The following is a 56,863-nucleotide window of genomic DNA, read 5'->3' on the forward strand; positions in this document are numbered from 1 at the left end:
ATGATATTCTGATCCGCTTACTAGGCATTGCTCAGACACAGCAGCTGATTGGACAAGCTGGCATCCAAGTGAAAGGCAAACTAGACAAAAAGTATTTGCTATTGCCAGTTGAATACGGGAAAGAACTATTAGAGAAAATGAACGCTGCTTATATGCAGTTAACGATTGGCAACGCTAAACTTCGTCAAGTGACTTTTTCTGAAGGCAAGCCGCTGCATTTTCGTGTTCAAAAAGAACACGGTCAATTTCCGTTATCTTTGACGAGGGATTTTGATCACTTGCTGAGCTATTACAATTGGGGCCTTCAAGGCGATACGATCGTTGAATTGACGATGGACCAAAAAGAAGTCTATTTGACGATGCAGCAATTATTCAAACGCTTTGAAGAACCAAGAATCATTTATCCAAAAGCGGAACTGTCCAACTTATTTATGCAAGTTTTGCCTCATTTACGCAAGATCGGCACGGTAGAGATCACAAAAGAAGTCGGAGCAGAGATCCAAGAGAGTCCGTTAGCCGTTGTTTTTTCACTGCGTAAAATCAAAGGTCAGATCGATTTGCAAATTGATTTCAATTATGGCGAAGTGACTTTTTCGACTGACGAAAAGCATCAAGTGATTCCTGAGGCCCATCCAGAGATTTTAAGGGATTACCCACAGGAAAAGCGGATCGAACAAGTAGTTGAAAGAATGAAGTATCAAAAAAGTATCAAAAATTGGTTCAAAGCGCTACCGGAAGGGGAAGAATTGTTTGCCTTTTTCACTCGTGAAATTCCTTTACTGCGCCAACTAGGAGAAGTACGTATCGGCAAAAAATTGCGGGAACTTTACTTAGATGCACAGCAGCACCGTCCAACGATCGAAATTGAAGAAAATGGTTCCTGGCTGGATATTCACTTTGATGTCAGCGGGATCGCTGAATCGGAGATCGATGCTGTCTTGCGGAGTTTGTTGCAGGCTGATCGTTTTTACACGACAGAAAATGGGCAAGTTCTTTCACTGGAAACAGAAGCCTTTCAAGAAGCAAGCGCCGCGCTGAAAAAATTACGGACAGCCTTTGTATCTCAGTCAGGTACGTTACAAGTTCCGTTGAACCAAGGATTGTATTTGCAAGAAGAACTAGCTGACCAAGCAACTTTTAGTCAAGGATTCAAACAAATGACGACAGATTTGATTCATCCAGAAAAATTTTCTGCACCATTGCCTCATCAGCTCCAAGCGCAATTAAGACACTATCAGGAGGTCGGATTTCGTTGGCTGAAGATGCTGAGTCAGTATCAATTTGGCGGCATACTTGCAGACGAAATGGGATTAGGGAAGACAGTTCAAACAATCAGCTACTTGTTGTCTGAAAAGCAAGAGAAGCAACAGTTGAATGCTCTGATCGTTGCACCTGCGAGTTTGACGTATAATTGGCAGCAAGAAATCAAACGCTTTGCACCAACGATCCAGTCGGTGGTGATCAGTGGTTCTCGGGAGGAACGCGGCAGCCAATTACAGCTGCCGGCAGATGTCCGCATCACATCTTATGCCAGCTTACGGCAGGACATCGACCAGTACCAAGAATTAGGTTTAGCGTATTTGATCTTGGATGAGGCGCAAATGGTCAAAAACAGCGGAACCAAAACAGCACAAGCATTGCGTTCTTTAAATGTTCCCCATCGATTTGCATTGAGTGGGACACCCATCGAGAATAATCTTGAAGAGTTGTGGTCCTTATTTGAGATGATCATGCCGGGATTTTTCCCCAATAAACAACGCTACAAAGAATTGACGACACAAGAGATCGCAAAAATGATCAAGCCATTCATTTTGCGACGCGATAAAAAATCCGTTCTTCAAGATCTGCCAGAGAAGTTAGAAACGAATTATTATAGTGTACTGACAGAAGAGCAGAAAAAAATCTACCTTGCGTATTTGCGCCAAATGCGGGAAGAAATCGCACAAATGGATACAGCAGCATTTCGCAAAAATCGTATCAGCATCTTGGCTGGCCTTACTCGTTTGCGTCAAATCTGCTGCGATCCGCGATTGTTTGTGGAAGATTACGAAGGCACATCAGGCAAGCTAGAACAGGTCAAAGACCTGATTCAAGCAGCAAAAGAAAACGGCCGCCGTGTGCTCTTATTCTCACAGTTTACAAGCATGCTTTCGATCATTGAAGAAGAACTTGCTCAAGAAGGAATTGAAACCTTCTATTTACGAGGAAGCACTCCTCCTCAAGACCGTTTGAGTATGGTCGATGCTTTCAATAGTGGAGAAAAAGATGTCTTTTTGATCTCATTAAAAGCCGGCGGAACTGGATTGAATCTGACAGGGGCGGATACGGTCATTTTATATGACTTATGGTGGAATCCTGCAGTGGAAGAACAAGCCGCTGGCCGGGCACATCGAATCGGTCAGAAAAAGGTTGTGGAAGTTTGGCGAATGATCGCTGAAGGAACCATTGAAGAACGAATGGATGCTTTGCAGCAAGAAAAGCGGGAACTATTCCAAAAAGTTATCCAAGGGAATGAAGCCCAGCTGAACCAAATGACGGAAGAAGATATTCGGTTGATTTTAAGCATTGGTGAAGAATAGATTCAGCGAAAACAAAACCCTTGATACGAAAGCAAGAGACAGCTAGGATGCGAAGATTTGCATCTATAGCTGTCTCTTAGTTTTTAGCGAACCATCACAACTGCATCTGTAAAGGATAAGATACCCTCTGTCAGCTCTTCAAAAGCAGTTAACGTACAGTCAGGGTGACAATTTTTGATTTCGGGAGCTTGGCGTCGGCGATGATTCAGCCAAAGGGCTTGCCATCCCGCTTGTTTACAGCCAAAGACATCATTGTCAAAGTTATCTCCCACGTATAATGTCCGTGAGGGATCTAAATCAAATCGTTCTTCAGCAAGCTGAAAAAGTTCAATATCCGGTTTTTGGTACCCTGTTGCTTGAGAAATCAGCATGTATTCTGGATGGATCCAGCGAGTCAATTCCAATTGATCGATTTTCTTTTGTTGGTGATCTGTTGGGCCATTGGTAATGATTCCAAGCTTGATAGGAAATGAAGCCAAGGTATTGAGAGTTTTTTCTACGGCTGGATGAAGTTGGATGTTGTCTAGCTCTGTCTCGTAAGTCGCTTGAAACAATCGGCTAGCATCATTTGATAAAGGGGAGTAGCCTAAATCAATCAGCGATTGACATAGTCTAAAGGTACGAAATTCTTCTAATGTCCATTCTTTTGAGATGACTTTTCCAAAATGGTCATCGCTATGTACGCGAAAACGAATATAAAGAGGATGGAGATCTGTTGTTGCTACTTCAGGTATGATGGTTGTAACCGCATTTCGAAATGGTTGTTGTTGATCGTATAAAGTATCATCGACATCAAAGATTACCGCATTAAGCAAAAGAGACACGCCTTTCAAATGTAGTGAAAATTTTCATTTTGTTTTCGAACATATAATAGCGGATATCTTGAGAGAAAAAAAGGGCTTAAAGCTTGATAAATAAAGGTTTTATTTACTAATTTTAGAAATCCTTGGTCTCATCGCTTTTTCAAATTTGAGTGAATTTTACCCTTTTCAATCGATTTCTCATTTTGCTTTTCCAGAAAGACTTGCTTATAATGTAGATTAATGAAAAGGAGGAGGAAGTGTGTTAAAAAGGTTTTTTAGCTATTATCGGCCATACCGGTCATTGTTTGTCTTAGATTTTACTTGTGCTGTCTTTGCAGGGCTGCTTGAATTGGTTTTTCCAGTTGCCGTGAATCAAGTGATCGACAAGATTATGCCGCAGAACAATTTTCGGCTGATTTTGCTCGCTTGTTTGGGGCTATTTTTATTTTATCTGGTCAATACGATCTTGCAATATATCGTGGTCTTTTATGGCCATAAATTGGGTGTCAATATCGAGACAGATATGCGTCAAGAATTATTCCGACACTTACAGACACAGTCTTTTGAATATTATGACAATCAAAAAACTGGACGTTTGATCAGTCGGCTAACGACTGACTTGTTTGAAATATCAGAAGTTGCTCACCATGGTCCCGAGGACGTCTTTATTACGATCATGACATTGATCGGTTCATTCTTGCTGATGCTCAATATGCATGTTCAACTTGCACTTGCTACTTTTGCACTGATTCCATTGATTACGATTGCACTGGTTTTCTTCAATAAGAAAATGACGAAAGTCAATACAGAGATCTATGACAATCTAGGTGAATTCAATGCTGGGGTAGAAGCAGCAGTCAGCGGCATTCGTGTGACTCAGTCTTTTGCCAATGAGACGTTTGAACATCAACGATTTGACGGTCTGAGCGGCCTTTATCGTCGTTCAAAAATCGTCTTTTATAAAGTGATGGCAATCAGTTCTGCCTATAATTACTTTCTGATTCGACTGATCAATTTGTTTGCCTTGATTTTTGGGGCCTATTACGTGATCAAAGGGGAATTGACGAATGGACAGTTTGTTGGATTTATCTTGTTATCCAATGTCTTTGTTCGGCCAATCGAAAAGGTCAATACCATGATTGAAAGCTATCCGAAAGGATTTGCTGGCTTCAAACGCCTGACAGAAGAGCTGGACAAGAGACCGGCGATTCAAGATAAGCCAAATGCCATCGATGTACACGCACTAAAAGGCGATATCGTTTATCAAGATGTTTCCTTTGCTTATGCAGATGCGACGAAGGTATTGAACCATATTGATCTAACGATTCAATCCGGCGAGACTGTCGCTTTTGTGGGACAAAGCGGTTCTGGAAAAACAACGCTTTGCAATTTACTGCCGCGGTTTTATGAAGTAACTGAGGGTCAGATCACGATTGACGGAATCAATATCCAAGACATGACGCTTGCCTCACTACGGGGCCAGATCGGAACTGTTCAGCAAGATGTTTTCTTGTTCCCGGGAACGATTCGAGAAAACATTGCTTATGGGAAATTGGATGCGTCAGAAGAAGAAATTGCTCAAGCCGTGAAACTCGCTCATTTAGAACAAGTAATCGACCAAATGCCTGAAGGATTGGAAACAGTCATTGGAGAACGCGGGGTCAAACTTTCTGGTGGTCAAAAGCAACGGGTAGCGATTGCCCGAATGTTTCTAAAAAATCCGCCAATCTTGATCTTAGATGAAGCGACCTCTGCGTTGGATACAGAAACAGAACAAGTGATTCAAGAATCATTGAACTCATTAGCTGATGGACGGACCACATTGATTATTGCCCATCGTTTGGCTACCATCAAACATGCGACAAGGATCATTGTTGTCAGCGATAAAGGGATCTTGGAAGAAGGAACCCACGAGCAACTGTTAGCAACAGGGGGACATTACAAAGCATTATATGATGCCCAGTTCAAAAATTAGACGAAAAAAGCGACTTCGATCGCTTTTTTCGTTTATATGCAAATAAACATATTCAGTGGATATCGCTGATTTCTTCAAAGAGATTTGTTAGGATTTACTTATCAAACGCTTTCTTTGTTTGTAACATTTGTCATATTCGTTGCCGATGAAATGATTTTTCACTCATAATGAGCAACTAATGACTTGGAATAGAATACGTGATAATACAGATTTCCGCTTTTTTGAAGTCTTTTAATAACAAGTTCTTTTCTCTGTTTGTAAGTTTTTAACGAGTTTTAGGTGTAAAAAAAGATTGGTAAAGACCAATGAGAGAGTACTAGTATTATAGAAAGAAACTTGTATAGAGGAGTCAGATATTATCGAATATTTTATCAAAATTAAAAAACGATAGAATTAAATCACTAGAGTGATTTAAATAAATCTATGGTTCATGATACAATTTTGACACACTGTTATACAAAAGAAATGAAATTAAAAAAAAATTTGATTTTTCTCATTTAAATTGATGTAAAGTTTGTGAAAGCTTTTGTTTGAGAGGTTTCTCTTTTAATATAACTTGAGATTTTTATTAAAAAATACAAAATTTACACTAGATTTTTTTAAAATAGTTCTGTATAATTAAAATCAAGCAAGACAACAGAACTTGCGAATGGAATTTAAAAAAGGAGAGATGCACGTTGTTGACACTATATACTTCCCCAAGTTGCACATCTTGTCGCAAAGCTCGTGCGTGGTTGCAAGAGCATGAGATTCCTTTTGTTGAAAGAAATATTTTCTCAGAACCTTTAAATATTTCTGAATTAAAAGCAATCTTACAAATGACAGAAGATGGTACAGAAGAAATTATCTCTACAAGATCCAAAGTTTTTCAAAAATTGAACATGGATCTAGATGACCTGCCGCTAAAAGATTTATTGACACTTGTACAAGAAAACCCAGGATTATTGCGTCGTCCGATCATGATTGATGAAAAACGACTCCAAGTTGGTTTTAATGAAGATGAAATCCGTCGTTTCTTGCCAAGAGATGTTCGTCAACTAGAACTACGTCAAGCACAATTGATGGCAGGCTTATAAAAATCAAATAGTTATGAGATCAGTGAATGAAAAGCTGATCTCTTTTTTTGGCATTTTAGGATTTTCTTAAGAGGATATGCGTTTTCTCTTTACTTTTCAACAGGTTTCGTTAAAATGAACCTATAGTGATTAGCAAAAGTGAGGTGTAGCTAATATGGAAATGGAACATATCAATGAAAATACGATCCGTGTACTGATCAAGAGCGAAGATTTAGCTGCTAGGGGCATCACTTTTCTTGACCTTCTTGGAAATCACAATGAGATTGAAAACTTTTTTTATAGCATATTAGAAGAAGTAGATATTGATGAAGAATTTAAAGGCAGTGAAGCGGTGACCTTTCAAGTCTTACCTAAAGGGGATGGCTTAGAATTGTTTATCAGCAAAAATCTACCGCCTGAAGGAATGGAAAACTTTGATGATATGAGCGATGGTTCAACTGAGGACATTACGGATATGTTGAAGAAGCATGTCGCGTCACAATTACAAGAGACAGAGTCCCAGCCGGAGTTAGGCAATCGTTTTATTTTTGAATTGAACAGCTTTGAAGCAATGGTTCAATTAGCGTTCGAAGTGTATTTGGATTCAGTGACCACGAATCTTTATCAAATGAATGACCGTTACTATCTAGAAGTCCAATTTATGGATAACGATACGACAGACATCGAAGTTGAGAATGCACTGGCTTATTTAATGGAATTTGCTAACCGGACACAAGTCACTTCAGAGGTTTTGGCAGAGTATGGAAAAATCATTATGGAGCATGACGCATTGGAATTGACCCGTTACTACTTCAAAAATGTCTAATGTTCACTTATAATCGTAAAAGCGAGAAAATGGCTACAATCATTTTCTCGCTTTTTTGCGTATTTCTTTTTGAGGTGAGAAGATGATTATTGCGTATGACAACCAGCAGCAGCGGATCAAAGCTGATCAGGCGAAGAAAGATTCAGAACCCTTTTATTGTCCAGGATGTCATGAACCGGTGCACTTAAGGAAAGGCCTCCTGAAACGCCATCATTTCGCTCATTATGCTGCGGCTAACTGCGAAGTGTTTAGTGAAGGAGAGACGGAGGAACATTTGTCAGCAAAGGAGCTCCTCTACGAATGGCTAACAGATGAAACGATCGAAATAGAAGCTTACTTGCCGGATTTGCAGCAGCGACCGGATCTTCTTGTGGGCAAAACAGCGATTGAAGTACAGTGTTCGGCTTTGTCTTGGAGCCGCTTTGTCCAACGAACAGAGAAGTATCTTGCCTATAACTATTCTCCTTGGTGGCTTCTAGGCAAACATCTACAGCCGCAACTACACCATCGATGGACCGTTTTGCAAAAGGCCTGTTGCCGTTTTGCGGAGCAACCGGGGTTTTATTTGTGGATCATAGATACACAAGAGCAACGCGTTGGTCTCATATACGAGATCAATTGGCATTATAAGTGGGGTGTTTCTTTTCGTAGACGTTATTTTCGGAAAGGAGAACCTATCGGCTGCTGCCCATCGCTAAACAATTATTCTAGAAAGTCCTGTCGAACATACCATCAAAGGTGGTAGCCGGAAGCTTACCGAGTCTGGTTATTACACAAGCTGATGCAACAGCAAAAACAGATCCTCAGTCTTCAAGCACTCCTTTACCCTCTCGGAGGACATATCGGCAATCTGCCGCATTGGTGCTATCATCCCAGTGATTATGGTTTTTTGTTGGAACATCGAATTTTAGTCCTGCGTTTTTTATTTCATCAAAATGCAAATCGAAATTTTTCTCACTGGCTGAATCAGTTGCGCAAAATGAATTGGAACTGGTTGTTTCCTATGATTGATCAAGGGCTACTATTGAAACGTATTTATCAAGAATGTTCTGATTTCCAGAAAATTCAACCTTTTTGATTCTCTTAGCTTGGTTCCCGCCAAAAGTATGTTAAGATTATTTTAGTATGTAAAGGAGTGAAGAATATGTCAGAAACAAAACAATTACCAGATCGTGCGGATCTACCGGAAGCATTAACATGGGACCTTACAAAGATCTATGCCGATGATGGGGCATTTGAAGAAGCGTTCCAAGAGATCGTGGCTGAGTTGAAGCAGGCTGATGATTTCAAAGGGACATTATCACAAGGACCAGCAGCTTTCAAGGAAGCATTAGAATATGTGTTAGCGATCTCCCGTAAACTGGAAAAACTCTATGTATACAGTCATCTGAAAAATGATCAAGATACAGCCAACACAACCTATCAAGGGCTTTATGCAAAAGCCAGCAACCTTGTTGCTCAAGTAAGTGAAGCGATTGCCTGGTTTGATCCTGAATTGCTTTCAATGGATGATGCAACTATTTGGGGTTATTTCGACCAAGAGCCGGAATTGGCCATTTACCGCCATCTTATTGAAAAAACTGTCAATAACCGTCCCCATGTTTTGCCGGCTGAACAAGAAGCTTTACTAGCAGGTGCAGGAGAAATATTCGGCGCTTCTGGAAATATTTTTTCCGTATTAAACAATGCCGATTTAGAATTTCCGATCGTTGAAGACGAGAATGGAGAGAAAGTTCAATTATCTCATGGTGTTTATGGTCAATTGATGGAAAATACCGACCGTTCCGTACGGGAAGCTGCCTTTAAAGGGTTGTATGGTGTCTATGAGCAGTTCCGTAATACATTTGCCCAAACATTAAGTACCAATATCAAAGCCCATAACTTTAAAGCTAAAGCACGCCACTATGAGTCTGCTCGACAAGCTGCATTAAGTGCCAACCACATCCCGGAAAGTGTCTATGACACCTTGGTAGCTGTCGTGAATGAACATTTGCCGCTGCTGCATCGTTACATGGAGTTAAGAAAACGCTTATTGACTGTTGATACTTTGCATATGTATGATGTCTATACACCAATTCTAGGGGAAGCTCCGATTCGCTATAGCTATGAAGAAGCTGTCGCAAAAGCCAAAGATGCTTTAAAACCTCTAGGTGAAGAATATTTAGCCGTGGTAAACGAAGCGTTTGAAAATCGCTGGATCGATGTTGTCGAAAATAAAGGCAAACGCAGTGGCGCCTATTCATCTGGCGCGTACGACACATTACCCTATATTTTGATGAACTGGAATGATCGTTTGGATCAATTGTTCACATTGGTGCATGAGATGGGTCACAGTGTCCACAGTTATTTTACTCGCAACAATCAACCTTATGTTTATGGCGATTATTCCATTTTCTTGGCGGAAATTGCTTCAACAACTAACGAGAACATCTTGACAGAATACATGTTGCAAACTGAAACTGATCCTCGCGTAAAAGCCTATGTCTTGAATCATTTTCTGGATGGATTTAAAGGAACGATTTTCCGTCAGACACAATTTGCTGAGTTTGAACACTTTATGCACGTAGAAGATGCCAAAGGAACGCCATTGACTAGTGAATTTTTGAGTGACAGCTATGGTGAGCTGAATGCTAAATACTACGGTCCTTCTGTAGAAAAAGATCCTGAGATCAGTCTAGAGTGGTCACGTATCCCGCATTTTTACTACAATTACTATGTCTATCAATACGCAACAGGCTTTTCGGCAGCTTCTGCACTAGCTAAGAAAATTTTAACAGGAGAGCCTGATGCCTTAACGAAATATTTGACCTATCTAAAAGCAGGCAACAGCGATTATCCAATTGAAGTGATGAAAAAAGCTGGAGTTGATATGACTAAAGCAGATTATATCAAAGACGCGATGAAAGTCTTTGAACAACGGTTGGATGAATTGGAAGCATTAGTCAAGGAATTAGAAGCATAAGCAAGACTGTCTTAGCCACTGAAGGATCGTTGATCGATCGTCAGTGGCTTTTTTAAGCAACAGGTTGATTGCCTTATTTTGATGGTGACGCCTAGAAAAAAAGTAAGTATAGGAAGGATTTGCTTGTCAACAGAAACCTCAATTTAAACTTTAAAGTGAAAAAATCTTTTTTTATGAGTAAGCAAATTGCAAGAAGCAAAAGTATTTCCATGTTACGATAGAAATGAAAGAGGAAAGGGGGCCTTTGGAATGGACAAGGAAGAAATTTTTGCCCGTCGCTTGGATAATAGCAAGAAAAAACGGGAAGTTGTCACGAAAGAAGCTGTATCTGCCCACAAAGAGAAGCAGACCGAATTGCCGGATCAAGACCCTACAGATAAAAAAGAGCTTTCTAAAAAAGATCCTTCAAAGAAAAATTCTGATAGGACTGAATAGAAAAAACATCCAAACGATGGATCCACCCTTTGACGGTCTCTTATTAATAGGAGACCACCAAAACGAGGGTGACTCGATCAGCGTTTGGATGTTTTATTGATTGTTTTAAAGCAAGACAAGTCGTCGATTCAACGAGTCGATACGAGGAACATCAGCATCCCTGATATCTTTCTTTTGATAGAATAAACGATAGTTTTCCTGATCTGTTCGGCAAAGGTGTGGAATATTTCTAAGAGCTTCCATTCCTTCTAATAAGACACCATAATCTCGTTCACAACCGAAATTATACACTACAGCCGAAGGAGACATCGTAATGCCCATTTCGCGAGCAACACTTTGGTCGGATGCGAAATTCTGCTTGATCAAATCAGACTTGCGATCTTCTAAAAACATGTCAAGATCGCCGTTTGTTTCAGCGAAAATCTGTTTGACTAATTCGAAGGAATAAGGTTCTTTATTTACGCCTACTTGACATTGAAGTTTAAGTAAAAAGTCGCGGGCGATTTTTCGACCTTGAAGCTGAGCTGCTTTGTAGTCCAATGAAGCCTCATAGATTTGACTGGTTTGTTGATTACGCAATCCTAGATCGGATCGATCCATTGAAAGGTAATCCATTGAAATCCCCACAGTGTGTAAATTCATGATTGGTAATATATGCAATTGTATTTTTTTTCTTTGATCACTCAGTGCGTCCAACAAGGTCAACTCGGATTGATAACAAATTGGACCTATCGGATTCACAAACAAATAAATCTCGATCATCTGAATCTCTCCCCAATTAAGATTCTTTTTCTTTTGTATATATTAAATATAACAGAAATTATTATAAATGAGAAATGCCTAATGAGAACTATTCATACTCTTTTTTTGACAACTTCTCTTCTAAGGCACGAATAATTTTATTTTTTGCTGGACGATAACTGATATGCAGGCGATCAAGCAAAGACAAAAATGCTCGTTTTCCTGAAGAAGCCTCTGAGACTTCCAGTTCGAGCTCATAGTCATGGGATTGGCCATACCAGCTTTCATCTAAAGCAAGTAAACCTTCTGTTACGCTGAATTCTGCTCGACGAGTCGTCAACTCAGCAAAAGGTTTCACAGCTGCCGGATCAATTTGCTCTTGGATCAAGCGATCGGCAACCGCACCGGTAAATAAGATTCTTTGATTCTCACGTAAATCAGCTGCTTCATCTAACGAAAGGATATCGGTCGTTTCCAATAACCCTTCTTTAAGAGGTGATTTAAGCGTTAATTCTGCTTTATCTTCCGTCGTCCGAATCCGCAAACCAAACTTTTTTTGTTTTAATTGATGATCCAATGTATCAAAATAAAGATTTGTTTGGGTATGAAAGGCGGAGCGATCAAGCTGATAGAAGGCAATGACTCTCTGATATTCTTCACGAGTCAACAATGTTTTAAATTCGATTTCTACTTGATGTGTCATTGTTTTCCTCTTTCCTTACAGTCCATCAAGTTTACATAACGATGGGCAATAAGTCAAATGAAAACCCTTGGGAGAGTTGAAGCAAAAAAGAGCTCTGTTATTTTTCTTGCAGGTGGCACCGATTGAACATTCTGTTTTCCTTTAAGATTGTGGTAAAATAGAACCGTATGTTATGAAAAGAATCGAGGGATAGAAATGATTCGAGATTGGGAAGATTTTTTGGCACCATATGAACAAGCCGTCTCAGAACTAAAAGTAAAGTTGCGGGGAATCCGCAAACAATATCGAGAACAAAATAAACACGTGCCGATCGAATTTGTCACGGGTCGTGTAAAACCAGTCGATAGTATTTTAACTAAAAGCAAATTGCGGGGAATCCCTTTGGATCGTTTAGAAGAAGAAATGTCAGATATTGCCGGCTTGAGGATCATGTGTCAGTTTGTTGAAGACATCCATCAAGTAGTTGATCTTTTGCGCACCCGACATGATATGAAGGTAATTATTGAAAGAGATTATATTACAAATAAAAAAGCGAGCGGCTATCGTTCCTATCATTTAGTGATCGAGTATCCTGTCCAATTGATCGATGGTGAAAAGATCATTTTAGCAGAGATCCAGATTCGTACATTAGCGATGAACTTCTGGGCAACGATCGAGCATTCACTGAATTATAAATATCAAGGAGAATTTCCAGATGAAATCAGCGAGCGCCTGCGTCGGTCTGCAGAAGCTGCCTATCAATTAGATGAGGAGATGTCGAATATTCGCGAAGAAATCCAAGAAGCGCAACGGCTGTTTTCACATGGGAAAGGCAATCATAAGGAACAGCGGCAGGGGGATGAAGCATGACAGGGATCAAAGTAGCAATTATCAACAATCAAGAAGAAAAGTCGATGCTTGTCACAAAGCGATTAACAGAATTGTTGGCCCAGTCTGACAATACGATTGACCAAGAGAACCCAGAATTGGTTATTTCAGTGGGCGGAGACGGGACACTGTTGTCTGCGTTTCACTTGTTCAGTCATCGCTTAGCAGAGGTTCGTTTTTTGGGGGTCCATACAGGACACCTTGGGTTTTATACCGACTGGCGAGACTATGAATTGGAAGAATTGGTCGATACGTTGTGCAATGATCGTCAAAAGAGTGTGAGCTATCCTTTGCTTGATGTCCGCATCACTTATACCAATGGGAAATCAGACAAACATTTTCTTGCATTGAATGAATCAACGATCAAGCGGGGAAATCGGACAATGGTAGCTGATATTTCAATCAAAGAAGATCTTTTTGAGAAATTTCGTGGAGATGGCTTATCGATTTCGACACCTACAGGCTCAACAGCTTACAACAAAAGCGTGGGAGGGGCAGTATTGCATCCAAGTATCAATGCTTTTCAACTAGCAGAAATCGCTTCTTTAAACAATCGTGTTTTCCGAACGTTAGGGTCACCGATCATTGTCGGAGATCATGAGTGGGTCAAAGTCAAACTACAAGCTAGTACGGACTATCTAGTGACCATTGATCAATTTACGATTGAACAGGAAGAAATCGATGCGATTTATTATCGTATTGCAGACGAACGGATCCACTTTGCCTCCTATCGGCATATGCACTTTTGGAACCGTGTCAAAGATGCGTTTATTGGAGAAATTTAACAGTTATGGAATTTACTTATCATTATGAGCGGCAAGAGCCGCAACAGTTAAAATACTTTTTGAAAGAGCAAGGGATTTCTAAAGGATTGTTGGCAAAAATCAAGTTTCAAGGAGGCAAGATTTTTGTTAATGACCAAAGACAAAATGTCTTGTATTCTTTGGTGCAAAATGATACGGTAACCATTGTGATCCCAGACGAAGGTGAACATGAAACGGTCTTATTAGATGAGACGCCAATCGAGATCGTTTATGAAGACCAGCATCTTTTGATTGTAAACAAACCAGCAGGCATTGCCTCGATCCCGGCTCAATATCATCCTAATGGGACGATGGCTAATCGTGTCAAAGCTTATTATAAACAGCAAGGTTATCAAGATCAGGTCATTCATGTGGTCACTCGCTTAGATCGGGATACATCTGGATTGATGTTGTTTGCCAAGCATGGCTTTGCCCATGCGAAGTTAGATGTTCAGCTGCGGCAAAAGCAATTGATAAAAAAATATCAAGCAATCGTTGCGGGACAGATTCAAGAATTGGCTTCTCACGGAGAAATCACTTATCCGATTGCACGAGATCTCAGTTCATTATTAAAACGAAAAACAAGTTTGGAAGGGAAATCCGCACGTACGGAATATTGGTTGACGAAAAAGGATCAGCAAGTTGCTGTGGTTACGATTCTTCTTCATACCGGTCGTACCCATCAGATTCGCGTTCATTTTGCTGCCATCCATTGTCCATTACTGGGAGATGAACTTTATGGCGGTGCGATGGATCTTGGCATTGATCGTCAGGCCCTTCATTGTTGCGAATTGGCTTTTACCCATCCTTTCAGCGGCAAATCGCTGCATTTTAAAGCAGACTTGCCGGCAGATATGGCATCAATCAAACAAGCAATGAGTGAATAAAAGAGGTGAAGAGATTGGATGAAAATCAAGAACTTAATGAGCGCTTTGAGCAGCTGACTCAGGCGTTGAATGAAACAGATATCCAAAAATTTCGTGAAGTGTTTTTGGATCTGCATATTTATGAGCAGGGACAATTCTACCAATCTCTCGATGAGTCGCAGCGCCAAATCGTTTATACGTACCTTTCACCCAAAGAGTTGGCGGATATGTTTGACGTGATCGAAGAAGATGATGAACATATGACAGAGTATCTTTCGGAAATGCGTCCCGGCTATGCGGCTGACATGCTAGCAGAGATGTATACCGACAATGCCGTCGATCTTCTGAATACGTTAGATAAGAAGCAAGTAGCAAAATATTTGAGTTTGATGCCGGCAGAAGATGCTAGTGAAATCAAAGAGCTCCTGCATTATGAAGATGAGACAGCTGGTTCATTGATGACGACAGAGTTTGTTTCGATCGTAGCCAATCAAACGGTACGATCCGCAATGTATGTCCTAAAAAATGCAGCAGATGTCGCCGAAACGATTTACTATATTTATGTCGTCGATACGGACAACAAACTGGTCGGAGTAATCTCTTTGCGGGATTTGATCATCAATGATGATGATACGATGATTGCAGATATTTTGAATGAACGGGTCATGTCCGTGCATGTGGGGGATGATCAGGAAGATGTAGCTCAGACATTTCGGGATTATGACTTTCTGGCTTTGCCAGTTACAGATTACGATGACCATTTATCAGGGATCGTAACTGTTGATGACATCATTGACGTAATCGATGATGAAGCTGCCAGTGACTATTCCGGATTAGCCGGGGTCAACGTGGAAGAAGTCAGTGAAAATCCCCTCAAAGCCTCTTCACGACGCTTGCCATGGCTGATCACATTGCTTTTCTTGGGGATGGCAACAGCAAGCTTGATCAGTCATTATGAAGAGCTTGTAAGTGAAGCAAGTATTTTAGCCGTTTTTATTTCATTGATCACTGGTACAGCAGGGAATGCCGGTACGCAATCTTTAGCGGTTGCGGTCCGCCGTTTGGCCATCTCAGATGATAAAGAAAAAAGCTTTATGCGAACGGTGATCGGTGAAGTCCTCACAGGGTTAGTGACTGGTGCTGTCACCGGTTTAACGATTTTTGCGATCGTGGCTGTCTGGAAACAAAACCCGATCTTAGGTTTTGTTATTGGAATGGCGATGATGTGTGCCATTACGGTAGCGAATCTCGCAGGAAGTCTGATTCCAATGTTAATGGATAAATTAGGCTTTGATCCAGCCGTTGCCAGTGGTCCATTCATTACGACACTTAGTGATTTGACTAGTGTCTTGATTTATTTCAACATTGCTAGCTTATTTATGAACTATTTTATTCGTTGAAGAAACTAGGTATTTCTTTCAATCAAAGTAGATCCATTCATCAAAAGCGAGGCGCCTCTTTTCTATAAGAGACGCCTCGCTTTTTTGTCTTATTCGTATCGATGATGGGACCATGATGGTAAATTTATTTTTGCAACTTGGGAATGACTGACGAAGGAGAAACGCCAAAAAGTTTTTTAAAAGACTTGCTAAAGTGATACGCGTCTTGATAACCAACAGCAGAAGCGACTTCTTTGATCGTGAGTTTCTCGTTTGTCAGCATATCTCTCGCACGTTTTAGCCGGATCTCGATTAAATAATTGATTGGGCTGACTCCAGTAGCCTCTTTAAAAACTTTTGAAAGATAGGTTGGACTGAGAAACTGATCTTGTGCGAGCTTTTCTAAAGTGATTTCTTCTTTATAGTGGTTCTCTAAAAAGTAGATGGTGTAGTTAACGATTTGTTGGTGGCGGCGTTGGCTTTTCGTGAGATAGGGCACCACATTCAGACGTTTGTCGTTTAAGCCTCTTAATATATAGACCAGCATCTCGATGATCAATGCTTTTTGCATTAATTGGAATTCATCTTGCTCCTCATTACTCTCCCGAACGAGCTGCCACGCTTTATCTAAAACTTGGTGGTGGTATTTTCCTAAATCCAGTAACGGTTGCTTGTTGGGGAAAAAGTTGCGTTTGAATCCTTCTAAAGAAATATTCTTTAAGCCAATATGCAGTTGGTGGGAACAAGTCCCTGACTCCTGAAACTCACAATGATTGACACCAGGGTTAAACAACATGATACTGCCTGCCTTGATTTTAGTAGCTGGCGCCTCTTCAAAATAATAATTGCTTTCTCCTTCCAAAACGATACTGATTTCCAAGAAATCATGGTGATGCATTTCTCCATGACTTTCAGACTGTGTCCAAGGATCAAACAAGTAGATAATTTCGGGATTAAAGGTTCTGGGATTTACTAGATTCATTCATTTATCACTCCAATGGTGTCAGAACCTGGTAATTTCAGGTCGACGGCTTCTTAGTAATATTTTACATCAAAATGAGTAAGAAAAACCATTTTAATCGCCTAGTAAATCGCTAAGCTTAACAACGAGAGGGGGAATTAGATGAGTAACACACAATGGATCTGGCGATATGCGAAAAAAAATCGTGGCCGAATCATTTTAGCAATCCTGTTTTTACTTATTAATGCTGCGTTGATCGTCGTCAATCCATATCTAGGGGGAATGGTGATCGATGATGTGATCAATCAGCAGCAAACGCACTTATTGATTCCATTATTACTGATTATGATCGCAACGACAGTGATCCGAACCATTGTCCGCTATGCGTATCAACTATTATTTGAACGAGTTGGACAAAACACGCTCTATCATTTACGAGAAGATTTATATCACAAACTGCAAGAACTGGATTTTGACTTCTTTAATCATACGCGAGTTGGGGATATTATGGCGCGTATGACAGGAGATACCGATGCTATTCGACACTTTGTTTCTTGGGTGACCTATAATATAGCCGAATGTTTTTTGTGGTTTTTCTCAGCCGTAGTGGTCATGAGTTTTATTGACTGGAAATTGATGCTTGCTTTAGTCGCTGTGACGCCAATCATCTTTCTATTAACGAATCAAATGTCAAAAAAAGCTCATCCATTGTTCTTTGAGATTCGGGAAAGCTTTTCTCGGTTGAATTCGATGGTAGAAGAAAATATTGGTGGTAATCGCGTCGTCAAAGCATTTGCCAGAGAAAATTATGAGATCGACAAGTTTAAAGCGTACAATCAAGATTTCAAGACCCGCAACATGGCTTCTGCCGAAGTATCCCGAACCTATTTGCCTTGGTTGGATGGATTAGCTGGAAGTTTGAATGTCATTGCTTTGGTCTTAGGAGGAATCTTTGTGATCAATGGAGACATGACATTAGGTGATCTAGTGGCATTCAACGGGTACCTATGGATGTTGAATAACCCGATGCGAATGAGTGGCTGGCTGATCAATGATGTTCAACGTTTTTCTGCCGCCTGTATCAAGATTCGTCAAATGCTCGCACAAGAGTCAAAAATTCCTGTCCATGAAAAGAAAGCCTTGGAACCAATCAAAGGCTTTGTGGAATTTAAACATGTTTCCTTTCATTTTTCCGATGATCCGGATCAAAATGTTTTGGAAGATGTTAGCTTTAAAATAGGACCTGGGCAAACGTTAGGGATTTTAGGTGAAACCGGCTCTGGTAAAACAACATTGGTCAATCTTGTAGGCCGGTTTTATGATCCTACTGAGGGTGAAGTGCTGATTGATGGCAAAAATGCGAAAGAATATCCGGTCCGCCAAATGCGGGAGAACATTTCAATGGTCATGCAAGATGTATTCTTGTTTTCTAACACGATCTCTGACAATATCGCTTTTGGAAATCCGTTGGCAGACGAAAACTTTATCCGGCAAATGGCGGTGGTAGCGGATGCCGACACCTTTATTTCCCGAATGCCTCAAGGTTATGAAACCATCGTCGGTGAGCGGGGAGTAGGCTTATCCGGTGGCCAAAAACAACGTATTTCATTGGCACGGGCTTTGGCGAAAGATCCATCGATCTTGATTCTTGATGATACCACTTCAGCGGTTGACATGGAGACAGAATCCAAGATCCAACAAGAGCTAACCAAACTAACTGGAGAAAAAACGACTTTCATCATTGCTCATCGGATCTCTTCTGTCCGTGAAGCAGATCAAATTCTGATGATGGAAAAAGGACGCGTGATCGAGCAGGGAACCCACGAAGAACTAGTTGCCAAAAAAGGCAGATACTTCGAGGTATACCAAAAACAATTGGGATTGACTGGAGGTGACGACAATGGCGCGCAATAAATTTGATGTGGATGAAGAACTGGAACAGGAGTTCAGTTGGAAAGACTTTAAACGATTGGCCCGCTATGTCGTCCCTTATAAAGCGAGTATCGGTAAAGTCCTCTTTACGATCATCTTAGCCAATTTGGCGGGAATGCTTGCTCCGGTATTTACAAAAATTGCGATCGATTCAGCTATTCCTGACCAGAATAAAATGCAGCTGTTTTTGATCGGTGCTGCGTTTGTTGTGACACTGCTGATCATTGGACTGTGCATGCGTTACCGGATTTATCATATTACGAATATTGGCCAAGACGTCTTGAAAGACATGCGTTACGATATCTTTGAACATTTACAGCGCTTGCCTTTTTCCTATTTTGATACGCGGCCTCATGGAAAGATTTTAATCCGTGTGGTCAACTATATCAATACACTGAGCGATCTGTTAAGCAATGGACTGATCAATCTGATCTCCGATATTTTCAATGTAGTGATCACACTGATTTTCATGTTAGTCATCGACGTCAAACTGACATTGTATTCATTGGCACTCTTACCGATCTTGTTCGTGATGGTCATGGTGATTAAAAATAAACAGCGCAAAGCTTATCAAGTTTTAAGCAACAAACAGTCGAATCTAAATGCGTATATTCACGAAAGTATCGCTGGTATCAAGATCACTCAATCCTTCGCCCGTGAAGAAGAAAATGCCCAAATTTTTGAAGAAGTCAGCAATGATTACCGTACATCTTGGATGAAAGCTGTCAGAGTCCAATTTTTGATGTGGCCAGGGGTGCAAAACATCTCTGTGATCACTACTTGTCTGATTTACTTTGTTGGTATTCGTCAAATCGGTGTTGATGTCAGTACTGGCACGTTGATTGCTTTTATTAGTTACATCAATAATTTTTGGAATCCAGTAATCAATATCGGAAATTTTTATAATTCACTGATCACGGCAACGGCGTACCTTGAACGGATCTTTGAGACGATGGATGAAATACCGGATATTGAAGATAAAGCTGATGCGATAGAATTGCCGAGCATCAAAGGGGAAGTGGCTTTCGATCATGTGACTTTCCATTACGAAGAAGGCAAAAATATCTTGTCTGATGTTAACTTCCAGATTCAGGTAGGAGAAAGTATTGCGTTAGTTGGTCCTACCGGCGCAGGTAAAACGACGATCATCAACTTGTTGAGTCGGTTTTATGATGTGAATGAAGGCAGTGTCAAAGTTGACGGTTATGACGTTCGGGATGTGACCTTGGAATCATTGCGCTCACAAATGGGTGTCATGCTGCAGGATACTTTTATTTTCTCGGGGACGATCATGGAAAATATTCGTTATGGAAATCTGGCAGCAACCGAAGAAGAAATCATCGAAGCTGCAAAAATCGTTCGAGCCCACGAGTTTATCAAGGAGTTGAAAGATGGTTACCACACGGTTGTTGAAGAGCGAGGAAGTACGTTATCCGCAGGGCAACGCCAGTTAATTTCCTTTGCCCGAGCATTACTGGCAGATCCAAAGATATTGATTCTAGACGAAGCAACTTCAAGTATTGATACAAAGACTGAAGAGCTGCTGCAAGAAGGGCTTTTAAAACTTCTGGAAGGCAGGACGTCCTTCATTATTGCCCATCGCCTGTCAACGATCAAAAATTCCGACCGTATTTTTTATGTCGCTGGAGGAAAAATTGCTGAATCAGGCAATCACGACCAGCTGATGGCCTTAAAAGGGCTCTATCATCACTTGTACCAATCACAGTACGATTTGTTGCAGGCGATATGATAAATGGTAGTAGGCTTTGCGCAAAAAAAGACATTCGTTTATCAGCGAATGTCTTTTTTGCTTAATGATCTGTCAAATCAACGATTTTCGTTCCGTGGAGTTCAGAGACACCAAGCTGATCGGCAATTGACTGGGCATTCTTGTATGAAATACCTGCACCTGGTAAAATAATCAAGCGGTCTCCTGCATAGTCGATCAATGCTTTTAACCGTTCTAAGTTCTCTTCGATAGCTGTTCCTGCTGGCCCGCCATGTGTGAGGATGCGGTGGACGCCGTGATCAGCAAGCCAATCAATGGCTTCAAATTGGCGAGATTCCGGAATGGCATCAAATGCCATGTGAAAAGTGATCTGTAATCCTTCAGCTGTATCAATCAGAAGTTCCAGTGCTTCCTCATCGAGCCAGCCGTTCGGTGTCAGACAGCCAAAGACCACACCATCAGTTCCTAATTTCTTGGCTTCGATCAAATCGGTGTGCATGATTTTTAACTCGATGTCATTATAAACAAAATCACCGCCTCTTGGTCGAATCATTGTCATGATCGGTACACTTTTTTCACCAGCGTAACTCAGTGCTTCTTCAATCACACCCGTGCTAGGTGTGGTCCCGCCGACAGCCAAATTGTCGCATAACTCGATCCGTTTTGCTCCTCGGCCGATCGCTAATGGGATCATCGTATAATTTTCGGCACAAAATTCTTTTAACATCTGTTTCCCTCCGTTTTTCAGCTGTTATTCTATACTAGCATTTTACCATAAGTCTATGCTAAAGTAAGAAAGAGAAGAGGGATTTGATATGTTAAAAAAAATCGATCGTGGGCGACTTTTTCTTGAGGCCCATAGCGACTTATTTGAGTGTCCATTGTGTCATCAGCAGGTCTTTGCCAATGAGAGTGGACTGATTTGTCTGAATCGTCATCGTTTTGATCTTTCAAAAAAGGGTACTTTATTTTTTTTGGATCATCCTGTGAAAACGGAGTATGATCAAGGAATGTTTGTTCCTCGAAGTCGGATGATCCAAAGTGGGATATATCGTCCAGTCTTAGAGGCCATCTCCCACCAGATTGAACAATCCGAAAACATTTTAGATATTGGTTGTGGGGAAGGCAGCTTTTTTGCCCAATTATTAGCCGGACAAGAAAAAACGGCAGTAGGATTTGACATTGCCAAGGAAGGCGTCTATTTGGCAACCAATCATGTTGCTTCTGCCTTTTGGTGTGTCGCAGATCTCACGAATCTTCCTTTTGCCCCCGCTAGTTTTGATACGATTTTGAATTTATTTTCGCCTTCCAATTATCAGGAATTCGACCGCATCTTGAAGCCGGGCGGACAAGTGATCAAAGTTGTGCCAGCAGCAAGCTACCTTAAAGAGCTGCGGCAAGCTTTTTATCCAGATGATTCTGCAAAACAAGTCTATTCTAATGAACGTGTCGTTGATAAATTTTTTGCAAAATATCCGCAAGCGAGCCGAGAACGGATTTGTTATCCATTCTCAATCCCAGAAGACCGGCGACTGGACTTGTTGGCGATGTCGCCATTGGAGTGGGGTGCGTCAAACGAGCAAATAGCAAAAGTTCGGGAAAACCCGTTACACGAAATAACAGTCGATATTGAGTTGTTAGTCGCGAAAGTTTCTTGAAAAATTTTTGAACTTTTTTGTTATTTACCCTTGCAATCATGTCATGGGAGTGATATATTGTTCTCAAGTCATTTTTCATTGGTTTTTATCAGGTTCCTGTTCTGATAAAAGTTAGTGAAAAGAGCTTCACTAACGTAACGACTCGCAGTGATTGACACCGAGTTGGTACGTTTTTTTTATGCTCAAAGTTTCAGTAAATCAGATAGAAGTTCGCAAAACGATTTTCGTTAAAATATGGTACTATAGAATCTATTGAGAGACAATTGGCTCGAACCAATTGAAAGGAGTCTTACCAGATGAATCACATTGTTTTATTTGAACCACAAATTCCTGCCAATACCGGCAATATCGCTCGGACTTGCGCGGCCACCAATACACATTTACACCTAATTGAACCATTAGGCTTTTCAACAGATGATAAGCATTTGAAGCGTGCTGGACTTGATTACTGGCATGATGTTCATATTACTTATCACAAAGATTTAGCGGCATTTATGTCCTTTTTAGGTGATCGTCCACTGTACCTGATCTCTAAGTTTGCCAATCGTGTCTATTCTGAAGTAGATTATACGACTCATGAAGAACAATTTTTCCTTTTTGGGAAGGAAACAACTGGATTGCCTGAAACATTCATGCGCGAACATGCGGACAAATGTTTACGAATTCCAATGAATGATGCCCATGTCCGATCATTGAATTTATCTAACACTGCCGCGTTGATTATTTATGAAGCTTTACGGCAACAAGGGTTTCCAGAGCTAGAATTGACTCATCACTACGACAATGACAAATTAGATTAGATACAATCGATAGGAGAGACTTGTTCGATGCAATTATATTTTACTCGTCATGGCAAAACAGAATGGAATCAAGCACGACGATTTCAAGGAATGATGGGCGATTCACCATTGTTGCCTGAAAGTTATCAGGAGATCCAGCTTTTGGGTGACGCAATCGCAAATGTTCCTTTTGAAAAAATCTATTCAAGTACCTCGTTACGTGCCCGTACAACCGCACAAGGGATTGTGGAAAGATTAAAGCAACCAGTCGAGATTGTTTATACAGAAGGATTACGTGAACTTGGACTAGGCGATTTAGAAGGGCAGTTCATTGATGAAATGCAGGCAAAATACCCGCAAGAGCTGGCTGATTTGCGCCACCATCTTGACCGTTATGACCCAACGATATTTCAAGGAGAGCCCATCGAAGATGCCCTGAAGCGCATTGAAACAGTGGTGATGACTGCTGTGCAAGCCCACAATGGTCCGTTACTTTTTGTCGGTCATGGGGCCTCATTGACGGCAGCTATCCAATGGTTGGCCGGAAAAGAATTGGCACAATTGCGGGAACAAGGTGGTCTTGTTAATAATAGCTTGACCATTTTAGAGACAGGAGCAGATAAACAATTGCCTTTTGAGATGACTTGTTGGAATGATGCAAGTTTTCTAGAAAATCAAGACAGTTTAGATGCCTTACTATAGGTGAAAGGAGCGGCGTCGTGAATCCAGAAAGAACATTTTTTGTCGGCCATGTTGCCGCGATCTTTTTTCAAAATCCTAGCAATTTCTATAAGGTACTTTTAGTCAAAGTGACAGAAAATAATGCGGATTACAAAGAATCTGAGATCGTCGTCACTGGAAGCTTCGGTGAGATCCAAGAAGAGGAGAGTTACCGATTCTACGGTGAGTTAGTCAATCATCCCAAATATGGCGTCCAATTAAAAGTGGACAGCTATCAGCAAGAACAACCTACATCAGAGCAAGGTCTGATCAATTATCTTTCAGGAGAGAAGTTTCCTGGTATCGGTAAGAAGACGGCTGAAAAAATTGTGGGGCTTCTAGGAGACCAGGCGATCGATCGCATGTTAGAGGACCCGGAATTGTTGGAGCAAATTCCTGGATTGAATGAAAGCAAGCGAAAAATGATTCTTGATACGGTTCGACTCAATCATGGGATGGATCAAGTGATCGTTGGGTTAAGCCGCTATGGATTTGGTAGTCAGCTTTCTTTTGCCATTTACCAAGCATACAAAAATGAAGCATTAGAGATCATCCAAGAAAATCCTTATCAATTAGTCGAAGATATTGAAGGGATTGGCTTCAAACGGGCAGATAACATCGCCGATCAATTAGGAATTGAAGCCACCTCGCCCCAGCGCTATCGTGCGGCAGTTTTGCACCAGATTTTTGCCCAATCTTTACAGACTGGGAACACGTATATTCACGCACAAGATTTGCTCGAGCAAACACTTCGGTTGTTGGAAACGAGTCGACCCATCGAAATTCCACCGGATGACTTGGCAAATACGATTATTGGATTGGTAGAAGAAGGCAAGATCCAACAAGAAGAAACGAAGTTGTATGAAAACAGTCTCTATTTTTCAGAGTGGGGGATCGCCAATTCGATCCAACGATTATTAGCTCGCAAAAAAGAAATCAACTACCCCAAAAAAACAGTTGAAAAAACACTGCGAAAAATCGAGAAGCGATTAGGGATCGTCTATGGATCTTCCCAAGAAGAAGCCATCAAAGAAGCCATCCATTCCCCATTATTTATTTTGACTGGCGGACCTGGAACAGGGAAAACGACAGTAATCAATGGGATCGTTCAATTATTTGCTGAATTGAATGATCTTGATTTAGATCCCGCAAAATACACGGAAGAAATGTTCCCCATCTTGTTGGCAGCTCCTACAGGTAGGGCAGCCAAACGGATGAATGAGACGACGGGACTTCCCAGTGGGACGATTCATCGTTTGCTTGGGCTTAACGGCCGTGAGAAGACGCCTAGTGTCGCTGCGAAAGAACTTGAAGGCGGTTTGTTGATTGTTGATGAAATGTCGATGGTGGATACGTGGTTGGCTAATACATTGTTCAAATCGATCCCTACAAATATGCAAGTTATTTTTGTTGGCGACAAAGACCAACTGCCTTCAGTAGGACCGGGACAAGTGCTGCATGATCTTTTAGAAATCGAACAGATTCCAAAACAAGAATTGACCGAGATCTATCGTCAAGGAGATGGGTCAAGCATCATTCCATTGGCTCATGCGATAAAAAATGGGCAACTGCCTGCAGACTTTACCCAAAATCAAAGAGATCGCTCTTTCTTTGCTTGTGATGCTTACAAAATTGAACCGTTGATCGCACAAATCGTGCAACGGGCGAAAGCGAAAGGCTTCACACCGCAAGACATTCAAGTTCTAGCGCCAATGTACCGCGGAGCAGCAGGGATCGATGCACTAAACAAGATGATGCAGGAAATCTTTAATCCAAACGATGGGACCAAAAAAGAAGTCACTTGGAATGAAACAGTCTATCGGATCGGAGATAAAGTTTTGCAGCTGGTCAATTCACCAGAAGACAATGTTTTCAATGGGGATATGGGACAAATCGTCGGCATTATTCCTGCCAAACAGTCGGAAGACAAAGTGGACGAATTAGTGATCCAATTCGATGCCACAGAAGTTACCTATAAGCGAAATGAATGGAATAAAATCACATTATCCTATTGCTGCTCGATCCATAAAGCGCAAGGAAGCGAGTTCAAAATGGTGATCATGCCGATGGTTCATCAATACCAACGAATGCTGCAACGAAATTTACTCTATACGGCAGTGACCCGCAGCAAAGAGCTGTTGATTTTATTAGGAGAGCCCCAAGCTTATCAAACATGTGTGACACATGAGTCCGCCACTCGACTGACTACCTTGCAAGAGCGGATCAACGGCAGCGACGAGATGACACCTTTGCAACGTCAAAGGTTGGCGCAGTTTGAAGAAGCAGATGATCCTTTCTTAGAGTCTAACTCACAGACAACAGCCACAATAAAAAGTGAAAAGAAAACAGATACTGCCCATGAGCCGGTGAGCAGTAAGCAGTCGGTTCAGAAACAGGAACTTGATTTGTTTGCCGCAACACCGGGTGAATCCATCATCGAAGAAACACTACCGGAAGGAACTATCTCAAAAGAACCGCTTTCGAGAGAATTGACAATCGAAATGGTTCAAAAAAATGTGGTTGATCCAATGATTGGGATGGAGAATCTTTCTCCATATGATTTTCTCGTCTCTTAAAAAAGAATTTTTTTACAGTTAATGAAAATGAGCGCTTTCTTTTGGTTTTTTAGCGAAACATGCTAAGCTAATACCAAAAGGAGGCGTTTTTAAATGGCGAAAGAAACAGATGACAAATTAGAAAAATTAGCAAAAGAATCCAGCAATAACTTCAAGAAATTGGATGAGTTGGAGAAAGAATACAAACTTGATGAAAGTCCAGATGCCGAAAACGAACAAGGAGAGGAAACCGGGTTAGAGAAAAAATTAGACAAAGTTCCGCCAGTTTGGGCACCAAACACAAATCCGACTAACCCAACCAATCCGAATAGTTCAGGAAGCATTTAAGGCTGAAATCAAAAAAACGCGTAAGAGGAGATTGCCTCTTACGTGTTTTTTATTGTAAATGCTGGTAATAATAAATGGCTAACTGGGTACGATACCGAAGTTCTAATTTTTCTAATAACTTACTGATATAATTGCGGACCGTTCCTTCGCTGAGAAACAACGCTTGCGCAATTTCTTTATTGTTTTTTCCAGTGGCAATTTCCTTCAAGATCATTTTTTCTCGTTCTGAGAAATGAGTAGTCAAATAAGAGTCATTATTTTTTAACAGTGTAGGAAACTTCGTGACGATTTCAGCGCCAAACACTGCTTGGCCATTGTATGCAGCTTTGATAGAGGGTACAATAGCCGAAAGATTTTGCTTGATGAGATAGCCTTTGACTCCGAGATCCAAAGCTTCTCGTATATAGGCATCATCATCAAAAGTAGTTAAGAGTAAAATGACGGCATTCGGATCCCGGGTTAAAATCTTGCGAGCAGCATCTAATCCAGTCCCATCGGGCATCCGAATATCTGTTAGTATAATCGCAGGTTTTCTTTCTTCGTACAATGCAACTGCTTCTTTGGCACAATGACCGATGCCTGTTACCTCAATTTCGTTTGAAACTTCCAAGATGGTTTTTAATGATGCGGTAACTAGGGGATCGTCATCGATGATTACTACTTGGATCATTGGTCCTCCTCCTTAGGTAAAATAATCGTAAGTTGAAATAAATTCTCTTTTTCAAGGGCATGGAGTTGTCCGTTTACCTGGTTGATTCGCTGGCGCATCGTCTGCAAACCGATCCCGTGGGTGTGATTGAGCCTATCCTTTGGTTTGTCATTCTTGATTTGTAATCGATGAAAAGCAGGTAGTTGTTTAAAATCGCAAGTCACTTTTGTTGCTTGACTGTGCTTCATGACGTTGGTCAAGGCTTCTTTTATGATCGTGATTAGGACAGTTTGTTGTGTTTGAGAGAGAATACTTGGCGGTGTTCCTATTACCTCAACTGTACAAAATTGAAAGTCTGATAGCAAAAGATCTAATGCTTGTGGAAAAGGAAGCGAGTGATGATGTAAATCGTGAACACTTTCTCGGATGCGGTCCATACCCAAGTTCATGGTTCGGTTCAATTGATCCAATGGTAAGTGAAGTTGCTTATTTTGATTAATTGCTTGAATGGCACCTAATTGTAAGATGGCACTTGAAAGCAGATGACCAACATTATCATGGATATCACGAGCGATTCGATTCCGCTCTTCAGCGATCTGTAAGGCGACTTCTGTTTCTTGAGAGCTTTTAAGGTAGTCGTTTTGCTCACGCAATCGGCTCTCATTTTCCCAATTGGCATCTTGAGTCGAGTTGAATTTTTTTTGTAACGAATGAAATTCAAAACTATCGTTTCGCAAGTAAGAAGCAGAGTAGACCAAAAGCATCAGTATAATCCGTATCGGCCAAGAAGGAACCAAGGAAAATAAGAGTATACAAAGAATGAGCAGGAGGATCTTTTCTTGCTTTTCACCAATCTGGGCTGAACGAAAGACGTATGGGAAAAAATAGCTATAAATTGGCCAAACCAAACTAAGACCTATCAAAATGCCCAATGCCAGCCACGTTCCTTTTTTGAATAGCAGACAGAGACCACTTAAGATGATTGTCGTCAAAAGATAAATTAAGTCTAGGGCTTGGAAGCCATTCAGGGACATTAGCCCTCCACAGAGAAGAAAATAAAAAACAACCTCATTAATCGACAATGGTTTATTCATATCTGGCTCCTAAATAATGACAAATGTCATTTTTGTTTTGGCGTATCCTCACTAGTTATTCTTTTCGCTTTTTATTATAGTCAGAATAAGAAGTGTTTGGAAAGGAGTTTTTTCGATGATTATTGAAATTGATAACTTGGTAAAACGTTATGGTGATTTTCTCGCATTGAATCATTTTAATTTGCAAGTCAGGGAAGGTGAAGTTCTCGGGCTTTTAGGACCTAATGGAAGCGGCAAATCAACAGCTATCAACTGTATGTTGTCCTTATTATCTTTTGATAAAGGGACTATTAAATTGTTTGGAAATAAAATGACACCGACAAGTTATGAAATAAAGCAAAAAATTGGCGTCGTTCCGCAAGATATCGCTGTATTTGAAGAGTTGACTGTCTACGACAATGTTGATTACTTCTGTGGTCTGTATGTTGCTGACAAGAAGAAGCGGAAACTATTGATCGAGGAAGTCATTTCGCTTGTGGGATTAGAAGAGTTCAAAGGATTCTATCCAAAACAATTAAGTGGTGGCTTGAAACGGCGTTTAAACATTGCTTGCGGCATTGCCCATAAACCACAACTGATTTTTCTTGATGAACCAACTGTTGCCGTGGATCCCCAAAGTCGGAACAAAATTTTGGACAGTATCAAAAAGTTGAATCAGCAAGGTGCAACAATTGTTTATACGACTCATTATATGGAGGAAGTCGAAATACTTTGTGATCAGATTGTGATCATGGATCAGGGACAAGTCATCGCGAAAGGAACAAAAGAAGAGTTGAAGGACATGGTTCGAAGTACGGAAAATCTTGTGATTGATATCCCTTTACTTCCAGATACAGCGATCGAATTTATCAAGTCATTGCCTCAAGTTCTTGAAACTGCCTATGATAAAGAGCGTTTGACGATCACAGCCAAAAAGATGAAAGAGATTCTTTTACCAGTACTAAGCTATTTGGAGGATGAACATATCGCATTTACTAAGATTCATACAGGAGAAGCAACATTAAACGATGTGTTTCTGGAAATTACCGGTAAAGAATTAAGAGACTAGGAGGGAGATTATGTTTGGACACTTATATCGGTATCGCTTGAACGTTTTAGTTCGTAATAATTCCTTACTATTTTGGACATTGATCTTCCCGATTTTATTAGGGTTGATGTTTTCTGTAGCATTTAGCGAGATTGATCAAGCTGGAACGATCGAGACGATTCCCGTTGGGATTATCAAAGAAGAACAAAATCAGAAAACAAATGAGGGACAACTGACTCAGCAAGTCGCATTTATGAATGTTTTGAAGCAAACAAAGTCTGGTGGAGAACCATTGTTTTCACTACAAGAAGTCTCTCCTCAAGAGGCTGAAAAACGATTAGATGCAGGGGATCTTGCTGGATATTATTCCTTTGAACAGTCATCGATCCAATTGGCTATTGCACGTACCGGTCTTTCTCAAACCATTCTAAAAAACATGATGGACCGATTTTTACAAAATACTGACCTGGCCAATAAGTTGGTGGCAATTGACTCTACTTTGACAGAAGACCAGCTCACATCTTTTCTAGTTGGAGAATCTTTTGTTCAGCAAGAAAATCAGACTAGAAACATGAGTATCAAAAGTTTTTATTTCTTTACCTTGGTGGGAATGGCTATTTTGTATGGATTCATGTGGGGGGTCAGAAACGCCCAAGACCAGCAAGCAAATCAGTCTTCCAAAGGGATTCGCCTTTCGATCATCCCTCGAAACCGATTGCTGGTTTTTTCAGCAAATATCCTTGCTGGATTCACGATATTTTTCTTAGAAGTTTTAGTGATTCTAAGTGTTTTTCATTTTATTTATCAAGTCGACTTTGGAAACCGCTGGCAGTGGTTATTCGTCCTATCCGCTTTGGGTGCATTGAATGCATTATTATTAGGGAATTTGGTTGGGAATTTGTTTCCTAATATGGGGCTGGCACAAAAAGAAGGATTGGGTGTGGCTGTTACAATGGCGATGAGTTTTTTTGCTGGTATGATGGGCTCCCAAGACATCAAATACTGGATCGATCTGCACATTCCGGTGCTAGGAAAACTGAATCTTGTCAACTTAATTAGTGAGAGTTTCTATCAGCTCTATTTTTATCGCTCACTAGAGGATTTCTATTTGAATCTTTTCTGGTTAGTAGCCTTTATGGTTATCTTAGCCTTTAGTAATCTAATGTTTGAAAGGAGGGTTCAATATGTCGCTGTATAAAGCCGTTTTGAAAATTTTAAAAGCGAACAAAACAAATTTGTTGATTGCAGTCATTGTAACTGTGATCATCACCTTCTTCTATGCGCAAAATACAGCAGCACCGGATGCAAAATTGGATCGGGGGACAATGACCATTGTTACAGAAGACAACTCCGCATTAAGTAAAGCACTGATTGACTATTTAAAAGAAGAACAAACGGTTGTGGAATTGTCTGATAAGAGCCAAAAATCGATTGATGATGCGCTGTATTTTGGAAAAATCGACTATGTTTTATTTTTGCCTAAAGATTTTACTACGAATATTGAAGCAGGTGTACCGTCAGCAATCGATGCACAATCTCGTCCCGATGCTTTTGCTAAAACATTGATTGAAGGGCAAGTAGATACCTTTTTGTCGACTTATACGGCTTTTTATCATGTAACTGGCAATAGGGAAGAGGCATTGAAAAATACGCAATCTACTTTGGCCGCAAATGGCGAAGTAACGATTAGTCGTGGATACAGTGAACGGATGAACCAGCAATTCGGCAGCTTAGTATTCAATGCACTTGCTTACGGTTTGTTTCTTTCTATTTTTAGTGGCTATGGAGTAGTCAATCTAGTGTTCAATCGGAAAGAAATCCGGAATCGCAATCAAGTATCTCCTTTATCAACACGGCGGTTGAACCGAGCCGTTTCTATTGGTATGTTGGGGTATTCACTGCTTCTGACTAGTTGTTTTACAGCGGGATTACTCCTATTTACTCGTAGCACGTGGTCCGTCATGACCGGCTATCTAGTGATTAATCTTTTGTGTTTTTTCTTGCCGATTGTCACATTTTCAACGTGTGTTACGTCATTTGTCAAAAATAGTGAGGCGTTGAATGGAATTTCGAATGTGTATATTATGGGAAGCTGTTTTTTAGGGGGAGTTTTTGTTTCATCAGATTTTTTACCAGACTTTATTAGTAAGATCGCTTCTTTTACACCGACTTATTGGTTTGTACAAAACAATCAATTGATTGGGAACACCCTCTCAGTGAATGCGGATTTCATTACGAAATTCTGGTTGAACTGCTTGATATTGGTCTTATTTGCCTGTGCCTTTTTGATAATACAGTTCGTTTTGAAAAAAGACAGCCGCTGGTTTAATCAAAAAAGGGTTGCATGAGTCATAAAAAAATGATGCCGCTGACTCAACAGCTGCATCATTTTTCTTCTCTCACTATTCTAACTCCATATCAATTGTTTGGTAGTGGTTATGGTGATATCAAATGGCCGCTTACCCATTTCTTCGCCGTCTTCTTGACCATGCTGTGGTACTGTGGAGACGATTCGGAGCTTATTCGTAGATAAATGATGGAAGTAGCGAGATCTCATTTGTTTCTTGCGGGTTAGTAAGGCTAAAAGCCAAAAAATTTTGAACAAAGCGACTCGCTCAACGAGAACGAAATCGATCTTATCTTCGTTGAGGTTTGCTGTAGGTGCGATCGCCACACCGCCACCGAAGTAGGGGTGATTTGTCGTTGTGCACAAGAAAGCCTTTGTAAAATTCAATTGTGTCCCATTGGTTTCTACCAGAATGGGAAATCCTTTTTGCCGGAACAAGACATTCACTACTGCGGACAAGTAGGCAAATGAACCTAAATTGAACTTGTTTAAGTTTGATTTCGCAGCAGAATGATTTGCTGCGTAAACGATCGATGCATCTAATCCAATACCGATATTGTTGATTGCGAACCCAGTTTCATCTTGGATTTGATCATGATACTTGATGATCGTAACCGATTGAGGAGTAGCGGTCCCAGCGATTTTCCAAAATACTTGCTCTGGTTCCTTAGGTAAACGCATTCCTCTGGCAAAGTCATTCCCTGATCCTGCCGGAATGTAGCCTAGTGGAATATTTTTTTCTGATTCTTGAAGGGAGGAAACTACTTGATGTAAGGTGCCATCGCCACCGATCACCACCAGTAAGGGGTAAAGCATTTCTGAATTTTCTCGATAGATGTCATCCCATGGCAACAATACTTGTGCCAGTAAAGAAGTAGTAAGTTCCTGTTCTTGCCCGGCATATTCTGTATAGTAGAACTGATGGGGAAAACGCCGCTTATTGACGATTGCTTCAATTTTTTTGGCTACTTTTAGGCCACGTCCACTGCCTGCTTCAGGGTTAACAACAAAATGATAATAATATTTCATACAATAAATGCTCCATCTAATCTAAAATCAATGCTGTTTATTATAGCACGATTGCTGACAAGTTTGGCTAGTGATGCTTAACTATTTTTTGACAAAAAAATAGATTCGACGAAAGGTACGTAACAACAAGCTACTATTTTCGCTGTTGTTTTTGTGATCTAAGGTTCTTATGTCCACTATGATCACATCCGTATTGCTCACATTCGCCGAATCCTATTCAATTAGTAAGGAGTAACTCAAATTCCCACATCCTTTGTCTGTTTTTCTAAGTTGACAACAATTCTTTTCTTGCAGATCCTTCATCGTCTGCTTTACTGGGAATCCTTGCTCCTTACACTTATAGTATAGCACGAAAACGGATAGAAGCAACCGCTTACATGGTCTTTGTCACTATCTTTAGATAAATTTAAAGATATCAAAAGATAGCACTCTTGAACTTATTAGCCATTAAGTCGATGAACAATGAAGGTGTACGATTCCCCTCATAAGCAAACAGGAACTTAGAGGAAAATGAACAATTGAACGATTCACAGACATCAAGTTTACATGAAGTTGGTTTGACGAATAAAGAGACGGATGTCCGTCTCTTTGAGTTCTTTATCCAAGTTTATTCAATATAGCTGATGGAACATCATTAGGCGAGACTTCTTCCCATCCCATTACTCCTTTATGATTATTTACATGTAATACAAGGTATGCATTCTCTTTTAGTGGCTTGTCTCCATAGGAATTAAAAGACACATCTTTTTCATTATTGTCTGATGTATAGCTAGCTAAGTTGTACTTGTATCTAAAGTGTTCTCTCCCGCTACCTCTACCAATCGAAACGCGTTCCCCTTTCGAAGTTATCTTAGTGTAGTAATCTGTCGTTCCATAAGATTGCTCATACCAGAACCAGCCTCCACCCATCAGAAGAAGGGTTACTACAGTAAAAGATAATAGTTTTTTCATATAAAATCATTCCTTTCGAGGAATAGATTACATCTATGAATAATGAAATAAATCAATCTAAAGGCTGAGAATAAGCAAACAAAATTGTAAGGAGGACAATGAGAATTAGTAGGAGAGGAAGAACAGAATGAATTGCGAGCAAATAAATACTCAATGCTTGTCTTTGGCCTGTTTTGCTGGAAGATTCCTATTCAAAGCAGAACCACCGTTTTAATGGTTATGTATTTAAAATATTCTAGTCATTTCCGGTATCTTTTTTAGCCTCGCTGATAGATAGATCGTTCCTCTTTCTTTTTTTGTTGGTTTTAACACTTTGCTATTTGATAAGTGGGTTGCTTTAGAAGGAGATTGTACGACCTTGTTACTGAAGAACAGCTTGGGGGAAAATAGGTTTTTAGACTTTCATCCACAAAACATCCACATGAATTCTCCAATTTAATTGGACAATGGAAATCAATAAGAACCAAATCAATAATGTAAGCTTGATAAATCAGTAATCTTCTGTATAATAATTATTTGTGCGTAACGCATCGCGGTTCATCAACCATCCCGCGTAATCAAAACTCGGAGAAAGAAGGGATCAAATGGATAAATCATCCACTTTATCAAACCAGCGGTTGCGAGTTGTCGTCGCGAACGGTTTGATCATGGCACTGTATGTTGCAGTGACAGTCTTAGTCGCCCCAGTGGCTTCTGGTGCCATTCAATTTCGTGTCTCAGAAGGGCTGAATCATCTGGTAGTCTTTAACAGAAAACTGATGTGGGGTGTTTTTGGCGGAGTTGTATTGTACAATTTATTTTTTGGTATGGGAATTTTGGACGTCGTCTTTGGTGGAGGCCAAACCTTGCTTGCATTGTCAGCAACGGCGCTATTGCAGAAGAAAGTTCCGAATGTCTTTGTCCGTTTAGCGCTTAATACGATTTTCTTCTCGTTGAGCATGTTCTTGATTGCAATCATGCTGCATCTGACTCTCGCATTACCATTTTGGGCGACCTTTGGTACAACAGCGCTAAGTGAGTTGATTATCATGACAATCACAGCGCCTATAATGTATATCGTGAATACAGGTGTTCGCTTCGATAAGCGATTTTAATCAATCATTTGTTTTTTGCTTTGATGGTTCCCAAAAAACAAATAAAAAAAGATCATCTCTACCGTAGGTTTTGGTAGAGATGATCTTTTTTGTTATTCTGCATTCAAATCTTCAATTTCAACAACTTTGAAGTTTTTTGCCTCTAACTGATAAATGATCTTATCGCACAGCTCTTTTGACGTATTCGCTGGTAAAGTAATCAATGTCCGACGAATAAATTCATCCTTGCCGATGTCCAATGTGATACAGCTGGCAATACTGCTGTATTTCGCGATGATTTTTGAAATGATCGCTAAATCGCCTTGTGTGCCAGTTGATGCGATAGTCAGTACGTAGCTTCCTTGTTCGACATTCCAAGATTGAGACAGCATATTCAATAATGAACTGTGGGTCAAAATCCCATAGAACTCATTGTTTTCATCTAATACGGCAATGTATGGCAACTCTTTGATCGTGAAAAAGACTTTAAAAAATGAAGAATTGACATAAATAAATTTTGTCGCGTTTTTAAGCAGGTGTGTCACTGGTAATGTCATATCTCCACCATTCGATTTGTGACGATAGATGTGCATTTTATAGATGTTTCCCCGGAAGATTTTGCCGGATTCATCTAAGATCGGTACACAGCGATAGCCAGAATCTTCTAAAATTTCCAAGGCTTCTTCTAAAGTAGCTGTTTCTTTGATCGTAGTTAAGTCGCGTTTTTTGTAAACCATTGTTTTTAGTAACATAACAATTCCCTCCCAAATACCCAATTCACATCTCTATAATACCATAAAATCAGCGGAAACTATATTTTTGCGTGTCAAAATCTAAAATTGACACTTTCACTGAAAAATGGTATTTTTAACTTTGGAAAACTTTGTATAAAGGGGGAGGACATCAGAAATGGCAACAAAAAAAGCAGCTTTGGCTTGTTCTGTCTGCGGATCCCGCAACTATTCGAAATCAGTCAGTGAAGGAAAAAAAGGCGATCGCCTTGAAATTAACAAATTTTGCAAATACTGCAATCAATACACGCTACATCGTGAAACGAAGTAAGGAGGAATCTTGATGAACTTTATGAAAAATGTTTTTGCTGAAATGAAAAATGTTTCTTGGCCATCAAGAAAGCAATTACGCAGAGATACTTTTGTTGTGATCCAAACGACAATTATTTTTGCAGTGATGTTTTTTGTGATGGATACGCTGATTCAAACTGTTTTTGATTTGATTTTGAAATAAATGCTGCTGGATTATCAGCAACTAGTCAAGTAAAACAAATCGTGGTATAATTGGTTCGAGGAAAAACTTCGGTGCAACTGAGGTTTTTTTATTTTACAAAAAGATAGGGAGACCGAATACAATGGAATCTTTTGAAAAAAATTGGTATGTCTTGCATACTTACTCCGGCTATGAAAACAAAGTGAAAGCGAACTTGGAATCACGGGCGCAAAGCATGGGGATGGGCGATTACATCTTTCGTGTTGTCGTACCAGAAGAAGTCGAAACGGAAGAAAAGAATGGGAAAAAGAAAGAGATCGTTCACAAAACTTTTCCAGGTTATGTCCTCGTCGAAATGGTCATGACGGATCAATCATGGTATGTTGTTCGTAATACACCAGGAGTGACTGGGTTTGTCGGCTCTCATGGAGCAGGAAGCAAACCAGCTCCGCTTTTACAAGAAGAAATCAACTCTATCTTACGTTCAATCGGTATGAGCACTCGAACAGTTGAATTGGAAGTGGAGATTGGTGAAACAGTTAAAATCATCGAAGGTGCATTCTCTGGATTAGAAGGACAAGTCGCTGAGATCGACGAAGAAAAACAAAAATTAAAAGTCAATATTGATATGTTTGGTCGAGAAACAAGTACAGAATTGGATTTTGAACAAGTAGATAAAATCTAAGTATAAAACTGTAGTGTTTTTTTGTCAAAATAAGGTAAAATAAAATTGAAAATTGGTGATAGCGGACCGTTATTGGCCCGCTGTTTTTATCTCACGAAAAGAAAGCGTTTTATAAAAAGGGGGTCCTATGAAGAAAATTCTCGCATCGATTTGTCAACGCCATTTTTTTGACCAACATTTGGAAAAAAGAGGTGTGATTTCCGTACATAATGGTTATAGTTTGTTGTTTGCTTTTAATTTGTTTTTGCTGCTTTCTGCCGTGATCTTTATGGAACCTCAAAAAGTGTTTCGTGAAATGCTTACAATCATGTTCTCGGAAAGCCATTTAGTAACGGATTACGTTGCGCTGACTTCTGTAGGTGGCGCACTGTTCAATGCGTCGATCATGACTTTTGTTGCGATCGCGGTCTGTTACCATTACCGAGTTCCGGTTACTGGAGGAATGATATCAGCCGTCTTCATGGTTACGGGGTATGGTTTGTTTGGCAAAAATCTGTTCAATTTTATTCCAATCTTCTTAGGTGTTCGTCTCTATTCCTATTTAATGAATCAACCCCTCAAAAAATATCTTCTCATTGCTTTGTACGGTTCCTCCGTTTCACCCATCGTTAGTTTTTTTGCATTCAATGACTCACTTCCAGCTTATTTCGGTAGCTTCATCGGTTATTTGATCGGTGTTTTGACTGGATTGATCATGGTTCCTTTAGCACTGCATTTTCAAGCATTATTTAAAAAAGTCAGTATCTATAGTGCCGGCTTTACTTCTGGCATGTTGTGTACGATGGTTGCAGGAATTTGCCGAATGTTTGGTTTTGATATCGAATTGCGAGCAATCATTTCTAAAGGCTCCAATCTTCCACTGGTTATTATGATGGTGTCGCTGTCTTTATTAATGATTGGCTATGGGTTAGCAATGGCTGTTAAACGCAAGCGGTTGAACATGCGGGCAATATGGTCTCATAGCGGCAAAATCGAATACGATATTTTACGTGAAAGTGGCGTTTATAATACGATGATTAATATGGGGTTAATGGGATTGCTGTTAATGAGTTATGTGAGTATGCTAGGTGTCAACCTCAATGGTCCCATTGCAGGTGCGATGTTTTGTGTCATTGGTTTTTCTGCTTGTGGTGCCCATGTCTTTAACGCGCTGCCCTTATTTGCCGGTGTGCTATTAGCAAATACAATGAATATCTACGCAATGACTGAAACAGTAACCGTTACAGCGGCTATTTTTGCAATGATGCTCTGTGCGGTGACTAATGCTTACGGGTGGAAAGGGGGGATGATCGTGGGATTCATTCATACGTCGATGGTTTTGAATATCGATGTGCTTCATGGTGGATTGAATCTGTACAATAATGGCTTTTCCGGAGGGCTCGTTGCGATGATGATCATTCCATTGCTCGATTTTTTTTCACAAATCGCGGACACCTCGATTTTTAAACGGAAGAAACAGTCCGGAGGCAAAGAAAAGGTAACCTACCAAGCAACGAGTAAAGAATGAAGTGTTCTTGAATAAAGAGTAAACATTAGCTATTGCTTGTTTCTTGTTTCAAAAGGGATTATACTAGACCCGATTTGGAGGGACTGTAAATGAAAAAATGGCTATTTCTATGTCTGGTTGTTTTGCTTAGCGGCTGTCAAGCAGCAACTCACTCAAATGTTTCAGCACAAAAAAGTACACAGAAGCCAACGGAGACAACGACTGCTTCGGCAGAAACATCAACCACCGAACCCGTTCAGAAAACGACCACGCCAACACTCTTTATTCATGGTTATCAAGGAGGTCCCTCATCATTTGGAGGGATGATACAGCGTTTTGCCCAAAAAGATTGGGTGAGCAATGAAATGGTTCTAACAATTTCACCAGATGGGACAGTTTCAACGGAAGGAGTGCTTTCTAAAAAAGCTGTAAATCCAACCATTCAGGTCTTGTTCGCTGACAATCAAAATAATGAATGGAATCAAGCAGAATGGATCCGACAAGCGTTGCTTTATCTGAAAAAGGAAGGAATAGAGCAAGTAAATTTAGTCGGACATTCCATGGGAGGAGTTAGTGGTTTTCGCTATCTCACAACATTTGGAGAGCTGAGTGCAGCTGGGGCTGAAGCACTGGATCCCGCATTGCCAAAAGTAGCTAAATTTATAGCGATCGGGGCGCCTTTCAATGAATTTATTGATACGAGTTCACGGCAGACTATCACTGATTTAGTGACAAACGGACCAACGGAGGCTTCTCCACGCTACCAGGAATTTCAAGGACTATTGAAGCAAGGGGGGCATCGACTCCCGATTGAGCTGATTGCTGGGCAATTATCTGATGAAGAGCTATCGGACGGCACTGTGCCGACCACAAGTGCCTTGGCGATCAACCACTTATTGGCAGCGAATGGCTATTCTGTGACTGAAAAAATCATTAAAGGATCACAGGCACAGCATAGTCAGCTGCATGAAAATCAAGAAGTAGATGAAGATATTGCTGCTTTTTTATGGGAGAAATAACTGATAGTCGTCAAAAAGCTGTAAGAATAACTTTGATATAAGTTCTATCTGTTTTTTTTAGTAGTAGCAAATAGATAAAAATATCCGAATGATCGGAGATCGCTTATTCTTCTCGTGCATAGGTAACGAGGACCTGCAGAGCCGCGGGAGCTATCTAATGATCATTCGGATATGTTATTTTTTGAGACTCTTACATCTTTTAGTGTTCAGCGGCATCTAAAATTTGCGCTTGTAGATGTTGTGCTGTAGGCGTTGTGGCCAACCCGCCCTCGGCTGTTTCTTTAAAAATACTTGGCATTTGCCGTCCTACTTGGTACATCGCGTGGACGACTTCATCCGGAGGAATCACACTTTCGATTCCTGCTAAAGCCATATCAGCAGAAATAAATGCTTGTGAGGAACCGAGAGCATTTCGCTTCACGCAAGGAACTTCGACTAACCCAGCGACAGGATCACAAATCAATCCCATCATATTCTTTAGTGTAATGGCTACTGCTTGAGCAGCTTGATGTCCGCTCCCACCCTTAGCACAGACGAGGGCTGCTGCTGCCATGGCACTGGCAGAACCAACCTCTGCTTGACAACCGCCTTCTGCTCCGGATATCGAAGCATTGTTCGCAATGACTAGTCCGAAGGCTCCGGCAGTAAAGAGGAAATCGATTTGTTGAGAACGAGACAGCTGCAAACGATCGCGAACAGCCATCAGCACACCAGAGACAACACCGGCACTCCCAGCCGTAGGAGTGGCACAAATCAATCCCATTTTGGCATTGACTTCATTGACAGCAATGGCATTTTGAACGGCTTGCAAGATCGTCTCACCACTTAGAAAATCACCAGCTTGTATATAATCATTCATTCGTGTGGCATCGCCACCGGTTAATCCCGTCACAGAGGTCACTCCAGCAACGCCCTCGGCAACGGATTGTTCCATGACCGTCAGGTTTTTGTCCATTAGTGCAATGACTTGCTCGCGAGTGCGCCCTGAGTTTTCGCATTCGACCGCAATCATCATCTCTGCAATCGATGCATAATTTTTGCTTTGAAGAACAAGATCTTCAATTGTATAAAACATGACGAATCCTCCTTTAATCGAAATAAGCCGCACTATAAACGTGGGGCAATGCTTTGATTTGTTGTGCCAATTGATCATTTCGTTCATCCACTTCAATGATCATAATGGCTTTTTCTCCTTTGGACTCTCGGGTAACAGTCATCGTACCAATATTGATTTGTGCCTCAGAAAGTAGATTCGTGACACGTGCGACCATTCCCGGAACATCTTGATGAACGATGACATAGGTAGGGGTACCTAAAGTCAATGAGATTTTAAAACCATTCAATTCAGAAATTTGTATATTCCCACCGCCGATTGAAATGCCGGTAACGGACATTTTGCGGTCACCTTTTTTTAAAATCATTTTGACCATATTCGGATGTTCGGCTTTTTCGTTTTTCGGAACAAAGAGTACTTCTAGACCTTGCTCATAGGCTAACTTTAATGAGTCAGCAAGGCGCTGATCATCGGGCTCCATTCCTAACAAACCGCCGACAAGTGCAATATCTGTTCCGTGGCCGCGATAAGTTTTCGCGAAGGACTCATACAAAAGGATATCGACACTGTCAGGCTGTTCGCCAAAGATGTGGCGCACGATTTTGCCAATTCGAGCAGCACCTGCGGTATGGGAACTGCTGGGTCCAACCATAATTGGTCCAATAATATCAAAGACACTTCGGTATTTTAAAGGTTCCATTCTATTCACCTCATTTAATTGATGGGAGAAATCCAGATGTAGTTTAGCATAAAATATGGAGAAATAGAGCAATGAGTGGAACTGTATGGGATTTTTTTAATCTTTTTTTTGTTTTACCGATTTTCTCCATAAAAAGCAAAAAAATTCGCCAAGAGTTCTTGCAAATTTCTTTTGAGATGCTATAATATCTCAGTGTGCATTATTCACACGTTTTTTGTGTGCGCACATGATTCACTAAAGTGGGAGGAGAAATATGGATCTCCAATTAACCACATCACGGACTCAAGGAGGTATGTCTCGTGGCAAAAAAAGTAGAAAAAATCGTTAAATTGCAAATTCCTGCAGGTAAAGCAACACCAGCTCCGCCAGTAGGTCCTGCACTAGGTCAAGCGGGTATCAATATCATGGGATTCACAAAAGAATTCAATGCACGTACAGCTGATCAAGCAGGCTTGATCATTCCAGTAGTGATCTCTGTATACGAAGACCGTTCATTCACATTCGTTACAAAAACACCACCAGCAGCAGTATTGTTGAAAAAAGCAGCAAACGTTGAAAAAGGTTCAGGCGAACCAAACAAAAACAAAGTTGCAAAAGTTTCACGCGATCAAGTAAAAGAAATCGCTGAATTGAAAATGGAAGACCTAAACGCAGCTGACGTTGAAGCAGCTATGCGCATGGTTGAAGGAACTGCACGAAGCATGGGGATCACTGTAGAATAATTTTTACAGACCCTAAGGAAGTAGCTTCTCAGTCGGCTCTATATTGAAAAATATGGGACACGTGGGAGGTTCTACCGTTATAACCACATCAAGGAGGAAACAAAATGGCTAAAAAAAGCAAAAAAATGCAAGAAGCATTGAAAAAAGTTGACGCTGCAAAAGCTTATTCAGTTGAAGAAGCAGTAGCTTTGGCAAAAGAAACAAATATTGCAAAATTCGACGCAACGGTTGAAGTTGCTTACAAACTAAATGTCGATCCTAAAAAAGCGGACCAACAAATCCGTGGTGCGGTCGTACTACCAAATGGTACTGGTAAAACACAAACAGTGTTAGTTTTTGCGAAAGGTGAAAAAGCCAAAGAAGCAGAAGCAGCTGGTGCTGATTTCGTTGGAGACGACGACATGGTTCAAAAAATCCAAGGCGGATGGTTCGATTTTGATGTTGTTGTTGCAACACCAGATATGATGGCAACTGTCGGTAAACTTGGTCGTGTTTTAGGTCCTAAAGGTTTAATGCCAAACCCTAAAACTGGTACAGTTACAATGGACGTAACAAAAGCTGTTAACGAAGTAAAAGCTGGTAAAGTGACTTACCGTGTTGACAAAGCTGGTAACGTTCATGTACCAATCGGTAAAGTTTCATTTGAAGATGACAAATTAGTTGAAAACTTCAAAACAATCCACGAAACTTTAGTAAAAGCTAAACCATCTGCAGCGAAAGGTCAATACATGAAAAACATTTCTGTAACGACAACTTTCGGACCTGGTATCCATGTAGATCAAGCTTCTTTCTAATTTGAATAAAAAACAAAACTTTTGTTGACTTGACTGCCTTATCTATGGTAAGGTAGTCAAGGTTAAAAGTTTAACTGTACCGAAGACAGTAGGTGACGTCAGTCTTAATTTCCTACCGAGGACGTTTATTGAGAAACTTCAATAGTCCCTCTATGTCTACGGTGGCATAGAGTTTTTTTGTTTTTATCTCTTGATAAAGACAAATGAAGACAGAAATGTTTTCTTGAAACTCTTCCATCAAAATCAGGAGGTGAAATTTAAAATGAGTGAAGCAGCTATCGCTAAAAAAGCCGCAATTGTGGATGAAGTGAGTGAAAAATTCAAAGCAGCCGCATCTGTAGTAGTCGTTGACTACCGTGGATTGACTGTTGACGAAGTAACTCGTCTACGTAAACAATTACGCGACGCAAACGTTGAAATGAAAGTTATTAAAAATTCTATCCTTTCACGTGCTGCTGAACAAGCTGGTCTAGAAGGTCTTGGTGAAGTATTCACTGGCCCAACTGCTGTAGCGTTCAGTAACGAAGACGTTGTCGCACCTGCAAAAATCATGAACGATTTTGCTAAAGAGGCTAAAGCATTAGAAATCAAAGGCGGTATCATCGAAGGCAAAGTTTCTTCTTTGGAAGAAATCACAGCATTGGCAAAATTGCCAAACCGCGAAGGACTTCTTTCAATGTTGCTATCTGTGCTACAAGCACCTATCCGCAACGTGGCTTACGCTGTCAAAGCAGTGGCCGAAAAAGAAGAAGATGCAGCTTAATTGCCGCATAATCACACTATAAACTAAACTATCTAATTAAATGGAGGAAAACAAAATGGCATTGAACATTGAAAACATTGTCGAAGAGCTAAAAGGCGCGACAATCTTAGAATTAAACGACTTAATTAAAGCTATCGAAGAAGAATTTGGCGTATCTGCTGCTGCTCCTGTAGCTGTAGCTGGTGCTGCTGGCGACGCTGGTGCTGCTGAAGAACAAACTGAATTCACTGTAGAATTGACTGCAGCTGGCGACCAAAAAGTTAAAGTTATCAAAGCAGTTCGTGAAGCAACTGGTTTAGGCTTGAAAGAAGCTAAAGCTGTAGTTGACGGAGCTCCTTCAGCAGTTAAAGAAGGCATCTCTAAAGACGAAGCTGAAGCATTGAAAGCTGCTTTAGAAGAAGTTGGCGCTTCAGTAACAGTTAAATAATCATTTTTGATTTTTTTGAGCTAGAATTCCTTTTAAGTAAGGGTTCTAGCTCTTTTTTTGTTTTTTGACCATCCTTTTGACCATATATTTAGAAACGAAGGTAGCATGCAAATTTTTCTGCAAAGAGCTCTTTTGTTAGATGAGCATAGATGTTTATCGTTGTCTGAATATCAGAGTGTCCGAGACGTGATCTCACTTTTTGCATTGATAAGGCAGTTTCAAAGAGTAAATAACAGTGTGGATGACGAAATCCGTGACCAATTGCTTTTAACCCCTTTTCTTCCAAAGCTTTTTTTGAATGCTATTGGAACTCAGTGGGGTTGGGTAGCTTTTTGCTACAAAAATAATTTCTTGAGTCTAAATGAGTTTTATTAGAGTAATTTCTTAATAATATCCATTGAGAAACCACATTGATTGGGGAATATTTTTGCCGACTAGATTTTAGTAATTTTGAGTTTCTTTTTGATTGAAGACTAAAAAAAATGTTGGTAAAAATCAACCTCGATTTTACACCAGCACAAAATATGATCGGACCTAATCTTTTTGATTTGGCTCTTTAAAGATGATTTGTTTCGATATACTTGTCCAAGAGAAAGTTTTCCACGCTGACGATGTCAATGCAAATCAAATCATCTATATTTATTGTTTTTTTGTTCGTCTTTGTGATGCTTTCGTAATCTATTATAGAAAGTACTAGTTTTTTTGAATCTAAAAGATTGATTTTTCCGGTAAAGACACTCTCGTCATTAGAATGTATCACAGTTACGCTTTTTTTGAGAACTAAATTATTTGTGAGTAAGTCATCGATAGTTTTTATTTTTTCTAAATTAATTATAGAACCAAGATCATAGTTATCGAATGATTTGTTGATTTTATTATAACTTACAAAAAATTCGTACATTCTAATGTAGGCTGAGTCGTCAATAATTTTTACTAAATACTTTTTACTTCTAATCTGAATACTGTCCAGTGTTCCAGTTTCACTGATAGACATAAATAAGATAAATGAACCAAGATCTTGCAAAATGTATCCGAGTGAGAAGGATTCACTTCCATAGTCATCTATATCTTTTGAGTATAATTCCAAGAGTTGGTTGCTATAAGAATAATCTGTTTCTATCATTGTTTATCCTCTTTTCTTCATTTTGTAATTTGGTTTTCATTTTTTCGTGCGGGCCGAGATTTCGTGTGTTCTTTGAAGAGCTTGTAGTTTTAAGCCCAACGTAATTCAAATGAACAAACTGATGGTATTTTTCGATCACATATTCATTGCTGTACCCATGAAAATTAGTAGCAGTGTAGGAGTAGAAAGAAGAAGATTTAGTGCTAATAGCCAACCTGAAAAGTGACGTTCAATATTTTTAATAAAACAATAAAGTGGTATGGTGAGAGAAATTAAAATGATGGCTATTATGATTCCCAAATACATTGGCTCTGTCTCTAAGGGGAAAAATTTGGAAATAGTATTCGAAAATTGATAAATAAAATCAAACCCAGGTTTTTCAGGATCGACTATTCCTTTTTTTAAAATGAAAAATCCTGTGACTTGCATTAAAGATAAATAGAGTCCTATTCCATAAGTGATTAATAGCATAGGATAGAACCAGTGGTAATGTGTCTCTGAATTTGCCATAGAAAAAACCTCCTTTAATATATATTCGAGAATATAGGAGTAACGAATGTTTTGAAATCTAATAAGCTAATAAAACTCTTTCGTTTTTGTAAGTATCAGTTAGTATTTATCCATTGGGCTCATTTTGTTTGCACTTGATGATAGTTGTTTATTCCTAAAAGGAGGGGGGACCTTCTTAGTCAAGTATAGGAAATGAAAATAGTTTACCTATGAGCCAAGTTCTGACTTTATTTTGGCAGTATAAAAAATGCCGACGTTCTAATTTGAGTCTACGTTCTCTTTCATCAAGTTCCGCTTCTTCTTTCTGTCTTTGCTAAGCGTCTTTTATTTTTAGAAATATAAATCATGGCAAAAATAATTCCTGTTATCACAAGAAAAATCATTAGATAGGGAAGAACTGAGAGGATTAAACTTCCGAAGATCAAAAAGAATAACAACTCGATGCATCTGCACCCTCAGCCGCCACCACGACTTTCTTTAACAATATGGAGCTTTGACATTTAGTAATTACTTTGTTATTTTTATTTCATTGTATCAGATAAGTTTAATAGATAACATTTATTTTTGGCCGTTTGGAAAGATATTTTTGAGAATATCTTTTTAGTTCTGACGGCTAAGGCTATCTGAATTAGAGGAACAGTTGCAAAAAAAACAAGCCTAAGACTAGCGCTGAGCGCCACTGACTTAGGCTTGTTTATTTTTTGCGAAATTGCTGAACAAGAAAAATGAAGATAAAAAAGAATAATGCTTCCCATAAAGTAGTTGTCCAACTAAAGGTACGACTGATCCCAAAAAAAAGATTCCCAATATTGGATACGACCAAATAGATGACCGTAGCAATCAATGAAAAAATTAAGCGTTTTGCCATCATAATTCCCCCTTGCCTTTGATTGTAACAATTGACTGACGAGAGAGCAATTATTTTAAGAAAAGGCTCCTGTCAAAACGAAAAAAAGATGCGCCATTCTTTAATTGTTTTGGGTGCTTTCAGGCGTGAGAGCAAAGAGGGGAGCTCTATAAATTTTTTTGATTCTCCCAATCAGTTCATTGATTAATCAAGAGGAACATCAAAAATCCAGCCAGCTGGAGCCTTGCGCTCACCAAATTGGATACCCGTCAATTCATCGTATAGCGCACGAGTTTTAGGACCGACCTCCGTTTCACTGTAAAACACATGGAAAGACTCTCCATTTTGGATTCCGCCAATAGGTGAAATAACCGCAGCGGTTCCACAAGCGCCTGCTTCAACAAAGCGATCCAGTTGATCCACATACACATCTCCTTCGACAGGTATTAATCCTAAAGCATGTTCTGCAAGATAAAGGAGAGAATATTTGGTGATACTTGGCAAAATTGATGGCGATTTTGGTGTCACGAATTCATTTTCGGCCGTGATCCCAAAGAAGTTAGCGGACCCCACTTCCTCAATTTTTGTATGTGTTTCAGGGTCTAAATAAATGCAATCTGAAAAATTCCGTTCATGGGCTTCGTATCCTGGTAATAAGCTGGCAGCATAATTTCCGCCTACTTTTGCAGCGCCGGTACCATTTGGTGCTGCACGATCATAATCTGAAACAATAAAGTTCGTTGGGGCCAGCTCGCCTTTGAAATATGATCCGACCGGCATGCAAAAAATAATAAACAAGTATTCTGGCGCAGGTGCAACGCCGATATTCTCGCCTACACCAATCAATAGCGGCCGTAAATATAGAGTAGCCCCGGTACCGTAAGGCGGTACAAATTCTTGGTTTGCTTTGACCACTTGATTGACCGCATCGAGGAACATCTCTTCGGGAACGAACGGCATACGCAAGCGACGAGCGCTTCGATTCAATCGTTTACTATTCTCATCTGGACGAAACAAGTTGATCCCGCCATCTGGTCGTCGATACGCCTTCAAGCCTTCAAAGCATTGCTGACCGTAATGCAATGCTGGAGAACCTTCATGAATATGCAGAATATTATCTTCAGTCAATGCTCCTTGTTCCCAAGAGCCATTTTTCCATTTTGCGACAAAGCGCCAAGGGGTTTTAATATACGAAAACCCTAAATTTTCCCAATCGATTTGCATAGAGTCACTTCCTTTTTTAATTTTTCCTAGTATAGCATGGAACGCCCATCAAGTCATTATTTTCTGAAAATTCATCGCAATGATTTTCATTTCTAACATCATGATGAAAGCTTATTACTAGAGGCTTTATATTCACAGATTTTTTTTTCAAGCCTATCTGGAGCTCTGCAGTTGTTGATAAAAAGGGGGAAGGATTTTGGCAGAACGTCGAGCACTTTAGATTGTATTTACGGAACAGATATGCTTCAATAAGGGTAGAAAAAAGTCGATTAGGAGGACTTTCGGTGATCAAAGAAGCGGTTTCTGAAATCCAAGGTGTCCTGGATGCTTATCAGCGACTGGCACCAATCATGATCCATACACCTGCCGCACCAAGCAATATTCTTAGCGCAGAAAAGGCAGGAGAAATTTATCTGAAACTAGAGAATCTGCAGCGTACAGGATCCTTTAAGGCGCGAGGGGCCTACAACAAATTAGCAACATTGACAGAGGAAGAGAAAAAAAGAGGGGTAATTGCTTGTTCAGCAGGCAATCATGCGCAAGGTGTTGCACTAGCAGGCGCCCTGCTAGGGATACATGTACGGATCTTTATGCCGCTTCAAGCAGCGAAGACAAAAATAGAAGCAACGAGAAATTATGGCGCTGAAGTGATCTTAGCAGGAGAGACATTCGACGATACAAAACAAATTACTTTGGAAGCGATGTCACGTAGCGGTGAGGTCTTTGTCTCCCCCTTTGATGATCGAGCGGTAATGGAAGGGCAAGGAACGATTGGGTTAGAGATTTTACAAGATTTGCCTAATGTGGATAATGTCATCGTACCGATCGGTGGAGGCGGCTTGATCGCAGGCATTGCGTTAGCAATCAAACAATTACGTTCGGAAACTAATATTATTGGGGTTCAATCTTACCAAGTGCATGGGATGATTTCCTCTATATGGCGACAAGAACTGGTAGCCAATCGCAGCAGTAAGACATTGGCAGATGGGTGCGATGTGGCTTTGGCTGGAGAATTGACTTATGAAACGTTGCGCTCGCGCATAGATGAAACCGTTTTAGTTGAAGAGAAAGATATCGAAACTGCTATCCATTATTTGGCTTTAAAAGAAAAAGTGATTGCTGAAGGGGCAGGTGCTCTGAGTACGGCTGCTATCCTAAGCGGACAAATCGATCATTTGCTGAAAGGCAAACGAACAGTCGCAATCGTTTCAGGCGGGAATATCGATTTCTCTGTTTTTAAAGAAATCATTTAAAAAAAGATGATCTCAGACCAACTAGTCGTCTGAAGATCATCTTTTTTAGTCCGTTTTCGATCCAGTTTTCAGAGGAGAAGAAACGTTTACTAAAAACTGCGACCGCCGCCGCCAAATGTTCCGCCGCCGGAAGAATGAGTAGTGGTGCCACCGCCAAAACCGCCGCCGCCATTATTTTTAGGTGGACGTGGGATTCGGCGAGTCGTTACGAAGGAGTTGACCAGACGATCTTCTTTTTGAGTCAATTTGATGCTGGATTTTTCTCTGTAAGGGTATTTGTATCCACCCATTTTTAATTGGTATCTTGATTTGACAATGATGAAAAAAGCAATACTGATCACTGCAGCTACCAATAAGCTAATGCCGATTTCTAAAGGGGTCAGCACTTTATAATAAGTGATCTTGCCTGTCTCACGATCCACATGATAGTGACCGCCGGGAACCCCCGCTTCTACATAGCTGGCTGCATTCTCCAAGTAGACCCGGGCGGCTTGATAGTAATTACCCGCCGTCATCTGATCATAAATATTATCCAACATATCATCAAGACGAGCGTCGTTGATATAATCGAGCATATTTCCTGAGGTGGACACATGAAGATTACGGTTGCCCATATCGATCATCAATGCTGAGCCATTCTGATCATTCCCGATACGATCCGCGAGAAAACGGTCGGTGGTGTATTCAATATCATCAATGCCGTTATTTGTCGTTGCGATAAAGACTTCACCTTTGATTTTTTCATTCAACTGATCGGCTTGTTCGCTTAAACTCTGGATTTCAGAGGGAGTAAAAAGCCCAGCGTCGTCGGAAACAGTGTTTTCTGCTGCCACGCCAGTGACCGTCGTCAGCAGAAATCCGGCAACCATTAGGAAAAAACAGGAAAATTTTCTCATAGGAAATATCCTCCAATCATCCCTAGAATCGCAATCACAGCAAAAATCGCTGCACTCGTAAATCCTAAGCGTTTGTAACTGATGGGCAAGACACCGCTGACTTTACCGGTTTGGCCGTTCATCGCATAATAAAAGACGTTCTTATTTGGATCATCAGCGCGATAGGTGACAAGCCAGACCGGCAGCAGTACGTAATGATTGGTCTCTTTCGTAATCTCAATGTTCCGCTGTGTCCGATTGAAGCTAGTGTACCCATTAACGGTACTGCTTAGGAGGTTTTCAGCATAACCGGAAAGTTCCTGTTGTACTTCATTCTTAAGTGCTTGATACTCAATGTCGCGTTTTTCTGCTTGAAATCCTGCCAGATACTGGCTGCGAAAGTCAACGGCCTTATCCAATGGGAAAGGCTGGACCCCGGTAACCATTTTTTGTTGGACATTCTTGGATAAAGCGTTTTTGATCAGTTCATTGATACGCATTTTTCCGCGTCTGGAAACAGAAAATTGTTTGTGTTCTGTATATTCGATCTCGCCGACACGCCAAATTCTTAAAGAAGTTCCAGTTCCAGATAGTTGGCCATCTAGTTCGGCATCGATCCTCCAGTAGGGGAAATAAACACCGGTCAATTTTTCAACTTGCGCTTGATCGAAGAAGTCTCTTGGTACGAACCATTTTTTTTGTGCCCATTCCAGAAATTTAGCGGTTGCTTCTTCTTTTTCGATTGCAAAAGGTAAAACTTTGTTAGGTAAGAATTCTCCAGAAAGACGGCCGGAAAGGACGACTGGATTGTGGCAGAAATAACAGTAAGTAGCTGCTGTCGTAGCATCAGTGACGATCTCTGCGCCGCAGTTAGGACAAAGGAACAAGTCCATTTGGGCCGCCTTTTCTTCGGTTTTTTCTGTGATAGCTTCTTTTAGCGCCGGTTCCGTATCATCAGTGATCGGCTGATTCTCCGGCGCAGTCCCATCTGCAAGTTGGGCTTCTTTTTGTTTTTGTTCAAAGGCTGTTACTTCTGCTTCTGTAAAAATACTCAAACAGAAGGGGCAGTGGAATTTTTGATCACCAGGATCAAAGGTTAGCGCACCGCCGCAGTTGGGGCATTTATGCGTAATGACATCCATTTAAGTTCCTCCTTCATTTAGTCTAAAGGAACTCCCTTAAATGGCTTGCCACAGTTGGGACAGAATTTCGGGATTCCATTTGCTAAATCAATTATTTCACTACATTCTGAACATTTCATTTGTAAACTTGGGGTTCCTGTAGGTTTTGCTGTACCGCAATTGCTGCAGAACTTACCCGTATTGCTTGTTCCACACTGAGGGCAGTCCCAACTATCGCCATTGTTTTGTTTCTGCTGATTTTCTTGGTTTTGCTGGATTTGTTGCTGATTGTTTTGAGCTGCTTGATTCAAGTAACCGCCAGTTGTGTTCATTCCCATGCCCATACCAACAAATCCGGTTGTTGCACCGGCAGCATTACTACCTGCGGATTCCATCCCACGTGCGATCGAACCTTGAACATACCCTTCACGAACATTTGGGTCACCCAACATGGCACCTTGATTACGCATGTTGATCAGTTTCACTGAATCATCCGTATAAGAGATGCTTGCAACAGCGACTGAAACGATTTCCATTCCTCGCAGTTCGCGCCAACTGTCGTCTAAAACCTCACCCATGTATTTGCTTAATTCCATACTTTTTGATGGAACATAAGAGATGCGCTCGCCATCCGCTGACATTTTGTTGATGGCTGTCTGTAAAGCAGTCAGAAACTCTGCTAAATATTGTTCGTTAATGTCATTGATGTCAACTTGTGTTTTATTTTTTGGAATCGCGTTGGTGTAGAATAAGATCGGATCAGTAATTCGCAATGAGTAATTTCCATGGGCTCTTAGGAATAATTCTGCATTATAAAAGTTGTCAAAATAATTTAATGGAGAAGAAGTCCCGAAGCGGATTCCTTTGATTTCCTGCAAATTGATATAGAAAACTTGTTGTTTTTGAGGTGTTACGCCACCAAATTTGAAGCGATTAAACGTTTCAGAGATGGCATCCTTTAAGGAACCGTTGAACATGGAAGGAGCCAAGTCATTTTTGACGGTATAGTAGCCTTCCTCTGCTGTATAATCAATGATTTTTCCACCATCCACCAGCAGCATCATCATATTAGGGTAGACGTGGATTACAGATCCATCTGTTATGACATCCTCCGTTCCTTTTCGGTTCGAACCGCGTTTGTCATTGCGCCGTACCTTCACACCTTTAGTCATCACTGTCGTGTCGCCCATATTGTCAGGTTCGAAGACCTCTAGCCATTGGTCGGCAAGACCTCCGCCAATCGTGCTTGTTGCAGCTTTGATAATACCCATTTTCAGTCCTCCTTACAAATTTTCATCATCCAATGGATGAATGTACATTCATTATACCATAGCTCCGTATTTTCTATGTATTAGACCAAAGTTGTAGAAGTGTAGGCAAAAGTTGAATAAAAAATCGTCTATAAAACAATACTTTTTTCAAAGTATCGTTCTCTAGGATGTGCGGATTTTTATTAAAAGATTGCTCCCTTAAAAAATCATTTCTTTTTCAGCAGATAGGCAACTCAAGGTAGTTTTTTTTGTAAATATTACGTATAATAGATAATAGCGAATTTTGAAAAGAGTGAGGAAAAATATGGCCTATCAAGCATTGTACCGTGTATGGCGATCCCAACGGTTCGAGGATGTCGTTGGACAAAAAGCAATTACGCAAACCTTGAAAAATGCGATCGAGCAAAATCAAATTTCGCATGCTTATTTATTTACCGGTCCTCGGGGAACGGGAAAAACGAGTGCTGCCAAAATCTTTGCAAAAGCAATCAATTGTCCAAACCAAGTCAATGGAGAGCCCTGCAATGAATGCGAGATGTGCCGTTCGATCACAGCTGGTACGCAAGAAGACGTTATCGAAATCGACGCAGCCAGCAACAATGGGGTCGAAGAGATCCGCTTTATCCGAGACCGTGCAAATTATGCACCAACACAAGCTGAATATAAAGTATATATCGTGGATGAAGTTCATATGTTGTCGACCGGCGCCTTCAACGCGTTACTGAAGACGTTAGAAGAACCACGAAAAAATGTAGTGTTTATTTTGGCGACGACAGAGCCGCACAAGATTCCTGCAACGATCATTTCTCGAACGCAACGATTTGATTTTAAGCGAATCAATACGCAAGATATCGTTGATCATCTAAAGACAGTTTTAGACGGCAGTCAAATTGCCTATGAAGAAGAGGCGCTGCAAGTGATCGCACGAGCCGCAGAAGGTGGGATGCGGGATGCGTTAAGCATTGCTGACCAAGCTATTGCCTTTAGTGATGGCAAAGTCACGACTCAAGACGCATTAGAAGTAACCGGCAGTTTGTCTTATGAGATGATGGACCGTTTGATGCAATTTTGCGAAGACCAAGCAGTACCAGATGCATTAGAGACATTGCGCCAGCTGCTGTCTTCGGGCAAAGAAGCACGGCGGTTGTTGGAGAACTTGCTGGTCTATTGTCGTGACTTGCTCTTATATCAGCAAGCACCACAATTATTAGAAGAAAAATCACTGCAGATCACACCAGGCTTCAAAACTTTAGCTCAGGCAGCTACTGCAGATCAAATCTACCATTGGATCACTGTTTTGAATGAGACGCAAAACGAGGTGCGATTCACCAATAATCCGACCATTTATTTGGAAGTAGCAGTTGTTAAACTAGCAAATCAGAGGAGATTGCCAGCTTCAGGAGAAGTTTCGGTGTCGAATCAAGAAGTTCAGCAACTTCGTCAAGAAATTCAGAAGCTGCAGTCAGAAGTACGAAAACTACAAGAAAACCCATCGGCGGCCAGCAGTGAACCGGTCAATCCACCTGCCAAGAAGACCAAAAATAGCAGCACTTTCCGAGTGCCAAAAGAACGGGTCTTTCAAGTCTTGAAAGAAGCCACAAAAAAAGATCTCGCAAATGTGCGGAATATTTGGGATGATCTGTTGATGTCATTGTCGGTGACACAACGAGCAATGCTCCACGCGAGCGAAGCAAAAGCAGCCAGTGCATCTGGTGTAGTGATTGCCTTTGATTATGAGATTGTCTGTCAACGGGCAGCTAATGACCAAGACTTGCAGCTGACGTTGCATAATCAAATTTCACGAATGATTTCTGATTATGCACCGCAAGCCGTGTTTATCACGAAAGAAAGCTGGCCAATCTTACGACAAGAATTTATTGCTGGCGGACAAACCTTCAATACAGGCGAATTAGATGAAGGGGAAGCTGAACCAGAACCAACTACGGAAGAACCTGAAAATGAAGTCGTCGTTACCAAAGCCCAAGAGCTTTTTGGTGAATTGGCGAGCATCGAAGAAAATTGAGAGAATTGGAGTGAAGAACAATGATGCGAGGCATGGGAAATATGCAAGGCATGATGAAGCAAGTACAAAAAATGCAAAAAGAGATGGTAAAAGAACAAGAAGCCCTAAACAGTAAAGAATTTATCGGCGAGTCAACAAATGGCTATGTGAAGGCAACTTTTACAGGTGATAAAAAATTACGCGATCTTTCGATCGATCAAGCAATCGTCGATCCGGAAGATGTCGACATGTTACAAGATATGCTGATCTTGGCAGTAAATGATGGATTAACTAAAATTGAAAAAGAAACCGAACGGACTATGGGAAAATACACTAAAGGAATCCCCGGTTTATAAAAGGAGAAATGTGGCGTGCAGTATCCAGAACCGATCGCACGATTAATCGACAGCTACATGAAGCTGCCAGGTATCGGACAAAAAACAGCAACTAGATTGGCTTTTTATACGATCGATATGAAAGATGAAGTCGTCAATGAGTTTGCTAAATCACTGTTGAGCGTCAAACGTGATCTGCATTTTTGCAGTATTTGCGGAAACATTACAGAAGGAGATCCCTGTGAGATCTGCAGTGACCCTTCACGAGATAAAGGCACGATCTTAGTAGTAGAAGAACCAAAGGATGTCATGGCGTTAGAAAAAGTTCGTGAGTACCATGGACTCTATCATGTTTTGCATGGTGTTCTGTCTCCAATGGAAGGGACTGGACCAGAAGATATCAATATTGCTCCTTTGATTCAGCGCCTGCATGATGACCAAGTGAAAGAAGTGATCATTGCTACGAACGCCACGACAGAAGGCGAAGCTACCGCGATCTATCTTTCCCGACTGATCAAACCAGCGGGGATCAAAGTGACGCGGTTGGCTCACGGCTTATCTGTCGGCAGCGATATTGAATATGCGGACGAAGTGACATTGCTTAAAGCAGTGGAAGGAAGACGTGAATTATAAGAAATTGGAGGCAACAAGGGTGAGTGGACTGTTCATAACCATTGAAGGACCAGATGGCGCTGGCAAAACCAGTGTTTTAGAAGAACTATATCCTCGTTTGCAGCTAGAAGCCAAACGAGACATTGTCAAAACGAGAGAACCAGGCGGTGTAAAAATCGCAGAAAAAATTCGGCGGATCATACTGGATCCCAAAAATTCTGAGATGGATGAACGGACTGAAGCATTGCTGTATGCTGCTGCAAGACGCCAACATTTGATCCAAGTGATTTTACCAGCATTGAATGAAGGCAAAATCGTGATCTGTGATCGATTTGTAGATAGTTCTTTAGCTTATCAAGGGGCAGGGCGCCGGATCGGTATTCCTGAGATTGCACGTATCAATGAATTTGCCACCGAAGGCACGGAGCCTGACTTCACCTTGTATTTGGATGTCGATTCGGATACAGGTTTAAGAAGGATTCAAGAGCATCGGGCTCATCAGTTGGATCGCTTGGACGCGGAAGGATTAGAATTTCACCAACGAGTTCGTCATGCTTATTTGAAGCTGGCAGAAGAAAATCCTGTACGCATCCATAAGGTTGATGCTAGAATGGGATTACAAGATGTCGTTGAGACAAGTTTTTCAGCAATCGTTGAAGCATATCCTTCCTACTTCAAAACAATGTGATCGCTGACGACAATAATAAGGAGATGATCTCATGAAATTGATTATGGCAATCGTGCAAGACAAAGACAGCAACCGATTAGCAAATGAATTCATCGATGCCAACATTCGCGCTACGAAACTTTCATCTACCGGCGGATTCTTAAAAGCCGGCAACAGTACATTTATTATTGGTCTTGAGGATGAGCGGGTCCAAGACGCATTGGAACTGATCAAGAAAACCTGTCAGTCTAGAAAACAATATGTTTCCACACCAATGTCGTTAGACATCTCACTTGATGGGCAAGTACCTTATCCAGTGGAAGTAGAAGTTGGCGGTGCAACGGTTTTTGTTCTACCAGTCGATGGCTTCCATCAATACTAAAAAGGAGCAGACCATGGAGGAACTTTTTTTACAAGAATATCAACCTCTGGTTTTTGCCCAACTGAAGAAAAGTGTCGAGCATGGGCGGATTGCCCATGCTTATCTTTTTGAAGGCGATGCAGGAACGGGCAAACATGAGATGAGTTTGTGGCTGGCGAAACGTCTCTTTTGTACGAATGTTCAATCAGATGAACCTTGCGGATCTTGCAGTAATTGTTTGCGGATCGCTCAAGGGGAGCACCCGGACGTACTCATGGTGGAACCAGATGGACAGACGATCAAAGTGGATCAAATTCGTCAATTGCAAGAAGAATTTTCTAAGAGCGGCTTCGAAAGTCGCTTGAAAATCTTTATTCTTTCTCAATCAGAAAAAATGAATACAAGTGCAGCAAATAGTTTACTGAAATTTTTGGAAGAACCTGTAGGGAATTTCTTAGCGATTTTAGAAACGGAAAGTGTTGGACGGATCTTGCCGACGATCCAGTCCCGTTGTCAAATCATTCATTTTTCACCATTGGCGAAAGAAAAATTGCAGACAAAGCTGCAAAAAGAAGGACTTTCTCAAGAGAGTAGCCGTCTTTTAAGTTACTTGACAAATAGTTATCATAAAGCAGTTGAAATCTCCCAAGAGGAATGGTTTAATGAAACTAAGGATGCTGTTGCACAATGGGTGAAGTATCTCTTGAAGAAAGATCCGCAAGCGTTTATTTTCGTTCAAAAAAAGCTGCTCGCTTTAGCAAAAGAAAAAGAACAGCAGAGAGTTATTTTTTCGATTCTGTTATTTTATTTGCAGGAAGAACGAGACCAGTTATTGGCACAAGGCTTATGGGGAAAAGAGATCAATCTTGCCATCGAAGCTGCCTTGCAAGCCCAAAAGAAACTGCAAGCGAATGTAGCTTTTCAAGGCGTTGCTGAACAATT

Annotated in this window: 59 protein-coding genes and 1 other annotated feature (2 of these 60 only partly in view); of the genes, 39 read left to right on the plus strand and 20 right to left on the minus strand. The window is 40.7% G+C overall.

All coding sequences use genetic code 11. The features are described 5' to 3' along the window. Nucleotides 1–2,579, plus strand: the 3' portion of a protein-coding gene (locus IGJ28_RS09170) for a DEAD/DEAH box helicase (RefSeq protein WP_252711837.1). 586 nt of this gene lie to the left of the window's left edge; 2,579 of the gene's 3,165 nt are visible here — the last part of the coding sequence; its start codon lies off the left edge, out of view; it ends in the stop codon at nt 2,577–2,579. Nucleotides 2,580–2,662: 83 nt separating this feature from the next. On the opposite strand, the gene IGJ28_RS09175 is transcribed toward IGJ28_RS09170, so the two are convergent. Then, a complete protein-coding gene (locus tag IGJ28_RS09175; protein WP_252711838.1) occupies nt 2,663–3,394 on the minus strand; it encodes an HAD family hydrolase in 732 nt (243 codons plus the stop codon). Between the two features lie 247 nt (nt 3,395–3,641). On the opposite strand from IGJ28_RS09175, the gene IGJ28_RS09180 reads away from it, so the two are divergent. From IGJ28_RS09180 to IGJ28_RS09210, 7 genes are all read left to right on the plus strand, one after another. Beyond that, complete coding sequence (locus IGJ28_RS09180; RefSeq protein ID WP_005472341.1) at nt 3,642–5,357, plus strand: ABC transporter ATP-binding protein; 1,716 nt, start codon at nt 3,642–3,644, stop codon at nt 5,355–5,357. Between the two features lie 677 nt (nt 5,358–6,034). Then, entirely contained in the window at nt 6,035–6,433 is a 399-nt protein-coding gene (gene spxA / locus IGJ28_RS09185; protein ID WP_003127030.1) for a transcriptional regulator SpxA, read from the plus strand. 154 nt (nt 6,434–6,587) lie between these two features. Continuing rightward, nucleotides 6,588–7,238, plus strand: a complete 651-nt coding sequence (locus IGJ28_RS09190; protein WP_252711839.1) for an adaptor protein MecA — start codon at nt 6,588–6,590, stop codon at nt 7,236–7,238. Nucleotides 7,239–7,320: 82 nt separating this feature from the next. Then, on the plus strand, nt 7,321–7,983 hold the full coding sequence (locus IGJ28_RS09195) for a competence protein CoiA (protein ID WP_252711840.1): 663 nt from the start codon (nt 7,321–7,323) through the stop codon (nt 7,981–7,983). A gap of 36 nt (nt 7,984–8,019) precedes the next feature. Further along, nucleotides 8,020–8,316: a hypothetical protein gene (locus tag IGJ28_RS09200; protein WP_438845336.1), complete on the plus strand. Its 297-nt coding sequence runs from the start codon at nt 8,020–8,022 to the stop codon at nt 8,314–8,316. Between the two features lie 66 nt (nt 8,317–8,382). Continuing rightward, nucleotides 8,383–10,200 carry an oligoendopeptidase F gene (pepF, locus tag IGJ28_RS09205; RefSeq protein WP_252711841.1) on the plus strand — a complete coding sequence of 606 codons (1,818 nt, stop codon included), beginning with the start codon at nt 8,383–8,385 and terminating at the stop codon, nt 10,198–10,200. Nucleotides 10,201–10,386: 186 nt separating this feature from the next. After that, the gene (locus tag IGJ28_RS09210; RefSeq protein ID WP_113849878.1) at nt 10,387–10,635 is read left to right on the plus strand and encodes a hypothetical protein; all 249 of its coding nucleotides are present in this window, start codon (nt 10,387–10,389) and stop codon (nt 10,633–10,635) included. Between the two features lie 105 nt (nt 10,636–10,740). On the opposite strand, the gene IGJ28_RS09215 is transcribed toward IGJ28_RS09210, so the two are convergent. After that, on the minus strand, nt 10,741–11,397 hold the full coding sequence (locus IGJ28_RS09215; protein WP_103299933.1) for a DsbA family protein: 657 nt from the start codon (nt 11,395–11,397) through the stop codon (nt 10,741–10,743). 88 nt (nt 11,398–11,485) lie between these two features. Continuing rightward, nucleotides 11,486–12,079: a CYTH domain-containing protein gene (locus IGJ28_RS09220; RefSeq protein ID WP_103299934.1), complete on the minus strand. Its 594-nt coding sequence runs from the start codon at nt 12,077–12,079 to the stop codon at nt 11,486–11,488. 195 nt (nt 12,080–12,274) lie between these two features. Between IGJ28_RS09220 and IGJ28_RS09225 the strand changes: the two genes are divergently transcribed. Genes IGJ28_RS09225 through mgtE form a run of 4 tightly spaced genes read left to right on the plus strand, consistent with a single transcriptional unit; the run spans nt 12,275 to nt 16,015 of the window. Beyond that, entirely contained in the window at nt 12,275–12,928 is a 654-nt protein-coding gene (locus IGJ28_RS09225; protein WP_021151082.1) for a GTP pyrophosphokinase, read from the plus strand. A gap of 5 nt (nt 12,929–12,933) precedes the next feature. Further along, nucleotides 12,934–13,731, plus strand: a complete 798-nt coding sequence (locus tag IGJ28_RS09230; RefSeq protein WP_029486937.1) for an NAD kinase — start codon at nt 12,934–12,936, stop codon at nt 13,729–13,731. A gap of 5 nt (nt 13,732–13,736) precedes the next feature. Beyond that, a complete protein-coding gene (locus IGJ28_RS09235; protein WP_003127040.1) occupies nt 13,737–14,636 on the plus strand; it encodes an RluA family pseudouridine synthase in 900 nt (299 codons plus the stop codon). A 14-nt stretch (nt 14,637–14,650) separates the two neighbouring features. After that, nucleotides 14,651–16,015: a magnesium transporter gene (gene mgtE, locus IGJ28_RS09240; protein ID WP_438845337.1), complete on the plus strand. Its 1,365-nt coding sequence runs from the start codon at nt 14,651–14,653 to the stop codon at nt 16,013–16,015. 124 nt (nt 16,016–16,139) lie between these two features. On the opposite strand, the gene IGJ28_RS09245 is transcribed toward mgtE, so the two are convergent. Beyond that, nucleotides 16,140–16,976, minus strand: a complete 837-nt coding sequence (locus tag IGJ28_RS09245) for an AraC family transcriptional regulator (protein WP_003127042.1) — start codon at nt 16,974–16,976, stop codon at nt 16,140–16,142. A gap of 141 nt (nt 16,977–17,117) precedes the next feature. Here IGJ28_RS09245 and IGJ28_RS09250 point away from each other — a divergent pair, with 141 nt between their 5' ends. Continuing rightward, nucleotides 17,118–18,869, plus strand: a complete 1,752-nt coding sequence (locus tag IGJ28_RS09250) for an ABC transporter ATP-binding protein (protein ID WP_003127043.1) — start codon at nt 17,118–17,120, stop codon at nt 18,867–18,869. Next, nucleotides 18,856–20,637 carry an ABC transporter ATP-binding protein gene (locus IGJ28_RS09255; protein ID WP_438845338.1) on the plus strand — a complete coding sequence of 594 codons (1,782 nt, stop codon included), beginning with the start codon at nt 18,856–18,858 and terminating at the stop codon, nt 20,635–20,637. Before IGJ28_RS09250 ends, IGJ28_RS09255 begins: the two co-directional genes overlap by 14 nt. A gap of 61 nt (nt 20,638–20,698) precedes the next feature. Here the strand turns inward: IGJ28_RS09255 and IGJ28_RS09260 are convergent, their stop codons facing one another. Continuing rightward, nucleotides 20,699–21,343 (minus strand): copper homeostasis protein CutC, encoded by a 645-nt coding sequence (locus IGJ28_RS09260; protein WP_195957659.1) that lies wholly within the window; start codon nt 21,341–21,343, stop codon nt 20,699–20,701. Nucleotides 21,344–21,431: 88 nt separating this feature from the next. Between IGJ28_RS09260 and IGJ28_RS09265 the strand changes: the two genes are divergently transcribed. The 5 genes from IGJ28_RS09265 to IGJ28_RS09285 all read left to right on the plus strand — a co-directional run bounded on the left by IGJ28_RS09265 (nt 21,432) and on the right by IGJ28_RS09285 (nt 26,676). Further along, nucleotides 21,432–22,274, plus strand: coding sequence for a methyltransferase domain-containing protein (locus IGJ28_RS09265; RefSeq protein WP_252711843.1), 843 nt, complete (start codon nt 21,432–21,434; stop codon nt 22,272–22,274). Nucleotides 22,275–22,570: 296 nt separating this feature from the next. After that, the gene (trmL, locus tag IGJ28_RS09270; protein WP_103299938.1) at nt 22,571–23,074 is read left to right on the plus strand and encodes a tRNA (uridine(34)/cytosine(34)/5-carboxymethylaminomethyluridine(34)-2'-O)-methyltransferase TrmL; all 504 of its coding nucleotides are present in this window, start codon (nt 22,571–22,573) and stop codon (nt 23,072–23,074) included. A gap of 27 nt (nt 23,075–23,101) precedes the next feature. Continuing rightward, nucleotides 23,102–23,755 carry a histidine phosphatase family protein gene (locus tag IGJ28_RS09275; protein ID WP_086269250.1) on the plus strand — a complete coding sequence of 218 codons (654 nt, stop codon included), beginning with the start codon at nt 23,102–23,104 and terminating at the stop codon, nt 23,753–23,755. Nucleotides 23,756–23,772: 17 nt separating this feature from the next. Then, a complete protein-coding gene (gene recD2 / locus IGJ28_RS09280; RefSeq protein ID WP_252711844.1) occupies nt 23,773–26,349 on the plus strand; it encodes an SF1B family DNA helicase RecD2 in 2,577 nt (858 codons plus the stop codon). A 93-nt stretch (nt 26,350–26,442) separates the two neighbouring features. Continuing rightward, entirely contained in the window at nt 26,443–26,676 is a 234-nt protein-coding gene (locus IGJ28_RS09285) for a hypothetical protein (RefSeq protein ID WP_041119103.1), read from the plus strand. Between the two features lie 49 nt (nt 26,677–26,725). On the opposite strand, the gene IGJ28_RS09290 is transcribed toward IGJ28_RS09285, so the two are convergent. Both IGJ28_RS09290 and IGJ28_RS09295 read right to left on the minus strand, forming a co-directional pair. Further along, nucleotides 26,726–27,346 (minus strand): response regulator, encoded by a 621-nt coding sequence (locus IGJ28_RS09290; protein WP_438845339.1) that lies wholly within the window; start codon nt 27,344–27,346, stop codon nt 26,726–26,728. Beyond that, on the minus strand, nt 27,343–28,419 hold the full coding sequence (locus IGJ28_RS09295) for a sensor histidine kinase (RefSeq protein ID WP_438845340.1): 1,077 nt from the start codon (nt 28,417–28,419) through the stop codon (nt 27,343–27,345). Before IGJ28_RS09295 ends, IGJ28_RS09290 begins: the two co-directional genes overlap by 4 nt. Before the next feature lie 115 nt (nt 28,420–28,534). Between IGJ28_RS09295 and IGJ28_RS09300 the strand changes: the two genes are divergently transcribed. The 3 genes from IGJ28_RS09300 to IGJ28_RS09310 are packed head-to-tail and all read left to right on the plus strand — an operon-like array spanning nt 28,535 to nt 31,794. After that, the gene (locus tag IGJ28_RS09300; protein ID WP_103299942.1) at nt 28,535–29,467 is read left to right on the plus strand and encodes an ABC transporter ATP-binding protein; all 933 of its coding nucleotides are present in this window, start codon (nt 28,535–28,537) and stop codon (nt 29,465–29,467) included. A gap of 10 nt (nt 29,468–29,477) precedes the next feature. Further along, entirely contained in the window at nt 29,478–30,644 is a 1,167-nt protein-coding gene (locus IGJ28_RS09305; protein WP_060814259.1) for an ABC transporter permease, read from the plus strand. After that, the gene (locus IGJ28_RS09310; protein ID WP_005472361.1) at nt 30,631–31,794 is read left to right on the plus strand and encodes an ABC transporter permease; all 1,164 of its coding nucleotides are present in this window, start codon (nt 30,631–30,633) and stop codon (nt 31,792–31,794) included. Before IGJ28_RS09305 ends, IGJ28_RS09310 begins: the two co-directional genes overlap by 14 nt. Before the next feature lie 59 nt (nt 31,795–31,853). Here the strand turns inward: IGJ28_RS09310 and IGJ28_RS09315 are convergent, their stop codons facing one another. Both IGJ28_RS09315 and IGJ28_RS09320 read right to left on the minus strand, forming a co-directional pair. Further along, nucleotides 31,854–32,822, minus strand: a complete 969-nt coding sequence (locus IGJ28_RS09315) for a diacylglycerol/lipid kinase family protein (RefSeq protein WP_252711845.1) — start codon at nt 32,820–32,822, stop codon at nt 31,854–31,856. A gap of 597 nt (nt 32,823–33,419) precedes the next feature. Next, nucleotides 33,420–33,773, minus strand: coding sequence for a YxeA family protein (locus tag IGJ28_RS09320; RefSeq protein ID WP_103299946.1), 354 nt, complete (start codon nt 33,771–33,773; stop codon nt 33,420–33,422). 584 nt (nt 33,774–34,357) lie between these two features. Between IGJ28_RS09320 and IGJ28_RS09325 the strand changes: the two genes are divergently transcribed. Next, complete coding sequence (locus IGJ28_RS09325) at nt 34,358–34,867, plus strand: QueT transporter family protein (protein ID WP_103300006.1); 510 nt, start codon at nt 34,358–34,360, stop codon at nt 34,865–34,867. Nucleotides 34,868–34,959: 92 nt separating this feature from the next. Here the strand turns inward: IGJ28_RS09325 and cbpA are convergent, their stop codons facing one another. Beyond that, nucleotides 34,960–35,598: a cyclic di-AMP binding protein CbpA gene (gene cbpA / locus IGJ28_RS09330; RefSeq protein ID WP_003127068.1), complete on the minus strand. Its 639-nt coding sequence runs from the start codon at nt 35,596–35,598 to the stop codon at nt 34,960–34,962. 157 nt (nt 35,599–35,755) lie between these two features. On the opposite strand from cbpA, the gene rpmG reads away from it, so the two are divergent. The 5 genes from rpmG to IGJ28_RS09355 all read left to right on the plus strand — a co-directional run bounded on the left by rpmG (nt 35,756) and on the right by IGJ28_RS09355 (nt 39,260). After that, nucleotides 35,756–35,908, plus strand: a complete 153-nt coding sequence (rpmG, locus tag IGJ28_RS09335; protein WP_005472365.1) for a 50S ribosomal protein L33 — start codon at nt 35,756–35,758, stop codon at nt 35,906–35,908. 12 nt (nt 35,909–35,920) lie between these two features. Then, the gene (gene secE / locus IGJ28_RS09340; RefSeq protein WP_003127070.1) at nt 35,921–36,091 is read left to right on the plus strand and encodes a preprotein translocase subunit SecE; all 171 of its coding nucleotides are present in this window, start codon (nt 35,921–35,923) and stop codon (nt 36,089–36,091) included. Between the two features lie 121 nt (nt 36,092–36,212). Then, nucleotides 36,213–36,755, plus strand: a complete 543-nt coding sequence (gene nusG / locus IGJ28_RS09345) for a transcription termination/antitermination protein NusG (RefSeq protein WP_003127071.1) — start codon at nt 36,213–36,215, stop codon at nt 36,753–36,755. Between the two features lie 127 nt (nt 36,756–36,882). After that, nucleotides 36,883–38,262 (plus strand): DUF1576 domain-containing protein, encoded by a 1,380-nt coding sequence (locus tag IGJ28_RS09350; protein WP_438845341.1) that lies wholly within the window; start codon nt 36,883–36,885, stop codon nt 38,260–38,262. A gap of 89 nt (nt 38,263–38,351) precedes the next feature. After that, on the plus strand, nt 38,352–39,260 hold the full coding sequence (locus IGJ28_RS09355) for an alpha/beta hydrolase (RefSeq protein ID WP_171917703.1): 909 nt from the start codon (nt 38,352–38,354) through the stop codon (nt 39,258–39,260). Nucleotides 39,261–39,459: 199 nt separating this feature from the next. Here IGJ28_RS09355 and sdaAA read toward each other — a convergent pair whose 3' ends face one another. Both sdaAA and sdaAB read right to left on the minus strand, forming a co-directional pair. After that, complete coding sequence (gene sdaAA, locus IGJ28_RS09360) at nt 39,460–40,335, minus strand: L-serine ammonia-lyase, iron-sulfur-dependent, subunit alpha (protein ID WP_171917704.1); 876 nt, start codon at nt 40,333–40,335, stop codon at nt 39,460–39,462. A 13-nt stretch (nt 40,336–40,348) separates the two neighbouring features. Continuing rightward, complete coding sequence (gene sdaAB / locus IGJ28_RS09365) at nt 40,349–41,014, minus strand: L-serine ammonia-lyase, iron-sulfur-dependent subunit beta (RefSeq protein WP_003127076.1); 666 nt, start codon at nt 41,012–41,014, stop codon at nt 40,349–40,351. Between the two features lie 299 nt (nt 41,015–41,313). On the opposite strand from sdaAB, the gene rplK reads away from it, so the two are divergent. The 4 genes from rplK to rplL all read left to right on the plus strand — a co-directional run bounded on the left by rplK (nt 41,314) and on the right by rplL (nt 43,720). Continuing rightward, a complete protein-coding gene (gene rplK, locus IGJ28_RS09370; protein WP_003127077.1) occupies nt 41,314–41,736 on the plus strand; it encodes a 50S ribosomal protein L11 in 423 nt (140 codons plus the stop codon). 104 nt (nt 41,737–41,840) lie between these two features. Then, nucleotides 41,841–42,530 (plus strand): 50S ribosomal protein L1, encoded by a 690-nt coding sequence (gene rplA, locus IGJ28_RS09375; RefSeq protein WP_003127078.1) that lies wholly within the window; start codon nt 41,841–41,843, stop codon nt 42,528–42,530. Nucleotides 42,531–42,591: 61 nt separating this feature from the next. After that, nucleotides 42,592–42,718 (plus strand) — a sequence feature (ribosomal protein L10 leader region). 74 nt (nt 42,719–42,792) lie between these two features. Beyond that, nucleotides 42,793–43,293: a 50S ribosomal protein L10 gene (gene rplJ / locus IGJ28_RS09380; protein ID WP_003127079.1), complete on the plus strand. Its 501-nt coding sequence runs from the start codon at nt 42,793–42,795 to the stop codon at nt 43,291–43,293. A gap of 55 nt (nt 43,294–43,348) precedes the next feature. After that, nucleotides 43,349–43,720 (plus strand): 50S ribosomal protein L7/L12, encoded by a 372-nt coding sequence (gene rplL / locus IGJ28_RS09385; protein ID WP_103300010.1) that lies wholly within the window; start codon nt 43,349–43,351, stop codon nt 43,718–43,720. A gap of 88 nt (nt 43,721–43,808) precedes the next feature. On the opposite strand, the gene IGJ28_RS09390 is transcribed toward rplL, so the two are convergent. The 5 genes from IGJ28_RS09390 to IGJ28_RS09410 all read right to left on the minus strand — a co-directional run bounded on the left by IGJ28_RS09390 (nt 43,809) and on the right by IGJ28_RS09410 (nt 47,424). Then, a complete protein-coding gene (locus IGJ28_RS09390) occupies nt 43,809–44,006 on the minus strand; it encodes a tyrosine-type recombinase/integrase (RefSeq protein ID WP_113849869.1) in 198 nt (65 codons plus the stop codon). Between the two features lie 270 nt (nt 44,007–44,276). Then, a complete protein-coding gene (locus IGJ28_RS09395) occupies nt 44,277–44,843 on the minus strand; it encodes a hypothetical protein (RefSeq protein ID WP_113849868.1) in 567 nt (188 codons plus the stop codon). 135 nt (nt 44,844–44,978) lie between these two features. Then, a complete protein-coding gene (locus IGJ28_RS09400; RefSeq protein WP_252711846.1) occupies nt 44,979–45,353 on the minus strand; it encodes a hypothetical protein in 375 nt (124 codons plus the stop codon). A gap of 694 nt (nt 45,354–46,047) precedes the next feature. Next, nucleotides 46,048–46,221 carry a hypothetical protein gene (locus IGJ28_RS09405; RefSeq protein WP_005472376.1) on the minus strand — a complete coding sequence of 58 codons (174 nt, stop codon included), beginning with the start codon at nt 46,219–46,221 and terminating at the stop codon, nt 46,048–46,050. A gap of 183 nt (nt 46,222–46,404) precedes the next feature. Beyond that, nucleotides 46,405–47,424, minus strand: a complete 1,020-nt coding sequence (locus tag IGJ28_RS09410) for a branched-chain amino acid aminotransferase (protein ID WP_195957664.1) — start codon at nt 47,422–47,424, stop codon at nt 46,405–46,407. Between the two features lie 284 nt (nt 47,425–47,708). Between IGJ28_RS09410 and IGJ28_RS09415 the strand changes: the two genes are divergently transcribed. Continuing rightward, nucleotides 47,709–48,677, plus strand: coding sequence for a pyridoxal-phosphate dependent enzyme (locus tag IGJ28_RS09415; protein WP_113849866.1), 969 nt, complete (start codon nt 47,709–47,711; stop codon nt 48,675–48,677). An 89-nt stretch (nt 48,678–48,766) separates the two neighbouring features. Here the strand turns inward: IGJ28_RS09415 and IGJ28_RS09420 are convergent, their stop codons facing one another. Genes IGJ28_RS09420 through IGJ28_RS09430 form a run of 3 tightly spaced genes read right to left on the minus strand, consistent with a single transcriptional unit; the run spans nt 48,767 to nt 51,944 of the window. Next, the gene (locus tag IGJ28_RS09420) at nt 48,767–49,573 is read right to left on the minus strand and encodes a TPM domain-containing protein (RefSeq protein ID WP_171917706.1); all 807 of its coding nucleotides are present in this window, start codon (nt 49,571–49,573) and stop codon (nt 48,767–48,769) included. Continuing rightward, complete coding sequence (locus IGJ28_RS09425; protein ID WP_242387429.1) at nt 49,570–50,694, minus strand: TFIIB-type zinc ribbon-containing protein; 1,125 nt, start codon at nt 50,692–50,694, stop codon at nt 49,570–49,572. The genes IGJ28_RS09420 and IGJ28_RS09425 overlap by 4 nt, the downstream gene beginning before the upstream one ends. Nucleotides 50,695–50,711: 17 nt before the next feature. After that, nucleotides 50,712–51,944 (minus strand): SPFH domain-containing protein, encoded by a 1,233-nt coding sequence (locus tag IGJ28_RS09430; RefSeq protein ID WP_005472382.1) that lies wholly within the window; start codon nt 51,942–51,944, stop codon nt 50,712–50,714. Nucleotides 51,945–52,248: 304 nt separating this feature from the next. On the opposite strand from IGJ28_RS09430, the gene dnaX reads away from it, so the two are divergent. The 6 genes in view from dnaX to holB are tightly spaced (at most 31 nt apart) and all read left to right on the plus strand, a layout consistent with a single transcriptional unit that may run on beyond the window. Beyond that, on the plus strand, nt 52,249–53,967 hold the full coding sequence (gene dnaX, locus IGJ28_RS09435; protein WP_005472384.1) for a DNA polymerase III subunit gamma/tau: 1,719 nt from the start codon (nt 52,249–52,251) through the stop codon (nt 53,965–53,967). Between the two features lie 20 nt (nt 53,968–53,987). Beyond that, nucleotides 53,988–54,302 (plus strand): YbaB/EbfC family nucleoid-associated protein, encoded by a 315-nt coding sequence (locus IGJ28_RS09440; protein ID WP_003127089.1) that lies wholly within the window; start codon nt 53,988–53,990, stop codon nt 54,300–54,302. Nucleotides 54,303–54,317: 15 nt separating this feature from the next. Next, nucleotides 54,318–54,914, plus strand: coding sequence for a recombination mediator RecR (gene recR / locus IGJ28_RS09445; RefSeq protein ID WP_003127090.1), 597 nt, complete (start codon nt 54,318–54,320; stop codon nt 54,912–54,914). Nucleotides 54,915–54,933: 19 nt separating this feature from the next. After that, nucleotides 54,934–55,581, plus strand: a complete 648-nt coding sequence (tmk, locus tag IGJ28_RS09450; protein ID WP_003127091.1) for a dTMP kinase — start codon at nt 54,934–54,936, stop codon at nt 55,579–55,581. Between the two features lie 31 nt (nt 55,582–55,612). Beyond that, nucleotides 55,613–55,942, plus strand: a complete 330-nt coding sequence (locus tag IGJ28_RS09455) for a cyclic-di-AMP receptor (RefSeq protein ID WP_003127092.1) — start codon at nt 55,613–55,615, stop codon at nt 55,940–55,942. A gap of 13 nt (nt 55,943–55,955) precedes the next feature. Next, nucleotides 55,956–56,863, plus strand: partial view of a DNA polymerase III subunit delta' gene (gene holB, locus IGJ28_RS09460; RefSeq protein ID WP_103300018.1) — the 5' portion only. 37 nt of this gene lie beyond the right edge of the window; the window shows 908 of its 945 coding nt (coding positions 1–908); its start codon is at nt 55,956–55,958; its stop codon lies off the right edge, out of view.

The sequence above is a fragment of the Enterococcus sp. AZ091 genome (genome assembly GCF_051714805.1).
GTDB lineage: Bacteria > Bacillota > Bacilli > Lactobacillales > Enterococcaceae > Enterococcus_D > Enterococcus_D gallinarum.

Bases quoted from the DNA above. Each gene is read 5' to 3' on its own strand.
- IGJ28_RS09425 (WP_242387429.1), bottom strand. From the start codon at position 50,694: ATGGATGTCATTACGCATAAATGCCCCAACTGCGGCGGTGCGCTAACC.
- IGJ28_RS09225 (WP_021151082.1), top strand. From the start codon at position 12,275: ATGATTCGAGATTGGGAAGATTTTTTGGCACCATATGAACAAGCCGTC.
- IGJ28_RS09430 (WP_005472382.1), bottom strand. From the start codon at position 51,944: ATGGGTATTATCAAAGCTGCAACAAGCACGATTGGCGGAGGTCTTGCC.
- IGJ28_RS09355 (WP_171917703.1), top strand. From the start codon at position 38,352: ATGAAAAAATGGCTATTTCTATGTCTGGTTGTTTTGCTTAGCGGCTGT.
- rplJ (WP_003127079.1), top strand. From the start codon at position 42,793: ATGAGTGAAGCAGCTATCGCTAAAAAAGCCGCAATTGTGGATGAAGTG.
- IGJ28_RS09405 (WP_005472376.1), bottom strand. From the start codon at position 46,221: ATGGCAAAACGCTTAATTTTTTCATTGATTGCTACGGTCATCTATTTG.
- IGJ28_RS09245 (WP_003127042.1), bottom strand. From the start codon at position 16,976: ATGAATCTAGTAAATCCCAGAACCTTTAATCCCGAAATTATCTACTTG.
- IGJ28_RS09260 (WP_195957659.1), bottom strand. From the start codon at position 21,343: ATGTTAAAAGAATTTTGTGCCGAAAATTATACGATGATCCCATTAGCG.
- secE (WP_003127070.1), top strand. From the start codon at position 35,921: ATGAACTTTATGAAAAATGTTTTTGCTGAAATGAAAAATGTTTCTTGG.
- IGJ28_RS09305 (WP_060814259.1), top strand. From the start codon at position 29,478: ATGTTTGGACACTTATATCGGTATCGCTTGAACGTTTTAGTTCGTAAT.
- IGJ28_RS09410 (WP_195957664.1), bottom strand. From the start codon at position 47,424: ATGCAAATCGATTGGGAAAATTTAGGGTTTTCGTATATTAAAACCCCT.
- IGJ28_RS09200 (WP_438845336.1), top strand. From the start codon at position 8,020: ATGCAACAGCAAAAACAGATCCTCAGTCTTCAAGCACTCCTTTACCCT.
- dnaX (WP_005472384.1), top strand. From the start codon at position 52,249: ATGGCCTATCAAGCATTGTACCGTGTATGGCGATCCCAACGGTTCGAG.
- rplL (WP_103300010.1), top strand. From the start codon at position 43,349: ATGGCATTGAACATTGAAAACATTGTCGAAGAGCTAAAAGGCGCGACA.
- IGJ28_RS09420 (WP_171917706.1), bottom strand. From the start codon at position 49,573: ATGAGAAAATTTTCCTGTTTTTTCCTAATGGTTGCCGGATTTCTGCTG.
- IGJ28_RS09320 (WP_103299946.1), bottom strand. From the start codon at position 33,773: ATGAAAAAACTATTATCTTTTACTGTAGTAACCCTTCTTCTGATGGGT.
- IGJ28_RS09395 (WP_113849868.1), bottom strand. From the start codon at position 44,843: ATGATAGAAACAGATTATTCTTATAGCAACCAACTCTTGGAATTATAC.
- IGJ28_RS09325 (WP_103300006.1), top strand. From the start codon at position 34,358: ATGGATAAATCATCCACTTTATCAAACCAGCGGTTGCGAGTTGTCGTC.
- IGJ28_RS09275 (WP_086269250.1), top strand. From the start codon at position 23,102: ATGCAATTATATTTTACTCGTCATGGCAAAACAGAATGGAATCAAGCA.
- rpmG (WP_005472365.1), top strand. From the start codon at position 35,756: ATGGCAACAAAAAAAGCAGCTTTGGCTTGTTCTGTCTGCGGATCCCGC.
- IGJ28_RS09315 (WP_252711845.1), bottom strand. From the start codon at position 32,822: ATGAAATATTATTATCATTTTGTTGTTAACCCTGAAGCAGGCAGTGGA.
- IGJ28_RS09400 (WP_252711846.1), bottom strand. From the start codon at position 45,353: ATGGCAAATTCAGAGACACATTACCACTGGTTCTATCCTATGCTATTA.
- IGJ28_RS09300 (WP_103299942.1), top strand. From the start codon at position 28,535: ATGATTATTGAAATTGATAACTTGGTAAAACGTTATGGTGATTTTCTC.
- IGJ28_RS09190 (WP_252711839.1), top strand. From the start codon at position 6,588: ATGGAAATGGAACATATCAATGAAAATACGATCCGTGTACTGATCAAG.
- IGJ28_RS09255 (WP_438845338.1), top strand. From the start codon at position 18,856: ATGGCGCGCAATAAATTTGATGTGGATGAAGAACTGGAACAGGAGTTC.
- sdaAA (WP_171917704.1), bottom strand. From the start codon at position 40,335: ATGTTTTATACAATTGAAGATCTTGTTCTTCAAAGCAAAAATTATGCA.
- IGJ28_RS09195 (WP_252711840.1), top strand. From the start codon at position 7,321: ATGATTATTGCGTATGACAACCAGCAGCAGCGGATCAAAGCTGATCAG.
- IGJ28_RS09350 (WP_438845341.1), top strand. From the start codon at position 36,883: ATGAAGAAAATTCTCGCATCGATTTGTCAACGCCATTTTTTTGACCAA.
- rplA (WP_003127078.1), top strand. From the start codon at position 41,841: ATGGCTAAAAAAAGCAAAAAAATGCAAGAAGCATTGAAAAAAGTTGAC.
- IGJ28_RS09235 (WP_003127040.1), top strand. From the start codon at position 13,737: ATGGAATTTACTTATCATTATGAGCGGCAAGAGCCGCAACAGTTAAAA.
- IGJ28_RS09265 (WP_252711843.1), top strand. From the start codon at position 21,432: ATGTTAAAAAAAATCGATCGTGGGCGACTTTTTCTTGAGGCCCATAGC.
- nusG (WP_003127071.1), top strand. From the start codon at position 36,213: ATGGAATCTTTTGAAAAAAATTGGTATGTCTTGCATACTTACTCCGGC.
- IGJ28_RS09455 (WP_003127092.1), top strand. From the start codon at position 55,613: ATGAAATTGATTATGGCAATCGTGCAAGACAAAGACAGCAACCGATTA.
- IGJ28_RS09285 (WP_041119103.1), top strand. From the start codon at position 26,443: ATGGCGAAAGAAACAGATGACAAATTAGAAAAATTAGCAAAAGAATCC.
- IGJ28_RS09290 (WP_438845339.1), bottom strand. From the start codon at position 27,346: ATGATCCAAGTAGTAATCATCGATGACGATCCCCTAGTTACCGCATCA.
- IGJ28_RS09295 (WP_438845340.1), bottom strand. From the start codon at position 28,419: ATGAATAAACCATTGTCGATTAATGAGGTTGTTTTTTATTTTCTTCTC.
- IGJ28_RS09220 (WP_103299934.1), bottom strand. From the start codon at position 12,079: ATGACACATCAAGTAGAAATCGAATTTAAAACATTGTTGACTCGTGAA.
- trmL (WP_103299938.1), top strand. From the start codon at position 22,571: ATGAATCACATTGTTTTATTTGAACCACAAATTCCTGCCAATACCGGC.
- pepF (WP_252711841.1), top strand. From the start codon at position 8,383: ATGTCAGAAACAAAACAATTACCAGATCGTGCGGATCTACCGGAAGCA.
- IGJ28_RS09250 (WP_003127043.1), top strand. From the start codon at position 17,118: ATGAGTAACACACAATGGATCTGGCGATATGCGAAAAAAAATCGTGGC.
- IGJ28_RS09310 (WP_005472361.1), top strand. From the start codon at position 30,631: ATGTCGCTGTATAAAGCCGTTTTGAAAATTTTAAAAGCGAACAAAACA.
- IGJ28_RS09215 (WP_103299933.1), bottom strand. From the start codon at position 11,397: ATGATCGAGATTTATTTGTTTGTGAATCCGATAGGTCCAATTTGTTAT.
- IGJ28_RS09440 (WP_003127089.1), top strand. From the start codon at position 53,988: ATGATGCGAGGCATGGGAAATATGCAAGGCATGATGAAGCAAGTACAA.
- cbpA (WP_003127068.1), bottom strand. From the start codon at position 35,598: ATGTTACTAAAAACAATGGTTTACAAAAAACGCGACTTAACTACGATC.
- sdaAB (WP_003127076.1), bottom strand. From the start codon at position 41,014: ATGGAACCTTTAAAATACCGAAGTGTCTTTGATATTATTGGACCAATT.